The organism is Gardnerella sp. C0684A1, from assembly GCF_055326835.1.
In genome coordinates this window covers 230687-284362 of sequence record NZ_JBLTSX010000003.1, presented here as the reverse complement: position 1 = coordinate 284362, position 53676 = coordinate 230687, and the positions used below count along the sequence as shown (strand labels likewise).

The following is a 53676-nucleotide window of genomic DNA, read 5'->3' as shown; positions in this document are numbered from 1 at the left end:
TGATTTCCAGAGTATCAGTATCGGCTGCTGGTGTTACCTCAACGGAACCATCGTCTTTAGGCGTGACGGTTGGAGCAGCTGGAGTAGTTGCTGGAGTAGTTGGGTTGTTTCCGGCTTTACCAGTGGTTTCGCTGGAAGTGTTGTTACCCTTCTTATCTACAGCTTTTACATCACTACCGTCTTTGACTTTGTTTGCTGGAATAGTGACTTTACCAGTGTTTTCGTCAACGGTTACGCCGTCTGGAGTGTTATCACCCTTCTTCCACTTACCGTTTTCTTTCTTAACAGTGAAGTTGGTTGGATTGGTGTTTTCACCTTCTGGCGTATAAGTGATTTCCAGAGTATCAGTATCGGCTGCTGGTGTTACCTCAACGGAACCATCGTCTTTAGGCGTGACGGTTGGAGCATCTGGCTTCACGGTTATGGTTAGAGTTGCGGTGCTGGTTTTTCCTGCCGAGTCGGTTACAGTGAAGGTTAGCTTATGTGTGCCAGCTTCCTTCGGCTGCATGTTCTTAACAGTAAGATCCAACACTTGTTTCTGATCAGTGTCAGTGGTTTTTGAAACACTCGCACGACCACTAAGGATATCAGCATCTTGAAGCAGATTGGCGCTCTTTAGCGCGTCTATATAGTTGATTTCTTTAACCTTCACATCATCTGTAGCAACAATGTGAATCTTCAGATCTTGCCCAACTGCTACAGACGATGAATCAGCGGTAGCAGTAATTGTTGGTTTTTGAGTATCCTTAGGCTTGGTAGCTTGTTTTGTATCACTGTTTTCTGAAGTTAGGTTAAACCCTTTAGTTTTCCCTTTAGGACCCGTTTCATCAGGCTTCGTTACAGTCGTTGTTGCATACACGTTGCCTTCAGGAATTCCATCCTTAACTGTAATCTCCGCTTTATCACCGTTAATCGTTGTAGTAGAGCCGATTTCATTGCCATTTTTATCAAACAGTTTAACTGTTGTAGTAATCTTATCGTCAGTAGGAATGCCGCTTCCAACAGTTACTGTTACTTTCTGCCCTTTCTTTCCAGCAAGATTAGCCAGATTAGTGTCGATAACTGGCTTCTTTGGTTTAACATTGATGGTTACAACTGGTTTTGTTATACTCGTGGAATTATCGGAGTATGTTCCCTTAATACTATGGGTAAATACGCCAACTGTATCAAATGCACCAGCTTTATCAGTTTTTGGAGCAGTGCCGTTCCACTTTAATGTTGGTTGTTTGTCAAGCTTGTCTCCGTCTTTAATCTCAACAAGTTCTTTCAATTCCGGTAATTTATCACCAACGGTAACATTAATGGTTCTACCGGTAATAGGATGTTCGTCAGCAAGTGTTTTCTTTTTAACTATGACTTTACCTTTGCGTGTGGTAACGTTGCCAGAGCCATCCTCGGAAGTAATGGTTACTTCCTTGCCGTTCATGTCATTAGTAACAGTGATCTCGTCTGATGGAAGCGGTGTGTTTTCGCTTCCAACACCTTGCTTGGTTATAGGAGTGTCCGTTAAACCAGAAATGCTAAACTTCTCAATATAACCCTTGTCATCAGTGGTAGTGAAGCTTAGTTTATCGCCTTCCTTGAGTTTAATGGTCTTAGTTTTGTTGGCGATTTCCTTGCCATTGTAATAAATTTTTGGCGCTATGCTGTCGGTTTTATTGCGCCCTAATTTACCATCTTTGTCTTCATCGTTTTCTGGGTCTCTACCAGAAATAACTGTGTATGCAGAATTTGTAGTTTTTCCCCAAGAACCACTATTTGCCCATGTCCATGCGTTTTGAATGTTTGCATACTTGTCGTTATAATTGCCTGCGTTTTTATTAATAGCTCCTGGACGAAGCTTTAATTCTGCATGCATATGATACGCAACATCGTCATACGGTTTAGCAACTGTTATACCCAAACCGTAATTTTTGTTATACTGCGAACCATTATTAAAAGCATACAATGCTTGATCTCCAGCCATTCGACTAATGAGTGGTTCATTTCCGTTTTCATGGAAGATTTGACCTAAATCGGTATAAAGTTTATCACCAGGATTAAGTCCTATACCTACCTGATAAAGAGCATAATCATCTTTGCCAAAATGCTTATCTTTTTGTCTCATGTTAGGTACCGAGAATGATAGGGAATCATCTTTCTCAAAAGCTTCCGGATCCTGCGACAGAATGTGACCTTCTTTTCCTTTTTTCGGTCTGTACGCATCGTATTTAAGATTAGTAACCGTATCAGATTTATATAGTCCATTTTGATCCAAGTCTGCAATTGCATATGGTACCTGCCATAAGTACCATTGCTTGTTAGATTTATCTACCATTGACTTAGCATTGTTGTTGAAGAAAACATCGAAAATAAGATAATCAGAGTCGCCACGTGTTTCCACATGTGCATACATAGCTGTTTTATCATTAACAGTTTTCCAATTCTTATCAGACCCTTCCTCGTCTGATTTTATTTCTGTCGCATCGCTGTTTCTACCGCGTAATCTTCTAAATTCAAGAATATTTGGATGCTGCAACCAAGGTTTCTTTTCGCCTAGTGGAACATATTCACGATCTTGATACACAGGATCGGCGGCTTTCGTAAGACTTTTAGCTGTTGCAGTGTACGTTGGTGTAGGAATTGTGTTTGCCGTAACAGCCATTGCAGGCTGGCTGCCTAAGCAGGTTGCTGCTGTCAACAAAGCAGCCATTGTTGCTAACGGAAGCGTGTGTACTTTGTGTGCAGAACGCTTTTTAGAAGATTTTGATGATGATGTATGTTTCGAAGGATTAGCGGTAGTCATAACAATCTCCTTAATTTTCCCTAATCTTTAACGAATTTTTAAACAAATAAATAGAGCGAATTCTATGACAAATCTCTCCAATGCCAGTAATAAAACTCTCTATTTAAACGGGTCTACTTAAAATTCTATCATTTTTGTTATTTTTTATAATATTTTTCAGTTTGAAATTAGTTTAGACTGTAAAATTTCCCACGGGGGGGGGGGGGTGCTATAAATGAAAATTTCTTGCAAAATGTTATAACAATATAATTTTTAATAAAATTTCTTATTATTTTCGTAATCTGTAATACGTCTTATGCTGTGTCGCAGATATGTGATTGGGTATTTTCTAAACAAATGTTTATTAGTGTTGGAAATGTCATGACCATCGTTTGAAGATGCTGAGCATTAGAAAGTATATACTCTAGTTTCTTAATTCTTGGATACGATGCAATTTGCGCGACGAAATACGCGATCTAAAGAAAGAGTTGCGTCAAATAGAGGCAGCTAATAAGTGATGATAATAAGTGAGCTAGTAAGTGATGCTAATAAATAGTTTCGTGACTCTTGTGAGTTTCGCGTATAGGTCACAATTTGCTGGTACACTAGACACGGAAATTGGGTATTACCCATAAAAAATAAACAAACAAGGAAATAGGCAAAACATTATGAGAAAAGCCAAAATCGTTGATACTATCGGACCAGCTACCGAATCGTTGGAAGGCATTACCAAGCTCGTTGAAGCGGGTATGGATGTTGCTCGTCTTAACCGTTCGCACGGCACTCCTGAGGATCATTTGCGCGTGTACAACAATGTGCGTGCTGCATCTAAGTCTACTGGCCGTAATGTAGCTGCCCTTGTTGATTTGCAAGGTCCAAAGATTCGTTGCGGTTGGTTCAAGAAGAACGCTGAGGGCGAAGATAAGGTTTATTTGGAAGAAGGCCAAGAGTTCGTCATTACTACTGATGATATCGAGGGTGATGAGCATCGCACTTCTACCACATTTAAGGGCTTGCCAGGTGATTGCCATGCAGGTGATCCAATTCTTATTGATGATGGTAAGGTTCGTCTTGAGGTAACCAAGGTTGAAGGAAACAACGTTCATACTAAGGTTGTTGTTGCAGGTCCAGTTTCCAGCCACAAGGGTATTAATCTTCCAGGTGTTGCCGTATCTCTTCCAGCTTTGACTGAGAAGGATGAGGCTGATCTTCGTTGGGCAATCCGTACTGGTGCTGACATTATTGCAATGTCCTTCGTACGTTTTGCAAGCGATATTGATCGTGCTCATGAAATTATGGACGAAGAAGGTCGTCGTATTCCGATCGTTGCTAAGATTGAAAAGCCACAGGCTGTTGAGAACTTGGAAGAGATCGTGAAGACCTTCGATGGCATTATGGTTGCTCGTGGTGATATGGCTGTAGAAATGCCACTCGAGCAGGTTCCGCTTGTTACAAAGCGTTGCATCGAGCTTTCTCGTCGTTATGCAAAGCCAGTAATCGTTGCTACTGAAGTTCTTGGAACTATGGTTAATTCTCCTGTTCCAACTCGTGCAGAGGCTTCTGATTGCGCTAATGCTGTTCTCGATGGTGCTGACGCAACAATGACTTCTAACGAAACTGCTGTTGGTAAGTATCCAGCTGTAACTGTTCAGACTATGTCTCGCATTTCTCAGTATGCTACTGAAAATGGTTACGATCGTATCCCAACAGTTGAGCTTGATATGTCTTGCACTGGCGCTGTGTCTTCTGCTGCAGTAGATTTGGCTGAAAAGTTAAATGCTAAGGCTATCATTGCTTACACTCAGACCGGTTGCACTGTTCATCGCATTTCTCGTGAACGTCCAGCTGCTCCAATCTACGGTTTGACTAATAACGAGCATACTTATCACTGGCTTGCTTTGAGCTGGGGCACTGAAGGCTTCCTTATCGATGAGGATTACCACAATATGAATCGTCATGAGCTTATGACTTTCACTGACAAGGTTCTTCGTGAAGCTGGTAAGGTTGCTGACGGCGACAAGATCGTTGTCTTGAGCACTGCTCAGGGTGAGCGTCAGGCTGGTCGCACAGATTCCATCTACGTACACACTGTAGGTGCTTGCGACTAATTTTGCAGCTTACTTTGCTAATAAGTTACGTTTATATTAGTTTTTCTAATTCGTAACTTGTGCGGCTTATGTTTAGATTATTTATTGCGCGCTTCCTGCTTAATGCGGGTTGCGCGCAATATCTTGTTCTAAACATTTATTTGCGACACGCTCAAAATATGCTAAGTATTTGCATATTGTTCAAAGTGTGGTATAGTCAACAAGTCGCGCAAAAACGCGGAAAATTTAAAATGCCCCTGTATCCCAATTGGTAGAGGAAACAGCCTCAAAATCTGTGCAGTGTGAGTTCGAGTCTCACCGGGGGCACGTGCACAACGTCACTTAGCTTGCTGAGTGACGTTTTTCTATATTTTTCAGATTTATGCGAGCATAAAGTATTATAATTATCCATAGTGTGACTGTTGCGAGTAATACTCTGCTTTGTCTTGCTTGAAAGGAACGAAGATGATCCGTCGTGCAAAATATGCTATTAATTTAACGGTAGTAAAATCTAAATGCTTACGAGTCGGAAGCATGTGTGTGCGTAATCTATTTTCTACAGTCTGCGCATTGCTTTCTGCAGTAGCAACAATAGTTATGAGCGTAATGTTCATAGCACCAACGCATGCTTCGGCATCATCTGGTATAAATGGTCTACCTCCTAAAGGCGTTATAGTTACTGCTTTTCAACAAAATTGGCGTAGTGTTGCTAAAGAATGTAAAGAAACGTATGGACCCGAAGGTGTGAAGTATGTGCAAGTTTCTCCTCCTGAAGATCATATAAAAGGTAAAGCTTGGTGGACTTCATATCAGCCTGTGAGTTATTCGCTTAATTCTAAACTCGGTACTGAAAAAGAATTTAAGAAGATGGTTACTACTTGCAAGGCTTCTGGTGTTGGAATTATTGTAGATGCGGTTATTAACCATACTACTGGTTTTGATAATAAAGACACTGTTGGCGTTGGTGGAAGTAAGTATGATGCTGCTGCTCAAAGTTATCCGGATGCAGGATATACGAAGGATGATTTTCATCAAATAGATAGAAATATTTATACGTATAATAAGGCTGAAGTTGTGTGGAATTATCGTCTTGTTGGTTTGCTTGATTTGGATACTTCTAAGCCTCATGTGCAGCAAATTCTTGGAAAATATTTTGCGAAGCTTCTTAAAATTGGAGTGGCAGGTTTTCGTGTTGATGCTGTAAAACATATGTCTCCAAAAGATGTTGAAGGTATTAAGGATGCTGCAGCTAAGGAAGCTGGTACTACACCGGATAAGATCTGGTGGATGCAAGAAACTATTGGTGATACAAATGGTGCTAAAGAAGATCAACCTGATAAATATCTTAAAACGGGTGAAGTTGATGAATTTAATTATTCGTACCGTTTGCGTAATTATTTCTACGGCTCAATAGAGAATTTGCACCATATTACAGACAGTTTAATTCCAAACGATAAGGCTGCGATATTTGTTACTAATTGGGATACTGAGCGTGATGGTGATACTAAAACGCTTAGCTATAAAGATGGTACTAAATATGAACTTGCTAATGCTTTTATGCTAGCGTACCCGTATGGTACTCCTAATGTCTATTCTGGATACAAGTTTTCTTCTAGAGACGAAGGCGCTCCTGGTGCAACGGAAACTTCTATTCCTGATGTTAGTTGTTCTAAAGAATCAACTTGGCAGTGTACTCAGCGTTTAACTTCGATTCGTGGAATGATTGGATTCTACAATGCTGTTAAGGGTACAAAAGTAACAAATTGGCAGGATGACAATGATAATAACATTGCTTTTAGCCGTGGTAATAAAGGTTTTTTGGCTATTAATAATACGGAAAAACCTAAATATGTAAGCTATAAAACAGATTTACCTGATGGTGAGTATTGCAACGTTTATGTATCACGGAATTGCAGTAAAACAGTACGCGTAGATAATGGAAAAGTTGAAACCACTATTCCTGCAAATTCTGCTATAGCTTTGCACTCTAATGCTGTTAAAAGCTTGGGCAGTTCGTTATTAAGCAGTTCTCGTAAGTACATGGTTGTGATTGTCTGCTCAATTGTTTTTGTTCTGTGCGTTCTCGCTATTGGAGTAAGAGCAAAGTTAAGAATGAAAAAAATTAAATCAGATCTTAAGGAGAACGTTTAAAATTTTTTAAGATTGTTGATTCTTTGGTTTTGCTGCTCTTGCTTAGTTGTGAGAGCAGCTTTTTATTTAGTTAAGTTTCGTTTTAGGTGTGATATTTTTCTTTATTATTTTGATTAATCTACAGTGTTTTTACTAACTTTTGATAAGTGTTGGATAGTTTTTCTATAAAAGTATATAATCTTGTGAGAGAGTGTGTTTTTAAGCCTGTATGAGTTTGATTGCTTATACGAATATGCTCGTTAGGGAAAGAGTTTCGCATGTATTGTCCTAATTGTGGAGCACGCATTGATAACAATATGCAATTTTGCTCAGAATGTGGTAGTCCTGTTCAGACTGTGAATGATTCTGCTCAGCAACAGTCTTTGCAGGAGACGAAAGTTATGCCGGTTCAAGAAACTCAAGTTATGCCGGTTCAAGAGACGCAGGTTATGCCTACTCAGCAATCGCCTCAAGAAGCTTATACTCAAGTATTTAATCAGCAAAATGGTCAGTATACTTCTCAGTCGGCAGTTTCTCAGCCAAATCAAGCTATAGGAAATGCTGATATTGCAGAGACTCAGATGCTGCGAACAGCACCGCAAGGTAATAGCGGTGTAGTTAATCCTGCTTCTCAAATGATGCCTCCTCAGGAAAATGCTGGTGGGAATTTCGGTTTGCCAGCTGGTAAACCTAATTTAGAGCAGAATTTTGTTAATCCAGAATATTCTATGAATCCTCAATTTGCTGGTAATGCTGTTAACAATGCTAGTAATGCTACTGGCATGTCTGAAGCTGCTGGAGTTTCAGAGGTTGCTGAAGCTGCTGATAGTGCAGCTGAATCTGGAGGACTTGCAAAAGGTTTTATTGGTGGTGCTGCAGCTGGAGCTAGTGGTTTTGTCGCTGGTGCTGCAAGTGCCATGTTAAGTGGTTCTGCTGGTGCTGCAGAAAATGCTGCTGCTGGCGCTGCTGCTGGCGCTGCAGGAAATGCTGCTGGTAATATTGCTGGGGCGGCTGGGGCTGCTGCTGCAACTGGGCATGCGGCTGGTTCTGCTATTAAGTCTGTTGCTGATGGAATGTCAAGAGGATCAAGAGGTGCTTCCACTTCTGCACGTAACATAAATAATGGCTTAAGTGGATCTTCTAGTGGCTCTCCTGTTTCAAATGGAGGAGTCCCTGGCAGAATACCTAACGTCGGTGGTGCTCCTACAGGTGCTACTGGTGGTGCTCCTGCAGGTACTCCTAATGTGAATCCTGGCGGAACATACGGTGGATCAAATGCTGGTTTTTATGGCGGTCCATATGGCGGAGCTCCTAATCAAATGAGAGTGCCAGGAGGAGCAGGTAATTTTAATGGAGGAATTCCTTCAGGCTATGGGCCAAATCCTTACGATAAAGAAGCAAGTTCTCGTAGATTAAGAAATACTATTATTGCAATAATTGCAGCAATTGCAGTAATACTTGCTAGCTTGGGCGCGTTTGTATGGTACCGAATGAGTCAAAGCAAGACGAGTTCGGATGTTCAAGGAATTAGCTATAAAACTTTACGAGCTGATTTAATGAAATCAAAGAAGTACAAGGATTATACAGTGAAAATAGTGGATGCGGATGTTTCGCATTATCCTCACGTAAAGCTGTACTTCTCGCTTACTGATAAAAACGGTAAAGCTTTGGAAATTAATTCTCCTACAGCCGCAATCAAAGAGAAGATCGGCGGTGGTAGTGAAGCGGAGCGTGTAATACGTAAAGTTGAACGAATTAAAGATAAACAGAGCGTTAACTACGAAATTGTGTTAGATAAATCTGGTTCCATGGATTCATCTATGAACACTATGCAAGAGACTATGAGTGACTTTGTGCGAACTCTTAACTACAAGAGGGGAGATAAAGCTGAGCTTATATCGTTTGATAATTACATCATGTATATGGCAACATACACTAATGATAAGGATCGTTTATTAAACGGTATTAACAGCATATCTGCAGATGGAGGTACAGCTTTGTACGACGCCTTATACACTGGCGTTACAAATGCTGCAAACCATGAAGGTTTTAACTGCGTTATAGCTTTTACTGATGGTGAAGATAATGCAAGCCGTCATTCTGCAGACGACGTTATTGAGTTAGCTAAAACAAATAACATACCTGTTTACTTAATTGGCACAAGTGATGCTGATTCCAGTATTTTGCAGAATATTGCTAATAAAACAAACGGTTACTTCTGGGATATTAACTCTATTTCAGATATGAATGATATTTTGAAGCGCATCAAAGTAAACCAAGATAACGTTTATTGCCTTGAATATGATTCGGATTCCGGTTCTGATCCTTACAGTGATCGAGTTATTTCTGCTTTAGTTGCTGATTCTAAGGACCATACTTCTGGTGGTATTGGTGACGATTTGTCGTTTAAGCCAGCAAAGAAGAAATACAGCAAAAATAAGTCAAATAAGACTGATCTTGTAATGCATAAAGAAGATGCCACATGGACTCAGGCAAATAACTCTTGCATGAAAGATGGCGGCTTATTGGCTACTGCAAGTACTAAAGAAAAGGAACAGAAGCTTATAGACTTAGCCGAAAAAGAAGGTATAAAGTACGTTTGGATTGGCGGTTATACCTCTGAACGAAGTGATGGAGGAATATTTGCTCATTGGGCAACCGGCGAAGATATGGGTTATGAGAATTGGATGCCTGGAGAGCCAAGTCACACAGATAAAGATGGTGAACCTGAAATGTATATGATGCTGTGGAAGGTTGACGATCAGTGGTCGTGGAACGATCAGCGAGATAATCTGTTTAGTACGCCATATTTGCAGAAAACATTTAGCGGTAAAACAGGTTATGTGTGTGAGGTTAATAAGACTAACTAATAAATCTACGTTTTACGTGTAATGCGAATAAGTGGTGATATTAGTTCGTTGTAAAATATATTTTCTGCTTGCAGTACTTTTATTTAAGTGTTGCAAGCAGAAAATATCTTAGATGATTTTACTTTTTGGTTGCATACATGAATTGTGTGCTCTGTAAATAAAGTTGAGGATAACTATGCGAGACCGTAGAATGCGCAATAGAATGCGTAGTGTTGAAAAAATGAGGCGTCGCAATTCCGCGTATCATAGTAACGATTACGATCAGCAGATAGGCGTATCTAATACTGGCAAACGTATAGCTGTTTTCGTGGTAATTGTTTCTATTATGGCTTTACTTTGTGTAGCTATGATGTTTGCTTTGAAGGTTTTACATTCTGAGTTTTCTTCTAAGACTATACAGTCACGTCAGCAGTCTTCTACTAAAATCAAAATTAATAATGATGCTAAACGTGTAAAGAATAATGATAATAGTAAAAACAAAGCAATAGTTGAAGATAACAGAAACGTCGATACTATCCTCGCAAAAATGACTCTAGAAGATAAAGTTGCGCAAATGTTTATGGTTCGTCCAGAAGATTTAAGCGGATTTAAAGGAGTCGTAACTGCTTCTGGTTCCCAAACTAAACAGTCTTTTGATGCTCTTCCTGTTGGCGGAGTTATGTACAGTGCAGACAATTTGCAGAATAGTAATCAAACTAAAACTATGATTTCTGGATTGCAGAAGATTAGTGAGTCTAGGCTTTCTTTGCCAGCTTTTATTTCAGTTGATGAAGAAGGCGGAACTGTTGCAAGAGTTAGTATAAATAAATCTATGGGTGTTAATAAATCACCAAATATGAGCGATGTTGGCGCTAGTGGTGATGTTAATAATGCTAAAAAAATTGGAAAGTATATGGGATCGTATCTTTCTGATCTTGGTTTTAATGTTGATTTTGCTCCTGTTGCGGATGTTCTTACGAATCCGAGAAATATGCTTATAAAATATCGTTCTTTCGGCTCAGATCCTGCTTTAGTTGCTCGAATGACAAGTGCTTTCAGTAATGGCTTGTGGGATTCGCACGTTTTTGCCACTTATAAGCATTTCCCTGGTCATGGTTCTACCTTTACTGATTCTCATAAAGGAACTACTATTTCTCAGATTACTGAGAGTGAACTAGACAAAACTGATTTAGTTCCATTCAAAGATGCTGTACGAAATGGTGTGAGTTTTATTATGGTAAGTCATGTCTCATATCCTAAAGTTACAGGCGATAATACCCCAGCTAGTATGTCTAAAAAGATTATGACTGATATTGCTCGCGAAAAACTTGGTTATAAGGGCATTTTGATTTCTGACTCTTTAGGAATGGGTGCTATAACGAATAAATACAATTCAGCTGATGCTGCTATTACTGGCATTAAAGCAGGTTTGGATATGCTTTTGTGTCCACAAGATTTACACCAGGCTTACAATGCTGTGATTAATGCTGTTAAAAAGGGAGATATTAGTCAAAGTCGTATTGATCAGTCTGTAAGGCGTATTATTGCTGCAAAATTACGAATAGCTAATAAAAACTAGTTGTTTTGTAAATTTCAGCATGTTTAAATAATGCTCGGCGTTTTGCAAAAATTTTCTTTGCAAAATCCGAGCATTTTTCTTTTTCAATATGCTGATTTTTCCTGTTATATAAAGGATTATTGAGAATTATGATTTTGCTTTAATTTTTTCTGCAAGATTCTGCGAAAAATATTTTTTATAAATTAGATTGCATTTGTACTTTTATAGTGTTAGCATCGATGACAACACAAACAAAGATCGTAATTTTTACGGATTGAGTTTGTGAATTGGCCACACATAGTTAAGTTTTAAGTGCGAAAGGAGCGGATATTATGCGTACTGTTAATGCTGAAGTCCGTAATGCTCGTAGCGCTTTTCGTATGTGGTGGTGGCAGTCTTCTCTTTGGCGTGAGTTTACTCTGAAGTTCTAGAAGCTGCATAAAATTTTAGGCTTGTAAGACCTCCGGGTGAACCCGGGGGTCTTTTTTATATCCAAGCCTATCAATTAATTGCAAATTAGAAATCAACTGAAATAAAACCGGAAAACTAAGTAATTTCTTAAGAAATTTTCAAAAATTGAGATTACTCAAAAGTCAAGGAGAAAGATAATGACAAAAGCAACAAAAGCAACAAAAGCAGAATTAAATTCTGATGATATTGCAATTGCTAAAGACTCTTCAACTATTAAAGAATCAGCTGCAGAAATTTTAGGTAATATGCAAGTAAAGAAGAATGCGCTTGATATTACGTCTCTTGTGCTTGTAGCTGTTCTTTTCGCAGCCGGCTGCATTCTTGATTTTACAGTAGCTAAAATACTTTCTATAGGTGGAAATATTCAACCTGAGTTTGTTATTGCTTCCTTCTGCTTGTCTATTTTGTTACTTCGTCCGAAGGTCTATCAGGGTGCTATTATCGGCGCTCTTGCAGCAACATTAATTCAGATTAATACTTCAGTACCGTTACTTGAGTATGCATGCGATATTCCTGCAGCTACTATTATGACTATTCTTGTTCTCGCTTATGTTCGTTTCTTCCCTAAGGATGCTAATCGTAAAGTAAGCGTATTCCCATTCATTGCAACATTTATTGCTACTTTAATATCTGGTTTAATTTTCGGCATTTGCGCTGCTTTGTTCGTTATTAAGAATCCTAATATGATTCCAATTTTTGCGGTTGTTGTTGCTGGGACTGCAGCTTTTAATGCAGTAATTGTTGAAGTGCTTTACAGCCCACTTAAGCTTATTCTTCACAAGTAATTTTTAAAAATATATTTGCAAGTATTAAAAGGAGATAAAAATGATTAATGCAAATAAAAATAGTGTACAAGTTAAAAACTCTACATCTGCAATATTAGAAGGCAGTGGTGTAAAAAAACGTACGCTTGATATTAATTCACTACTGATTGTAGCTGTTCTTTTCGCAGCCGGCTGCATTCTTGATTTTACTGCTGGTAAAGCTCTTGCTATTGCTGGAAATATTAAGCCTAATTTTTTGATAGCATCATATTGCTTATCTATTTTATTGATTCGTCCAAAAGTGTATCAGGGTGCTATTATCGGCGCTCTTGCAGCAACATTAATGCAAATTACTGCTACTATTCCTTTCATGAATTATTTGTGTGATATTGTTGCAGCTGTTGTTATGACTTTACTAGTTCTTGCTTATGTTCGTTTCTTCCCTAAAGATGCTAATCGTAAAGTAAGCGTATTCCCATTAATAGCAACGTTTATTACAACTGTTGTATCTGGAATGATTTTCGCTTCTGTAGCCTCTACATTTATAATGCATTCTCCTAAGACTATGATTGTTATGGCTCCGATTGTATTTGGAACTGCAGTTTTTAATGCTGTAATTGTTGGAGTTCTTCATACTCCATTGAAATTTGTTATTCGCAAATAAAGTAAATAGATAATTGAAAATTAATTTCAGCATGCGTGAGTTGATGCCAGTCAATATATGATTGGCGTCAACTTGCGTTTGTTGAAGTTGTTTTCAATGTAAAAGGTAAGCGTATCGGCTACCATTAATAATATTGTGCCTATTAGGGTTTGTGAAAAGTTAGGGATTTGTTATGTCTTTTAATGAAGAATCTTCCGCGCTTCATAAAGAAAAAGAGAATGTTGCTGAAGAAACTGGCAGCTCGCAAGTTAGTTGTTCTTTACTTGAACTTGATGAAGTATCTTTTCAGTACTCAAACCGTAGCAGCAGTGATAGTAATAATTCGGATAATGAAACTGAACGTTACGCTTTGAAAAATATTAATTTGAGAGTGGATGAGGGTGAATTTGTTGGAATTATTGGCCCAAGTGGTGCTGGTAAAACAACGCTTGCTTCGCTTTTTTCTGGTGCAATTCCTCATCACTATTCTGGTGTTCTTTCAGGAAGTGTAAAAATAGCGGGTCATGATACTAACAAACTTGCTCTTACAAATATAGCGTGTTTAATTGGTTCAGTAATTCAAGACATAGATGCACAAATGGTTGCCGTAAATGTTGAAGATGAGCTTCTTTTTGGTCTAGAAAATTTTGGAGTATCGCATGAAGAAATACCTAACAGAATAGATGAGGCTTTAGAAACTGTTGGTATTTCTGAGTTAAAGAATCGTGATTTAGACACTCTTTCAGGCGGACAGAAACAAAAAGTTGCTATTGCTGCAATTTTGGCACTTAAACCAAAAGTTATGGTATTAGATGAGCCAACTTGCGCTTTAGATCCTGTTTCATCCAGAACTATTTTTTCTATACTGAGTGATTTAAACAAGAATTTTGGTATTACTATCGTAGTTATAGAGCAGAAAGTTGCATTGCTAAGTGAGTATTGCAAGCGTCTTATAGTTCTTTCTAAAGGAGAACTTGTGCTTGATGCTCCGGTTTCTAAAGCTTTGCAAAATATAGATTTACTTTCAAATGTTGGAATTAATTATCCTAGAACAACGCATTTAGTAAAACAGTTGCAGGATGAAAAAATATGCTCTAATGCAAATCTTCCTGTAGGAGTAGAAGAGACTGTAAATACAATAGTTAATACTATTAATACTGCTGAAAAATATTCCGGTACTTCTGTAACTCAATCTGCTAAAAAAATAAGTGAGTTCGAAACTACTAGAAATAATATTTCTGAAAATTCAACGCCTCGTCTTTCTTTGAAAGAAGTAAGTTTCCAATACAAAAACGGTGTAGAAGCTTTGAATAAAGTATCTTTCGACGCTTACGCTGGAGAATTAGTTGCTTTAGTAGGTCGAAACGGAGCAGGTAAAACTACTATTACTAAACTAATAAACGGTTTACTAAAGCCTACGGAAGGTTCAATATATATTGATTCTGTTAGCACTAAGCCAATGAAAATAAGTCAGATTGCAGCTTATGTGTCTACGCTTTTTCAAAATCCTGATCGACAATTGTGTAAAGAAACTGTTCTTGAAGAAGTATCTTTAAGCTGCACTTTGCTAGGAGATAGTGAAGAAGAAGCTAATAAAAAAGCTATGAAAATTATTGAGGAGCTTAATCTTAATCCTAAAGATAGTCCGTTTATGCTTTCTCGCGGGCAAAGGCAGATGGTAGCTTTGGCTGCAACTGTTGTAACAAAGCCTAAAATTTTACTTCTTGACGAGCCTACTTGCGGACTAGATTATCTTGAATGTATGCGAATTATGCAAGTTGTTGAACGGTTACGCGAAAACGGTTGCTGTGTGATTATGGTATGTCACGATATGGAAGTTGTTCTTGATTTTGCTACAAGACTTGTTGTTGTTAATAATGGAAAACTTGTTTGTGAAGGGTCTTCTAATACTGTGTTTGAGCAGCGTGATGTTTGTGAAGAAGCAGCATTATATCCTCCGCTTTTGTGTGCAGTTTCTCAAGGCTTAGTATCTAAAGGATTCACTCAATGCAAAGGATTGTATGAAAGAAGTGAATTAGTAGAAGCTTTACGAAAAGCCAAATAATAATAGATAGAAGATAGTAGAACAATAAAGGTGATGAGTGTATGCAAACGAGAATTTTAAATTATAATTCAGGCAACACGCTGTTTCATAAAGCTAATCCTATTGCCAAACTTGTACTTGCTATAAGCGTTGTTATAAGCGTATTTTTAGCGCAACAATACACTGTTTTAATTTCGCTCGCTGTGTTAATTCTAATAGGCATGGCTTGTGCTCGAGTTTTTAAAGCTTTATTCCCGCTTGTAAAAGCTATGTTCATACTTTCCTGCGTTATGTTCATTCTTCAAACTGCTATTGCACAAAGCGGAAACTATTTGTTCTTATGGTTCACAAGATATGGTATTGAAATAGGCGTTAAAGCGTCGTTAAGACTTTTCTGTTTTGCTCTTCCTTTGATCAGCGTTCTTAGTGTTACTAAGCTTAATGATTTAGCTAATGCTGTTGTCCAATACTTGCATGTTCCTTACTGCTACGCTTTTACAATTATGACTGCTGTAAGATTTGTGCCAATTTTTGCCTATGAAATGTCGCAGATTACCGAGGCTCAAATGGCTCGTGGTGTTGAATTTGATACAAAAAATCCTTTCAAAAAGCTGAAGTTGATGATGCCTCTTATCGTTCCATTATTGGTTTCGTCAGTTCGTAAAGCGGATAGTTGCGCTTTAGCTGCAGAGGAGAGAGGATTCTATTTACGTACTCGAAAATCTGCTTATAAAAAGTACGTTTTTGGATGGAGAGGTGCTTTTTTGCTTCTTCTTTCTGCTCTTATAATAGCAATGCCAATTGCTGCATCTATTCTGCTTCCAAAGCTTTTCTAAAAGAGGTTTTAACTCGTTATGAACAATACGCGAATACTTATTAAAAGCGTATCTTATTGGGTGAAAGGTGCTAGAGTATACACGCTACCTATCGGTTTAGTTCCGGTACTGATGGCAGTGTCGTTATCTTTAAGAGTGTTAAAAACTAATGGTGTGCAGTTTAGCTCTAATGTTTTACTGCAGTTTATTGTTCAGGCTGTGCTTTGTGCGTGTGTTTCTGTAGGAATGCAAGTTTCTGTAAATTACGCTAATGATTATTGCGATGGTATTCGCGGATTGGATGATAATCGCAATTTAAGATCCGTTCAAGGTCAAAAAAATAAATCTTTATGTGATGTTTCATGGCGTTTAGCAGATGCTGGAATATCTCCTAAAAAAGTTAAGATCGCTATTTTATTAAGTGCAGCATTCGCTTGCGTATGTGGTTTTATAGTCACAGTTTTATCTGGATTATGGTGGATGATTGCGCTGGGTGCGTTTTGTTTGCTTGGAGCATGGTTTTATGCAGGAGGAAAGCATCCGTATGGTTATAGCGGTTGGGGAGAAGTTAGTGCGTTCTTCTTTTTTGGTCCAGTTGCATTTTTAGGAACTCTTTGCGCAATGATTTACTCAGTTGGTATAAGCTCACAAAACGTGCATTTTACTTCACTGATTAATATTATTTCTTGTGTTTTAGTATCTTTTATTCCTGGTGGATATTCTGCATGTTTAATGATGATCAATAATCTTAGAGATATTAACGAAGATAAAAAGCATGGGAAAATTACTGCTATGGCTCGTTTAGGAGAGCGAAACGGTAGAATTTTAGCATCTTTGCAAGTGGCTTTGTTTACTACTATTGCTATTGCGTATGTATTTTTTGCAGTTGTTAAATCTACTTTTTTGCCTTCTATATGGGTGATTGGTGATGTATCAAAATTAAATGCTAGTAAAAGTTCAAACTTACTATTTTTGTTCTTATTTGTTATCTTAACAATTGTTCTACTTTTAATTATTTTACTGATAATTATGAAAGCGCGCGTGCTTATTAAGAGCTTGTTAGAAGGCAATTATCGTAATTCTTTTGGCATGTGTGTTCTATCTGCTCTACTTGGAGCTTTAGCTTTTATCTTAGCTGCTTTTATTGGTTAAAACCTATATAATTCAAGGATTTTGGACGTGTCTTATACATGCTTGAGGGTAAAATCTACAGAACAGTATGACGCGTGCGCAAGCTAAACGCTGATAGTTTCGTTTGTGCATAGTGTTGTGCGTGGGATTATTTGTGAATATGGGTGTTTGCGCTTACTATGCAAAGATAAGCATGGCGATGCTGCCCTGAGGCCTGTGTTAAGGAAAGAGGTTTGTATGTCTTTGGCGGACGTAAACAATGAGTTGGGTGATGAAATGCCTGTAGTTCTTAGTGATGATGAAATACGTGAAGCTGCGAATGCAGAAGACTCTGAGGGGAATGAATCTAAGTCTTCTAAAGAAAATAGTGTACGCACTGTTGTTGTTGCTGAAGATGAAGCAGTTAACCGTATGGATTTAGTTGCAATGCTTGAAGATAACAATTATAAAGTTGTTGGGCAGGCTGCTAATGGAGAGGAAGCTATTGAACTTACTCGCACTTATCGTCCTGATGTAGTGTGCATGGATGTAAAAATGCCTGTTGTTGATGGTATTACTGCAGCTGCAACAATATGTGATGAAAATATTGCTCCAGTTGTTATGCTTACTGCATTTTCTCAAGCAGACTTAGTAAAGCAGGCAACTGGTGCTGGAGCAATGGCATATGTAACTAAGCCGTATGAAGAGTCTAAGTTACTTCCAGCTTTGGAAGTTGCTATGGGACGTTTCAGTGAAATAAATGATTTGTTAGATAGTGTAGAGCGTACGGAAAGCAAGCTACAGGATGCTCAAGATCAGTTACGTAAAACTGAAGAGAAGCTAAAGAAAGCGGAAGATACTCTTGAAGAGAGAAAACTTGTTGATAGAGCAAAAGGTTTGCTTATGGACAAAGCAGGTTTCTCTGAGCAGGGCGCTTTCCGCTGGATTCAAAAGACTTCTATGGATCAGAGAATTCCTAAGAAGCGTTTAGCCATGGCAATTATTGCTAAATATAGTGATGATAAGCCTAGTAGTTCTGCCGAAGCGTGACCTAAATTAAACTAGTAATAAGTTTTCTAAATTTAGTAACAAGCAATAATTGATTAATAAACATATTTGAGAATACGGAATGCAGGTGGGTTGCCAGAAGTGAGTACCGACGTCGTCACAGAATCTTCATTAAATGAGTATGTAGCAAAAGAGACGTTGTTGGTTGTAGATGGCCACTCTCTTGCATTCCGTGCTTTTTATGCGGTTGCTGCAGATAACTTTTCTACGAGATCAGGTCAAGCCACTAATGCTATCTGGGGTTTTGTTACTATGCTTTCTCAAGTTATTGAGAAAAAGCATCCTGATAAGCTTGCTATAGCCTTCGACATTAAAGGTGGAACTTTTAGAAATAAATTGCTTCCTCAGTATAAAGCTACTAGAGATGCAACACCAGAAGAACTTCTTACGCAGCTTCCAATAATCCAAAAAATGTTGGATGCATTGGGTGTAACTTACATAGTAAAAACTGGTTATGAAGGTGACGACATTATAGGAACTCTAGCTACAATGGGTTCCGAAGCTGGATACAAAACATTAGTGTTGTCTGGTGATCGTGACGCATTTCAGTTAATTAATGACAATATTACTGTGTTGTATCCTGGTCATCATTTTAAAGATCTTAAAGAGATGGATGCTGAAGCTGTGGAGGAAAAATATCATGTAACACCTTCACAATACCCAGATTTAGCAGCGTTGCGAGGTGAAACTTCAGATAATATTCCTGGAGTTCCTGGAGTAGGCGATGGGTATGCAGCTAAGTGGCTTCAGCAATTTGGTAATTTGCAAGGGGTTCTTGATCACGCTAATGAAATCTCTGGTAAAAAAGGAGAGTCTTTAAGAGAAAATATAGATCAAGTGTTATTAAATCGTAAAGTTAATGCGCTTGTTTGTGATTTGGATCTTGGCGTTAGTGTTAACGAATTAGACTATGGTAATGTTCATGCAGATGAATTAGGAAAGTTACTTACTCAACTAGAGTTTGGTGACGCTAAAAAACGTAAGATTTTAAAAACTTTTAGTAAAGGCAATAAATTAGATATCGATTCGTCTATTAGAATTATGGAATCTGCTTGCAATGATGCGAATTCTGAAAATATAAGCGAGAACATTGATTCTAACTTATGTGACGATATGAATCGTTTCCAAGAAATCGTAGATAGCATAAGCGTAGTAAGAATCAAATCTAAAGAAGATGTAGAACAGTGGTCTAAACATCTTAGCGATACCACCGGCTCGTATATTAGTGAGATAGAAAAAAATAGTGGTAAAAAATCTTTAGAAGAAGAAAATAGTAATTCTACTATTTTCATAAATTCTGATCTTACTTGCTACAAGCCTTTAAAAGATAGAAAAGAAATAATCTTATACGCTCAAACTAGACCTGGTGTAGATAGCCCTAGTTTGCGTGCTAATTCAATAGTTATGCTAGCAGGAAATAAAGCTGCAATAGTGAACGCTAGCGACTTAAAAAATAGTAGTGAGATTATTTCACAATTACGTGCTTTAATACAAAAATACATTCCAATAACAATTGTTTATGATTATAAAAAGACTTTGGGGCTTTTAAATTCATTAGCATTGTATTGCACTAAAGAATATGATGATTCTATAAAAAGTGACATTAATCCTCTTATTGATACTCGACTTGCTGCATATTTAGTGGAACCTGATTTTACTGCCGAGAGTATAGAAAGTTTGGCTGAACATTTTCTTGATATACGGTTAGAAGGCTCACAAGATCTTGCGAATACAGCTGAGCAAGGCGAGTTAGATATACTCTCGTATGATAATGATGAATCTCAAAATAGTGATGACGATATTAGTCTTCAAAAAGAAAAGCAGCTTCTACAGACAGCTATGCTTATTCTTTTTTTGTCTAGATATTTTGCGCCTAAACTTGATGCTCGTAAGCAAACTGGTCTTATGGTAAACCTTGAAATGCCTGTTTCTAGAGTTTTGCGCAAAATGGAAGATGTTGGTGCTGCTGTAGACATGAGGCGTTTGCTTGACATGCGCAATAAATTTGTAGCTGATTCTGAATTTGCTCAAAATCTTGCATGGGATATTGCTGGTGATCGCGTTAATTTACAGAGTCCAAAGCAGTTGCGTAAGACTATTTTTGAAGATATGGGTTTGAAACCTACTCGTAGAACTAAGAATGGCTCTTATACTACGAATGCTGAAGCTCTACAAGCTATGTATGCGAAGCTTGATCCAGAAGAAAAACCTAGCCAATTTTTGGGAGCTTTGCTTAAATATCGTGAAACTAATAAGTTAAAGCAGATTGTGCAAAGTCTTATAGATGCAACTAATTTGCATGATACTCGTATTCATACTACTTTTGAGCAAACGGTTGCTTCTACTGGACGTTTAAGTTCGTCGGATCCTAATTTGCAAAATATACCTAATCGTAATGCTATTGGTAGGGAAATTCGTGCAGCTTTTGTTCCAGGTGAAGGATACGAGTCTTTGATGAGTTGTGATTATTCGCAAGTTGAGTTGCGAATAATGGCTCATGCTTCTTCAGACGAGTCATTAATTAAAGCTTTCTGCTCGGGTGTTGATTTTCATAAATATGTGGCAAGCCTTGTTTATAACATTCCTATGGAAGAAGTTAGTGCAGATCAGCGAAGTCACGTAAAAGCTATGAGTTACGGTCTTGCGTATGGTTTAAGTACTTACGGTTTGGCTAAACAGCTGGGTATTACGCCTGCTGAAGCTGAAGTGCTCAAAAATAAGTATTTTAGTACATTCGGCAATGTTCACGACTATCTTGAATCTTTAGTAGATAAAGCGCGAAAACTAGGGTATACAGAAACAATGTTTGGTAGAAGACGCTACTTCCCGCAGTTATCTTCTGCAAATAGGGTTGCGCGTGAAGCCGCTGAGAGGGGAGCTTTAAACGCTCCAATACAGGGAACTGCAGCGGATATTATGAAAATTGCCATGATTCGTGTAGATGAAAATCTTAAAAAAGCTAATGTAGCAAGTCGTGTAATCTTGCAAATTCATGACGAATTAGTCTTAGAAATTGCTCAAGGAGAAGAGCAGCAGGTTGAATCTATCGTTCGTGAAGCAATGGAACATGCTGTGGAGCTTAAAGTTCCGCTGAATGTTTCAACAGGAGTTGGTGCGGATTGGCAGTTGGCTGCGCATTAAAGATACTTGAAATTATGTATGTTTTTAGAAGCATTTGATTGTTATAGTAGAGTATTAACAGTGTTGTTTTATTTGTGCGTATTTAGTGCAAGTAAGATGCAGAACTAAGTTATAGAGAGGAAGATTTATGACTACGTTATATCAAACAGTTCAGGCACTTGAATCATTGTATCCATTAAAGAATGCGGAATCGTGGGATGCTCCTGGATTAATAGTAGGTGATTTGTCTTCCCAGGTTCATCGAATTGTTTGCGTTTCTGATCCTACACTAGCTACGGTTCGTAGAGCTTGCGGTATGGATGGTGATTTGCTTATAACGCATCATCCGCTTTTTTATAAGCCTGTACATGAAGTCTCTGGCAATGGTGTTAGAGGTGAGATTGTACGCTATTTGGTAGAGAGTCACTGCGCATTGTGGGTTGGTCATACTAACGCTGATGTTGCCTGGCGTGGTGTTGCTCACGCTGCTGCTGATTATTTTGGATTACAATATTTGCATCCGCTTGTTCCTTCGAAAGACACTGATTTGTACGGTAGAGAAGTCGGTATTGGACGAGTTGGTGAGCTTCCTGCACCTATGGCTTTACGCGATTTTGCTCAGAGAGTGTTTGATGCTTTGCCACAAACACAAGTTGGCGTACAAGTTTGCGGTGATATTAATACTATGGTTCGTCGTGTTGCAGTTGTTCCTGGATCTGGTGACTCATACTTGGATAAGGTACGAGAGTGCGAAGCTGACGTGTATGTTACTAGCGATATGAGGCATCATCCTACTTTGGATTCGATTGAGCGTTCACGTTACGAATTACAGTTACGACAGTCTTGCGGCTTAATGAACGAAACAAATAATAGGGTTCGACCTGCTATAATAAACACTTCTCACAGTGCTATAGAATCTTTATGGTTCAACTATGCAATACCAGATATTGCAGATGCTGTTGAGAATGTTTCTGGAGCTAGACCAGAAGTTACTTGGTTTGGTATTGCGTGCGATCCTTGGAATTACGTTATACATTAGTTGTTTCGTGTTTTGCATGAAATACGTGTAGTTTTCCAAATTTTAGTTAAGTTTTTACAAATAACGCCGACACTGTTATGAAACTTTAGCGAATATATGAGATACTGTAACTATGCAGATTAGACCAGGATCTATGTATCCGCTTGGAGCCAATTATGATGGTGCCGGCGTGAATTTTGCGCTGTTTTCCGAAGTTGCAAAGCGCGTTGAATTATGCTTGTTTGATGAGCAGGATAATGAAACTCGTATCGATATGATCGAGCAGAATTCCTATGTGTGGCATGTTTATGTGTCTGGAATTCAGCCAGGTCAAAGATATGGTTATCGTGTTCATGGCCCTTATGACCCTGCTCATGGTTTGTGGTGTAATCCACACAAATTACTTCTTGACCCTTATGCGAAGGCTATAGAAGGAAATATTGATGGCGATGAAAGCTTGTTCTCATACTGGTTCAATAATCCAGATGATGTTACAGCAATGAATACTTTAGATTCAGCGCCTCATACCATGAAAGCAGCGGTTATTAACCCATATTTCGATTGGGGTAATGATCAGCATCCAATGATTCCTTACCATGATTGTGTTATTTATGAAGCACATGTTCGTGGTATGACTAATTTGGATCGCAAAGTTCCTCCTGAAATTCGTGGAACGTACGCTGGTTTAGCTCATCCAGATGTTATAGCGTATCTGAAAAAGCTTGGTGTTACAGCTATTGAGCTAATGCCTATTCATCAGTTCGTAAATGATTCTTTCCTGCAGAATAAAGGGCTGAGTAACTATTGGGGTTATAACACAATTGGATTCTTTGCTCCGCAAAATTCTTATTCAAGTTCTGGACAGCGTGGCGAGCAGGTGAATGAGTTTAAATCCATGGTAAAGGCTTATCATGCTGCTGGAATGGAAGTTATTCTTGATGTTGTTTACAACCACACTGCAGAAGGTAATGACCGTGGTCCTACATTGAGTTTCCGTGGAATAGACAATCGTGCTTATTACCGTCTTGTAGATAATGATCAGCGTCATTATTTTGATACTACAGGTACTGGAAATTCTCTGTTGATGCGTTCGCCTAAAGCTTTGCGTTTAATTACCGACAGTTTGCGATATTGGGTTACGCAAATGCATGTTGATGGTTTCCGTTTCGATTTGGCTGCTACTTTGGCTCGACAGTTCCAGGAAGTTGATAAGCTTTCCGCATTCTTCGATATTATTGAGCAGGATCCTATAATTTCTAATGTTAAGCTTATTGCTGAGCCTTGGGATATTGGCGTAGGTGGCTACCAGGTGGGTGGTTTCCCTGCAAGTTGGTCTGAATGGAATGGCCGATATCGTGATTGTGTACGTGATTTTTGGCGTTCTCAACCTTCGACTTTACCTGAGTTCGCTAGTCGTTTAATGGGTAGTTCTGATTTATATGAGCAGAATGGTCGTAAACCTGTTGCTTCTGTAAACTTTATAACTGCTCATGATGGTTTTACTATGAACGATTTAGTGAGCTATAACGAGAAACATAATGAAGCCAATAAGGAAGGCAATAGGGACGGAGCAAACGATAATCGTTCGTGGAATTGCGGCGTAGAAGGTCCAACAAATATTCACGATGTTAATGAGTTGCGTGAGAGACAAATTCGTAATTTGTTCTCTACTTTACTTGTAAGCCAGGGTATACCTATGATTTGTGCTGGAGACGAAGTTATGCGTACTCAGCACGGTAATAATAATGCTTACTGCCAAGATAATAGCATTTCGTGGATGAGTTGGAATTACGACGAAACTCAGCGTGATATGTTTGATTTCGTTTCAAAGTTAATTCATTTGCGTTTGAGTCATCCTGTTTTGCATCGTCGTAGATTCTTTACAGGCAGATCTGCAAGTGATGACGTGTCCGATATTCCACAAGTAGAGTGGCTTGATCATAACGGTACAGTTATGGACATGGAAGACTGGTCAAATACTCATGCGCTTTCAGTAATGGTTTATTTGAACGGTTCTGACATTCCAGAAACAGACTGGTATGGAAGCAGAATGGTTGATAATGATTTTATCCTCATATTTAACGCACATTATGAGCCAATTACTTTCACTCTTCCAGATAAACGTTATGGTGAAAAATGGACTCTTGTTGTAGATACTAATAATCCTAAAGGTCCAGAATTGCATTATGAGGCAGGTTTCAATATTGTCGCTCACTCTAGGAGCTTTATGCTTTTAATGAGCGAGAGCAAACCTGAACATCCTATGGATTAACTGTAATCAATTTTATTAAATAAAAGTAAGGCGGATGGTATTAATCATCCGCCTTATTAGTTTTTATTTATTAATTTTGATATCTATGAATTGGCTTTAAGTTTTTCATCCAAGGCTTGAGAAATAAGCGTTCTGTTAATTTTCGATTGCAATCTATCGCTTTCCATTGCAGCAACTTGACGTGAGAACACAATAATCCAACCCAGGAAAAGCATGCATGATAAAGCTTCAACATTTGTAAGAGTATTATTGCCCTTAATCCACTGGCTTCCAGCCCATGATGTTAGTAATACAGCCAAATCTGATGCTATGTAAAAAGTTTTTGAAAGCTGTGGAGCAAGCCAAGGTAGAAATATTAGCATAGTGCAAATCAGCCCTGTAACTCCTCTTGCGCAGGTGTCGTGCAGAACTGGGTGAGGAGTGTATCGGAACGTACCAATACCAATAAAAGCTATACCGCCAAGTATAAGCAGCATTGCCATAATTCCTGTACGAATGTAGAAGTGTCGTGGCGAACGTTTTTTATCGTTTTGATAAACTTGTTCTCTCTGAGTAGCTATGAATTCTGAAACCGCAAAGTAACTTGTAATAATAATGCATATTCCGGAAAGTATTAAAGTTGCGTTAAACATGCTGGCTGCAAATGTTGTGCGGTCACCTAGTTGAGAGAAGTTGTTGTTATACCAGTATGGATCGTCAGAGGTAAGTCCTGCTGTTGCTGCTCCTGAAATTACGAAAAGTGGTAGCAAAGAAGCTACAGTTTTTGCTTCCAGCAATTCTGCTTGAACTAAAGTTGCGTATCCTACAATTCCAGAAAGTGCAGAGCATAAAACGGGAAGATAACTGTTAACAACAGCCCTACCAACGATGCTATTTATAATAGATAGCATCGCAAAAGACATAAGAAACATTGTTGCGCCGTAAATAGTTGATAACGCAACTAATTCAAAAACGTGCTTAGCAATTCTAAAGATTTTTTGTTCATTAAAGAAATAGTTGGTTCGCAAATATCCTACCGCAAAAGTGCACATACTGCATGCTGCTACGATACCTGATGTTACGCTAAATAATCTTTGACTTACTAGCCATATAGGAGGCATAGCAGACATGTACCATGATATTACGGCTATACTAATTACTGCGCATACTAAGAAAGCAATAAGTCCCGCAGCTTCAGCGCGTTGAAAACGTCCCATATCGATCCTTGCTAGTTGTAAGTCTTTTACTATTTTAGCTTGTTATATCGTATTTATAACAGTTTTGTGTGAATAGTTGAATTATTTGTACTGAAAATATTACAAATTTATAGTGTGTCGTGGTTTGCGTTTGTCGAAAATCTGCGCTAATATAGTCAATTGTGCTCAGAAGCCATGGTTATGGTTTTGAAGCCTCGGGGTGTAGCGCAGTTTGGTAGCGCGCCTGCTTTGGGAGCAGGATGTCGCAGGTTCGAATCCTGTCACCCCGACTTTTTTATATCTAATGAAATATTCGTATTTTGCTTTTTTATTCTTATTCATCCGTACATATTTATAGATAGTATTCATAGTATGAGTGATATTAACGATACTGCGGATTGCACTACTTCTTGGAAAGCACCGTGTGCTAATCATCAATTAAAAGCTTTTATTGAGGTTCCTGGTAGTAAATCATTATCGAATCGTTATTTAATTTTGGCAGCGATAGGTACAAAACCTGTAGTTTTACGAGGATTATTGCGCTCGAGAGACACAGAGCTTATGATTAACGCTTTATCTACATTCGGAGTTAAATGTGAGTCGCTAAATGAAGATGGCACTAAACTTCGCGTAATTCCTCCAGAAGACGGAATTTTTAGAGTTCCAGATAATGCTGAAGTGTATTGCGGTTTAGCTGGAACTGTAATGCGCTTTGTTACAGCTTTAGCTTTATTTGCAAATAAAGCTGTGAGATTTGACGGAGACAAACAAGCTTACGCTCGTCCTATGAAGCCAGTTCTTGACGGCTTAGAGCAGCTTGGTGCTCGTGTAGAGTATCACGGAGAGGATGGTTTTCTACCTTTTACTATTACTCCTCCTGCGATTGAATCTAGAATAAATGATTTTTCTGGAAAAGTTGTGCAAATTGATTCTTCTTCATCATCACAATTTATTTCTGCGCTGCTTCTGATTGGCTCGCGTATACATGGGGATTTAATTCTTAAGCATACGGGATCAACATTGCCAAGTATGCCGCATATTCGTATGACTATGGACGATATTTGCAAAGCTGGTGGTGTTGTAAATATGACTAGCAACGCAATATGGCATGTTAAAGAGAGCAAAATAGCTTTAGCGGATACTGTTACTATAGAGCCTGATCTTTCTAATGCTGCGCCATTTTTAGGAGCGGCTTTGATTAATGCAGGAAGAGTCAGCATACCTAATTGGCCGCTTTCAACAACTCAACCTGGGGGATTGCTTCCTGGAATATTAGAGAAAATGGGCGCAAAAGTTAGTTTTGAAAAAACAAGCGATGACGCTGGAATAATGCATGTTGAAAGCGATGGTGTGATTAATGCAATTCCGTATCTTGATTTGAGTGCAGCAGGGGAGATTGCTCCGAGTATTGCAGCAATTCTTGCGTTTGCGGATGGGCCAAGTGAACTTCATGGCATTGCGCATTTGCGAGGTCATGAGACGAATCGTTTGCAAGCTTTAGTTAAGGAATTGAATCGAGTTGGGATTGGTGCTAAAGAGCTTGAAGATGGCATTCGTATTGAGCCAAATAATCATATGCATGGGGAAGTGATGGAAACTTATGCAGATCATCGCATGGCAACTTTTGCTGCAATGTTAGGTTTGCGCATAACTGGTATTTACGTGAAAAACATTGAAACCACGCGCAAAACAATCCCTGATTTTCCAGGAATGTGGCATAAAATGCTTGAATAATAAATAATCCCGGGTCAAAAGGCTCGGGATTATTTATTATTTTATTATTTATTATTTTATTGTTTTACGCTGTTAAGCGCCAACGATTTAGTGCTTAAACTTGTTGCCGTAGCTATCTTCGCCAGCTTCAGCAATAGCTGCAGCCTTGCGTGCGATAGCCAACTCTTCGTTCGTTGGAATTACAGCAATAATCACAGAGCTGTCTGGAGTGGAAATAACGCGTGGCTCCTTAGAACGAACAAGGTTCTTTTCCTTGTCAAGCTTAACGCCGAATGGCTCAAGCTTTTCGCATACGCGAGCGCGCACGATTTCATCGTTTTCGCCAACGCCTGCTGTGAAGGTGATAACATCAACGCCACCCATTTGAGCAGTGTAATTGCCAATGTATCCAACAATGCGATGAACGTATACGCCGAGAGCAAGCTCAGCGTTTTCATCACCTTCAGCAATAAGCTTATGAATATCACGCAAATCGCCGTGGCCAGTCATACCCATCATGCCGGAACGCTTGTTGAAGAGAGTATCAAGCTCGTCCACGTTCATATGAGCGTTGCGAATAAGGTGGAAGACTACAGCTGGGTCAATATCACCGGTACGGCCGCCCATCATTAAGCCTTCGAGTGGGGTTAAGCCCATAGAGGTTTCAATTGGCTTACCAGAAATCTGAGCAGAAGCAGAAGCGCCGTTGCCAATGTGCAAAACAATCTGCTTCAAACCTTCTGCAGGCTTACCTACAACGCTTGGAACAACAGAGCCAATGTATTCGTGAGAAGTGCCATGAGCACCGTAACGACGAATATGATAGCGATCTGCGATTTCCTTATTCAAAGCATAAGTTGCTGCAACCTGTGGCAAATCATGGAAGAACGAGGAATCGAATACCATAATTTGTGGAACATCTGGCAAAAGCTCAGTCATGACTTCAGCGCCAACAGCTTCTGGGCCGTTGTGAAGTGGAGCCAAAACTGCCAAATCCTTAACCTTATTGATTGTCTTAGTGTTTACTAATGCAGGCTTAGGGAATGTTAATCCACCCTGAACAACGCGGTGACCGACAGCAACAATGCCAGACTCTGAAAGCTTTGGACCATATTCCTCGAAGAATCCAAGTACGCGTTTCAAACCCTGCTCGTGGTCATGAACTGGCTCATCGAACTCATGCTTTTCACCATTGAATACGTGCTTGTAGTGGCCGTCAACTGGCTCGCCAATTTTCTCAACGATGCCGGAAGCGATACCTTCGCCGCTTTCCAAGTCAACGAGCTGATACTTAATAGAACTAGAACCAGAATTGATAACAAGAACGGTTTTTGCCATGTGGGCATCCTCCATAAAGTATTAAATAAGGCCGTATATTGCCATGTGATATTGTATCGTCAAGTTCCTACAACACTAGTGAAATCTAGTATTGTAGGAACTCAAAATTTTAATATTTAGTTATAAAATTAATTTTGTTTTAAAATATAATTTATGATTGAGCTTCTATAGCAGTTAGAGCAACAGTATTAATAATGTCTTGAACAAGAGCTCCTCGAGATAAATCGTTAACAGGTTTATTTAAGCCTTGAAGTATTGGGCCTACTGCTAGTGCTCCGCTGGATCGTTGTACCGCTTTGTAAGTAATGTTTCCTGCGCATAAGTCTGGGAATACGAAAACGTTAACGTGACCTGCAACAGAGTTTTCTTTTGCTTTTGCTGCTGCAACTATCGGAGACCATGCTGCATCGAATTGTATTGAACCAACTACTGCTAAATCAGGAGCTTTCTGTTTAACTAATTGTGTAGCTTCTTCTACAATATCAACATCAGGTCCTTTTCCTGAACCAAGAGTTGAGTACGATAACATTCCGACTTTAGGTTCAAGTCCGAATGCTAAAGCCGTGTGAGCAGATTGTATAGCAATATCAGATAACTGTTCAGCAGTAGGATTTGGGTTAATTGCGCAATCTGCGAATACTGCTACATGATCTTTGAAACACATAAGGAATGCTCCAGAAACCAGCTTAGAACCAGGCTTAGTTTTGATAACTTGAAGAGCAGGACGCACAGTGTTAGCGGTTGAATTTACAGAACCAGAAACAAGACCATCTGCTTGACCTAGAACTACCAGCATTGTGCCGAAGTAGCTTGCATCAGTTAGCTGTTCTCGCGCTTGCTTTTCTGTCATTCCTTTCTTTGAACGCAATTCGCAAAGCTTTGTAACCATATGGCTAAGCATTGCTTCATCGTGCATTGATTGGAAACTTGCTTTGCAAACTGATTTAAGATTTAATTCTTCGGCTCTCTCCAATATAGATTCACGTTCTCCGACAATTATTAGGTTGACTATATCTCGTTCGAGTAAATAATCTGCGGCTTTAAGAATACGATCTTCTTCTCCTTCTGGCAAAACTATTGTTTTTTTATTAGATTTTGCTTTGCCAAGTAAACTGTACTGAAAAGCGTATGGTGTTGTTGGTGCATTGAACGGTTGTCGAAGTGTATTAAGTAAGTCGTCCTCATTTACGTATTTAGTGAAAGTTTCTAATATTTTGTCAGTATTTTTCTCGTCTAAAGGTGGCAAAATCCATAGTGGTGTTTGGCTTACTTTAGATTTTTCTTCGTTTAGATTTATGTAATTTCGAGAAGTATAGTTTCGTACTACTTCGATTCCTAAATCTTCAGGGCAGTTTGTTACAAATACGCCTAAAACTTTCGTACAGGACTTAATAATACAAGCGTTTGCTGAATCAATTGTCTGTAAAATTTGCTGAGCGTTTCTTCCATTAGCTGATACTGTTAGCAAAACAGGAGAAGCTAAATCTGCTGCTACTGTAGTGTTGAAAGTAAATAAATCTGGATCATATACTTGAGTTTCTTCAGTTGTAATAATCACTGATGCTTGAGATTTTGTGCTTTCAATTAATTCGTGGTAATGCGAGACAATATCTCCGCGTAATGTTTCTTTATTTGATAAAACTGTTAGAGGATCTGTTGCTACAATCTGTTCTTCTGTTGCTGTAGTTTTAGATATTCTGATAAGTTCACTTGTAAAAGCATCGTTAATATCTGCTGATGTTCTAAAAACAGTAGTAGCGTAATGGTTTGCTAATATGTGTGCTACGCCTAGCGATACGGCATTGTGACCCTTTGCGTCTTCAGTGCTTATAATAGCGACATTTACGTGTGACACGATGTGTTCTCCTTTGATACGTTCGTGTTACTTTAGTATGTTTTTATATTGCATGCACTAATTTATTGCCGCATGCGCTCTGCAATACAATCCAACTTCGTCTATTGTATGTGAATTGCGTAATGTACACGCACGAAAATAGTTGTTGCTTAGTATATTTTTTGTGTTTTTATTTTTTTATATAAATCGGGAGTTAATCCGTTTGGACTAACTCCCGAAATGTTTATTTAACCAGTTTTAACTTTATCAGCTTAAAACTACTCGTTATCGCCAGCGGTTGCAGCGGTAGCGGTGACAGCGCCTGGCTTGTCGGTCTTAACGCCTGGCCACACCCAATCGGTGTAGTCTGGGTGATCGTAGCCCTTGTCAACAGCGAACTGGAAGGCCTCGAGACGGAAGTCCTCGAGCTTCTTGATTTCGTCGGCATACTTAGCGGCGTCAACCATGCGCAATGCTTCAGCGGTAAGCTCGTAACGATCCATGTCGTTAACGCGAACCATGTCGTATGGCGTGGTGGTGGAGCCCTGCTCCTTGTAGCCATGGACGTTGAAGTTGTCGTGGTTTGGACGATCGAAGATCAAGCCGCGAACGTCATGTGCATAGGAGTGGTAAGCGAGAAGGACTGGCTTGTCAGCGGTGAAGAGCTCAGTGAACTCTTCGTCAGTCAAAGCCTCGTTGTTTTCCTTAGCGGACTGCAACTTGAGCAAGTCAACAATGTTAACGACCTTGAACTTAACGCCAAGCTTGTTCAACTTGTCGGCAGCGGCCATCAATTCCTGCTGTGGAACATCGCCGATACCAGCGAGAACAACCTGAACTTCGTCATTGGTCTTAGCGTTGGAAGCCCACTTCCACTCAGCAGCACCCTTCTCGAGCTCTTCGCGAGCTTCGTCGAGGGTCAACCAAGTAGCAGCTGGCTGCTTACCAGCGAAGATTGCGTTGATCATGTTGGTGGACTTGTAAACCTTCTCACCAACAGCGAGCAACATGTTGGAATCTACTGGGAAGTAAATGCCGATAACGTGATCGTTGTTGAAGGTCTTGTTCAAAAGAACAGAAGTTACGCCTGGATCCTGATGGGAGAATCCGTTGTGATCCTGACGCCATACGTGAGAGGATACCAACAAGTTCATGGAGGAGATTGGCTTACGCCATGGAATCTCACGAACTGTAGCTTCGAGCCACTTTGCGTGCTGGTTCAACATGGAGTCGATAACGTGTACGAAGGACTCGTAGGAGCTCCAAATGCCGTGACGACCGGTGAGCAAGTAAGCCTCGAGGAAGCCTTCCATCTGATGCTCGGAGAGCTGCTCGGTTACCTGACCGGTAACTGCCATGTGCTCATCGACTAATTCGGAGAGGTAGCCTGCGTCCCACTGCTTGTTGGTTACTTCATAAGCAGCCTGCAAACGGTTGGAAGCGGTCTCATCTGGTCCGAAGATACGGAAGGAATCTGGGTTGTTCTTGATTACGTCGCGGGTGTAAACACCAAGGCGACGGGTAGCTTCGAGCTGACCCCAGCCGTGACCGAATTCCTTAACTTCCTTAACCTCATAATCGTCAAGGTTTGGAAGCTTAAGATCTTCGCGGATACGACCACCGTTGGCGTTTGGATTCTGGCCAATACGAAGTTCGCCCTGTGGCATGAAGGAAAGAACGTCTTCCTTAATGCTGCCATCTTCATTGAAGAGCTCTTCAGGCTTGTAGGACTTCATCCAGTTCTTCAAAACCTCGAAGTGAGCTTCGGTGTCGCGAGCAGATGCCAGTGGCACCTGGTGTGCACGCCAAGAACCTTCAGTCTTCTTGCCGTCGATGAACTTAGGGCAAGTCCAACCCTTAGGGGTGCGGAAGATGATCATTGGGTAGAATGGACGGGTTACGTCGTTGGTCTGAGCTTCAGCCTTGATATCGCAAATCTCGTCGAAGATGGTCTCGAACATGTCGGCGAAGCGACGGTGAATGGACATGTGATCCTCATCGTCGAAGCCAGCAACGAACTCGTATGGTTCGTAGCCCATACCGTGGAAGAACTCGTGAAGCTCTTCGTCGGAAATACGGGAAAGAATAGTTGGGTTAGCAATCTTGTAACCGTTCAAGTGCAAGATTGGAAGAACGATACCATCGGTACGTGGGTTGACAAGCTTGTTGGACTGCCAACCAGTAGCCAAAGGACCGGTTTCAGCTTCGCCGTCGCCGACGATTGCTGGAACGAACAAGCTTGGGTTGTTCATAACAGCGCCGTAAGCGTGGGAGAGTGCATAACCAAGCTCGCCACCTTCGTGGATGGAACCTGGGGTTTCAGGAGCGAAGTGAGAAGGAATACCACCTGGGTAAGAGAACTGGCGGAAGAACTTCTGCAAACCAGCTTCGTCCTTGGTGATCTTTGGATAGTACTCAGTGTAAGTGCCATCGAGGTAGGACTGAGCAGTACCAGCTGGGCCGCCGTGGCCTGGACCCATGATAATCACAGTGTTCTGCTGATGCTCAGCAATGAAACGGTTAATGTGGCCGATAAGGAAGTTAAGGCCTGGAGTGGTGCCCCAGTGGCCCACTAGACGATGCTTAACGTCTTCGCGAGTAAACGGCTCCTTCATTAGAGGGTTGCTACGAAGATAAATTTGGCCGATTGAAAGATAGTTGGCAACACGCCAGTACTTATCTACGCCTTCGATAGCAGCCTCGGAAACTGGAGCGTTGAGCTTCTTCCAAGGTGTGCCAATAACAGGACTCGTCATGTGTACTCCTGTACTCAAGCACTTTTCAGTGCAATTTGATCATTACCATTTGGTTATAGAAGCTGAAAAACAAATGTATTCAGCTCTTTTTCCATCCGTTTCAGTATAGTGCCAGCGTCTGACTTTTGTTCGTTTGATTACTTACTGCGTGCGAATTTGTTGAAAAAATGTGTTAAAGTGTTCATAAAAAACTGTTCAAAAGTATCATTTATGTTATATTCTATGTTAACTTCCTTGTATTACTACGGTTCTGTATTTTTATACTTTGTTCATTTACGGCGTTTCGCACAAACGTAACGTCTAAAAGCGCAACTAGTATTATAGGAATTGCGCAACGCAATAATTTACTGATATATACGTCCTCTATGTGCGTTGCTGTTTAAGCAACGTACCATATATATAAGGAGAATCATGGCAAAAGGTCCGGTTCTTGTTGTTGATTTCGGCGCTCAGTATGCTCAACTTATTGCAAGAAGAGTACGAGAAGCAAATGTGTACTCGGAACTTGTGCCTCACTCTATGCCTGTTGATGAGATGCTTGCAAAAGATCCTCAAGCTATTATTCTTTCAGGTGGTCCTGCATCAGTATATGAAGAGGGTGCTCCTAGAATTGATACCAAGATTTTTGAAGCAGGTGTTCCTGTGCTTGGAATTTGCTACGGATTCCAGGTTATGGCTCATGAGCTCGGTGGAGATGTAGATAAAGCTGCTCTCGGTGAGTATGGTAAAACTTCTGCGACTATTGATGATTCTGAAGGCTTGCTTGCAAATTCTCCTGTTGAACAAAATACATGGATGAGCCACGGTGTTGCGGTTAAAAGCGCTCCTGAAGGTTTTACAGTATTAGCGCATACTCAGGGTGCTCCAGTTGCCGCAATGCAGGATGAAAGTCGCAAACTTTATGGAGTTCAGTGGCATCCAGAAGTAAAGCACACTCCATTGGGCCAGGAACTTATTTCTACATTCTTACATAAGTGTGCAGGATTAGATAATAATTGGAATCCTTCTAACATTATTGAAGATCAGGTTGCTAAGATTCGCGCAGAAGTTGGGAATGCGCAAGTTATTTGTGGTCTTTCTGGTGGAGTTGATTCAGCTGTTGCTGCAGCTTTGGTGCATAAAGCAATTGGTGATCAGCTTACTTGCGTTTTTGTTGACCATGGTTTGCTTCGTAAAGGCGAAGTTGAGCAGGTTAAGCATGATTTTGTTGAAGCCACTGGAATTAAGCTTATTGCTGTGGATGCAGAAGATGACTTTTTGGATGCTCTTAAAGGCGTGAGCGAGCCGGAGCGCAAGCGCAAGATTATTGGCGAAAAGTTTATTCGCACATTCGAAAAAGCTCAGCGTCAGGTTATTGAAGAAGCTGGTAAAACTGGAGCAGAAGTTAAGTTCCTTGTGCAAGGCACGCTTTACCCAGATGTTGTAGAATCTGGCGGTGGAGACGGTGCTGCAAATATTAAGTCGCATCACAACGTCGGCGGTTTGCCAAAAGATTTGAAGTTCAAGCTTATCGAACCTTTGCGTACTTTATTTAAAGATGAAGTTCGAGCTATTGGTACTGAGCTTGGTCTTCCAGATGAGATTGTGTGGCGTCAACCATTCCCTGGTCCAGGTTTGGGTATTCGTATAGTTGGTGAAATTACACGCGAGCGCTTAGCTGTGCTTCGTGAAGCAGATGCTATTGCAAGAGAAGAGCTTTCTAAAGCTGGATTAGACCGCGATATTTGGCAATGCCCAGTTGTGTTGCTTGCAGATGTTCATTCTGTTGGAGTTCAGGGAGATGAGCGCACGTATGGTTCTCCTATTGTGCTTCGTCCAGTAAGCTCTGAGGATGCTATGACTGCTGATTGGTCGCGAGTTCCGTACGATGTTCTAGCCAAGATTTCTACTCGAATCACGAATGAATGTCGTCAAATTAATCGAGTTGTTCTGGATGTCACTTCTAAGCCGCCTGCAACTATTGAGTGGGAGTGACAGCTTAAGTGAGATAAAAACTGCCAAAATATAAACATTTGTTTATACTGTAAAACATTTGTTTATTCTTGATAAAAACTGTAAAAATTTCTTTAAAATGAAGCGTTTCATGAAAAATGGAACGCTTTTTTCTGTATTAATGGCGTGTCGAATTTTTTAAAAACAGATAAATTTCCGGATTTTATTACTATTTTATAAATATTTTAGTAATAAATAGCGTTATTTTAATCATTTATAATGTTTTAACGATACAATGAAAAAGACATGAAACAACAGTATGAGCTGTAACAGTAGTTGTTGGCTGGGTGTAAAAACTACTGCTCGTAGTAGCTCTTACTACTTTGCTTCATTGCGGAACCGTTAATTTTGTATGTGTAGTTTTACTGTGCTACGAAACTATCCGTGAATTTCGAATAGTTTCGCCTACGGTATCGTTTGCGAAGTTTGTAAGATATTTTTACTGCCAATAACTACGTAAAACCGCTCAACCATATCGAAACTATATCGATTGAAATATAGGTAAGGAGAGTTACGTGGACGGCGTTCTGTCAGTGTTACTCGATATTTTTAGGCAACCATCTGTAATAGTTGCACTTATTTCCTTCATAGGACTTGCGGTTCAGAGAAAGAAATTCTCAGATATTTTGCAAGGTTCAATTCGTACATTAGTTGGCTTCCTGGTTCTGGCTGCTGGATCTGGTGTTATTACCGAAGCGCTTAATCCATTTGGAATCATGTTCCAGCATGCTTTCCATGTACAAGGCGTAGTTCCAAATAATGAAGCGATTATTGGAACTGTATTGCTCAAGTATGGTTCAGAATCAGCGATTATCTTCTTCTTTGGCATGATTGTTAATATCATCCTTTCTATTACTTCTCGTTTCAAATTCATTTACTTAACAGGTCACGTAGCTTTTTACATGGCAAGTATGCTTGCTGTTATCTTCAATGTTGCAGGATTTAGCACGTGGGAAGTTTTGTTGTGGGGATCTATTGCTCAAGGCTTGTTTACTACTATTTCCCCTGCGCTTGTTCAGCCATTTATGAGAAAAGCTTCTGGTAAAGATGACGTTGCTTTAGGTCATCCTGCTGGCACTGGAGTTGCTTTAGGCGCATTAGTTGCTAAGCTCACTGCTTCAAAGAAGCGTCCATCGCCTTCTACAGAAGATATTAAATTCCCTGCAGCTCTTGGTTTCTTGAAAGATACTACTGTACTAATTGCCCTTTCTATGGCTGTAATTTATGTTACTGTTGCATTATTTGCAGGAGCTACCTACGTTGAAACTCAATTGTCTCATGGACAGAACTTTATTGTATTCGTTATTTTGAAGGCTGCTGAATTCTCTGCAGGCGTATACGTTATACTTGCAGGCGTTCAGGTTGTTTTGGATGAAATTGTTCCAGCATTCAAAGGTATATCTGAAAAGCTGGTAAAAAATGCTCGTCCTGCATTAGATGCTCCTATGACTTTTGGTTTCGCTCCGAATGCTGTTTTGATCGGCTTCCTTTCCAGTTTTGCTGGAGGATTAATTGGTATGGCAGTAATGATCGGGTTAGGAACAACTATTATTATTCCTGGAATTGTCGCTCACTTTATGGCCGGTGGTGCTGCTGGTGTGTTTGGCAATGGTCAAGGTGGTAGGCGTGGATGCGTAATTGCATCATTTATAAACGGTCTTTTCATTACATTCCTTCCTTTGTTCCTTCTTCCTGTATTAGGAAACTTGGGAAGCGCAAATTCTACGTATTCTGATGCTGATTATGGTGTTGTTGGTGTAACTCTTGGTTATGTCAACATTGTTGGTGGTCGCGTAGTGTTAATAGCTTTGATACTTATTTCTGTAGTATTGTTCTACGCTTCATCAATACTTATTACTCGCAATGAGAAAATTCGTAGTAAGAGAATAAAGGAAAATTTAGAAAAGTCTATATAACTTCGAAATAAAACAAAATTAATTCTCATATCATTCGAAATTGTTTATTTTAACATAGATTTGTTTGTTTTATGGTAATACTGTAGGATGAGACGAGTTATTAGTTTTACATGAGCCGTTATTACACTTTGCGCGCTTATGCACGCTAGTGGTAACGGCTTTTTGCATATCTAATATTTGAATACATAGGAGAGTGATAGTATTGGCAGACGGTATTCCTAAATACATTGCTGTGCGCAATAACCTTCGTCAGCGCATAGAAGCAATGGACCCTGAGGAACAATTACCTACAGAATTAGAATTATGTAAGCATTACAATGTTAGTCGTATAACATTGCGTCATGCTGTTGATAATCTTATTTCTGAGGGTTTACTTATTCGTGAGCAGGGTAGGGGTACTTTCCGCTCTCCTAAAATTATTAGTAGTAGCAATCGGTCTATATTTTCTGATTGTGCACAGGGATTTTATGAACACTGTGCTTCACCTGAATCTAAAATCAGAGTAGAAGTTATAGAAAACGACGTCATTAAAGATGAAGACGCAGCAATACGACTTGGGTTAAATCCTTCTGATGAGTTGATTTGTTTGAAGCGTTTGCGTTATGTTGATGATGTAGTTGCGCATTACAGTGTTATGTATTTATCGGCTTCTCGATTTCCGAAAGTACTCACGAACAATTTTAATAAGGAAACTTTAAGCGACTTTCTTTTTAACGCTTATGCTGTTCAGCTTGTAGAAAACGAAGTTAAAGTTCGTGTTGAACGCGTTTGTGAATCAATGGCAGATATTCTCAATCTTCCAGTAGATACTCCTGCATTAGCAGCAAGTTCTATAGTAAAAGATAAATTTGGCACTATAGTAACTTTTGGCGTTGCAATTTACTCTCCTTATAGTGGGGAAATTAAGTTCAATCTGCATTCTCAATCTAAGTAATAAATAAACGTAAAGTAATAAGCAAAGTATTTCAACGGGTTTGTGTTTTACTGTATTTGCTTTTATTTTATAGTGGCAGTTTTGAACACGAGTGCTTTTAGTATTTTGCTTGCGATAAGGCCTTAGCGTATTTTTGTAATACGTTAGGGTCTTATTAATTTTTGTGCGTGTAGTATTCTGCGCGCGCTGCAAAAGCTGGAATATGAGTTTAAGATTATGATGAAAAATAAAAAATCTCAGCGGAATATGAGAATAAATCCGCTGAGACATCACATCGTGTCCGGAGCGGGACTTGAACCCGCACGCCTGTAACAAATAGGCACTAGCACCTCAAGCTAGCGCGTCTACCATTCCGCCACCCGGACGTTGTTTTAGACAACAGATAAGACTATAACATCTTTTTTTATTCTTCGCTTCGGCGTGTTGCAATTTTGTCTATTTTTGTAATAAATTTATCGTCAACAGGCTCATATGGTTGAAAATCAACAATTTTAACAGGCTTATTTATTACATTACCGGACTTATCAATAAATGAATGATTAGGAACATTTTCAGTATCTTTTCTTGGATAATCGAGTCTATTAAACGATCCGCGTGACTCATGACGTGCTAGAGAAGCTACTAATAAACTCTCTGAAAGAGTAAGCATATTATTAAGTTCCATAATTGCGCATAATTCTTGGTTTAATACAAGCGAAGTAGTGTGTGCGCGTAAAGATTTTGCTTTTGGAATTATCTGATTTTTTAATACTGATAATGCTGTTTTCAGTGTATTCTCGCTGCATCTTACTGCTGCAGCATTTTCCATAATATTTTCTAGATTCTTAAGTATCTCATAAGGGTTTGTATCATCATCTTTGAGTAGTTTTGTTGAATCTAATTCTTTATTCTCATTTCCGTCAGTTTTATAAGAACTATTATTGCAATCTGATTTTTGATTATCGCAATTCTTTTCGTTTTCAAAAAGCACGTTGTTTAGGAAATCGATGCGATTTTTAGATGTATTTTTAAGTGTTTCTGCGTGATAATCTAGTTTGTTTTCGTTACTGCAATTTTTTAGCAACAATTCTGCCATATTTAATCCTGCGAGTTTACCAAAAACGCAAGCGTCTAAAAGTGAATTTCCACCCAAACGATTAGCTCCATGCACTCCTACGCATGCGCATTCACCTGCAGCGTACAGCCCGTTAATAATAGTCTGGTTTTTTCCATCCCAAGTATATACTTCTCCATTTAAAGTAGTTGGTATTCCGCCCATTGTGTAGTGTGCAGTAGGACGAATTGGAATTAAATCTTTAGTAGGATCCATATGTGCATACTGTTGTACAGTTTCGTTTACTTGTGGCAATACGCTTAATATTTTTTCTTTGCTTATGCTGGTCATATCTAGCCAGACGCAATCTTTTCTAGATTTATTATCGTTAATGTCTGCAATACCGCGTCCAGCATCAACTTCAGCTACAATTGCTCTACTAACTACATCTCTAGGGGCTAAATCAGCGTGAATTGGATCATATTTTTTCATAAAAGCTTCGCTTAAGGAGTTACGAAGAATCCCACCTTCTCCTCTAGCTGCTTCAGAAAGCAGTATTCCAGTATGAGAAAGGCCAGTAGGGTGGAATTGTACAAATTCCAAATCTTCAATCTGTAATCCAGCATTTAAAGCAAGTGCCATTCCGTCGCCGGTTAAATCCCAAGAGTTTGAAGTTGTCGCAAAAATGCGGCCTGCTCCGCCTGTTGCTAAAAGTATGCAAGAGCTTTTTATTTCATGTAATTTACCTGTAGGTTCGTGTAATGCTACTAAACCTTCTACGCTGTGAGTTTCTTTATTTATAGCAATATCTGTTACGTAACATTCTTCTATAAAACTTACGTTATTTGCTACACATTGTTGCCAAAGTGAGTATAAAATTTGATGCCCAATTCTATCGGCTGCGTATGCCGCGCGTTCTATAGGTTCTTTACCAAAGTGAGCAGTATGTCCTCCGAATCGACGCTGATTAATATGGCCGTCGAGTGTTCGCGAAAAAGCAACACCATCATGCTCCAATTCAACTACTGTATCGAGCGCATTAAAAGCAAGAATTTTTGCTGCATCCTGGTCACTAAGCCAATCTCCTCCTCGAACAGTATCGTAATAATGCCATTGCCAGCAATCTTTAGTAACATTTCCCAGGCTTGCTGCAATTCCACCTTCAGCAGAGCCTGTGTGTGAACGTAATGCTTGTAATTTTGATAGCACAAGAATACTAGGTCTTTTGCCAGCTTCTATGAGCTTTTCGTATGCTTTTGATCTTATAAACCCAAGCGCTGCGCAAAGTCCTGCAGCTCCTGAACCGACAATAACTGCATCGTAGTTTTCGTGTAGTAATAAAGTTTCAGGTAATTTGCGCTGCTTGTTAGATTCTGCCTGCATACTGTTTTCTCACAATCTTACATATTTCTCATATTATTGTGGCAAGTTACTAGCTTTAATTGTACGCATAGTAGTGAGTAATCTTTTCTGCTATATTATTTTTACTTAACCAACTATTTAGTAATAACTAAGTTTTCATTGTTTCGTTTAATAATACCGTCTAATTCAAGCATTGTTATGATTCCTGAAACTTCAGCTATAGAAGGAGCATTTTCGTTACTTGAAGTATTTTTATAGCATGTAACTATTTCGGAATACACTGTATCTACAGTTGCATCTTCCTTCTTTCTTCTACATTTGCGTATCGCTGTAATAATTTGTTCTTGCAATGAATTTTTGCAATCAAAAGTCACAGTTTTATCAGAATTACTGGTATCTTCTTTTGCTTCATTTTGATTATTAGATTGTTCTTCGCGTTCTACTTTAGATATCTTTGGTGAATAATTTGATTGAGTTGATGAAATGTAATGGTGAGATGTTGGAAATATTTCTTCAATATCATATTTAGAACGAATCATTATTGCTTTTCCTTCATGAATAATATTGTTGCATCCTGTGTTGTGAGGACTAGTTATATCTCCTGGAACAGCGTAAAGTTCACGGTTTAAATCTGATGCCCAAGTAGCAGTATTTAGTGCTCCGGAACGAGCTCGCGCCTGAGTAACTATTACTTTAGATGCTAGAGCCGCAATAATTCTATTTCTCAGAAGAAAACGACGAGCTATAGGCGTTGTGTCTGGGCAAAGTTCGCTAATTAAAGCACCACCGTTTTCAACAATCGAATCAAAAAGAATTTTATTAGAGCTAGGTCCAATATTATTTAATCCACCTGCAAAAACTGCTATTGTTCTTCCAATTGGCAGAGTGGATCCAATATTTGAACTTAAAGCATCTAATGCACCCCAATGTGCTGCAGCATCTATTCCAAAAGCTCCTCCAGAAATTATGCTATGCCCTTTTGATGCGCATGAGTAAGCAAAATGGTATGCAAGATCGTGTCCATAATCTGTGCACCCTCGCGAGCCTACTATAGCAAGAGGTTGTCTGCATTGTACGAGTGCGTATGGGTTTCCAATACCCCATAAGCATAAAGGTGGCGCCCATTGTCCGCGAATTGCTAAATCTTGCAACTGTTTAGGCCAGTAAGGGCTGTGTGGAGCCACAATCCACTGTTTTGAAGACATTGTAAACCATGATTTCAAATGTTGTGTATCCCATGTAGGAATATGAATTAAACGCATACACCATATCGATATTGATTTGTGTAAAGCAATATCAGTTTGTGTATCGTTCGCTTTTTTATTTCCCCAAGCATTAAGACCTATTTTGAAGTAGTGTTCTAAACGTTTAGTAAAATCATTTTGCTTAATAATTTTCATAATTTCTTGGCGGCTCTGTTGAATTGATTTATCTATAGTATTTTTTGCAGATTCCTCATCGTTTTGAGCACATTGTGAAGTAAAAGCAAACTGCATTTGTTCTGCTTTTGGTTTTAACATATGCTTTTGTATATCATCAGAAATTGCTCGTAAAGCTTCAACAATTAGTTGAGCCTTTTGCGCTCCAAGTAATAAAGCGTACATAATCGCATCAGCGCCTTCTAAACAAAAAGTAAGAATAGCTCGCGCTAATGTTTCTTCATCTGGTGAGTACAAGTTTTCCTGGTTATCAAGTTTTATACCTTGTTTGCTAACTGTGTTCATAATCTTGTCCTTAAACTAATTGCTTGAGCTACATCAGATACGTCTGGTGAAGTGTGTCCAGCAAGATCTGCCAAAGTCCACGAAAGACGCAGTGCACGATCTGCTCCTCGTAAGCTCAATTGATGTTTTTCTAAAGCGCGATTTATAAGAGAAATTGCCTGAGTTGAAGTATTTTTTCGAAGCCAGGTTCCTGAAGCTTTAGCATTACAATTCCATCCTTGTTCTTTAAATCTTTCCTGTGCTGTCAGGCGTGCTGTAATCACAGTTTTTCGCATCATTTCGCTAGTTAGCACAGTTGATTTCGACTCGTATTGTTTATGATCGCGTGAAGATGTGGTTATATGCTCAACCGGAGGAACGTCCATCTGAATATCAATACGATCTAAAATAGGTCCGGAAAGTCTTGAAAAATATCGTATTCGATCTTTTTCTTTGCAAGTGCAGCGCTCGCCGTTTCCATAAGCGTATCCGCAAGGGCATGGGTTTGCTGCAATTACTAGCTGGAATTTTGCAGGATAAAATGCCGTTCCTTTAGAGCGTGATACTGCTATGAAACCAGACTCTAGTGGTTCTCGTAAAGTTTGTAAAACTCTTGGTGAGAATTCAGGAGCTTCATCCATAAAAAGTACTCCGCAATGTGCTCTAGTAATAAGACCCGGTTTTGCTAATCCAGCTCCTCCTCCAATAAGTGATGCTGCTGAAGAAGTGTGGTGCGGAGCTTCAAATGGAGGTATGTCACTAATACCGTAATATGGCAAAGTTCCACAAAGAGATCTTATAGATGCTACTTCTAGCTGCTCGTTCTCATTAAGTGGGCACATGATACTAGGCAATCTAGATGCGAGCATAGTTTTTCCAGAGCCTGGAGGACCAATCATCATCACGTGATGTCCTCCTGCTGCAGCAACTTGCAAAGCCCATTTTGTATGCTCTTGTCCGATTACTTCCGACATGTCGCCGATTTTGTTATAAATTCCTGTACCTGATGGGGAAATATCTTTTCCATTTGATTCAGAATTTTCTATATTTTCGTTTATTTTTCTTTCATTTATGCGAATACGTTTATATATAGTGTCTTCTTCTATAAGTTTTAGTGACTCTTCGGGAAGTTTTCCGTTAAGTTGGGTTATTAAATCTACAATGTGATGAACGTCTATTACTTCTATACCTTCTAGTAATTTCGCTTCCTTCATATTTTCTCTCGGAATAACAAGTCGTTTCATTCCTTGATTTTTAGCGTATAGCGATATTGGAAGTATTCCTTGGATAGGTAGTATAGTTCCGTCCAAATTTAATTCGCCTAATATAACTGTTTTATCTAATTCTTTAAGTGGAAGTATTCCTTCTGCCGCAAGAATGCTCGCTGCTATAGCTAAATCGTAGGAGGAGCCGCTTTTTGGCATAGAAGCAGGGGATAAGTTCACTGTAACTCTCTTATCTGGCCACTTGCAGTGAAGAGCAGTGTACGCTGATTTTACTCGTTCTCGAGCTTCGCTTAGTGAGGTGTCTGGAAGACCGATTATAGAGAATCCAACTGTTCCGCTCGATATGAATGCTTGTAATTGTATAGTAAAAGCTTTTAATCCGATTAATCCTACGGAAAGTGCGTTGCCAATAACCATTAGAAAGCTCCTGTAAGGTGTGTAAATTCGATTGCTTTATCGTGAATTGGATCTATTTTCGTGCTATTTTCTTTCATGCTCGAGTTGATGTAAGTATTTTGATTGTTCTCTCGTATCTCCTGAAGTGTTTGAAAAGTAAGAGCACTGTCAGAGTACGTGTATTTTGAAACTACTAATATTGAAACAATGTCAAACCGTATGCTTCTGTGCGGTATTTCTGATCCATGTTCACGCAACCATTGCATTCCGGTTCTTTTTACTTTTCGCTGTTTTTCTACGCTAACTGCTTCAAGTGGAGTACCGTAATTTGTGTTTCGTCTAGTTTTTACTTCCACAAACACGATAGTTTTATTGGGAGTAAGCATTATGATATCTAGTTCTCCGATTTTGCTATGCCAATTTTTATCTATGATTTTCCATCCTTTTTGTATTAGTCGTAGTGCAGCATACTTTTCTCCACAAACGCCTAGTTCTTTATTGCCTATTGAGTGTTCGAAAAGTTGTTTAGATATTTGATCGATAGCATTATCTATGTTTTGATATTCGTAGTCGCACCCGGTGTAATAATCCTCATTGCGGTGGTTTACAACATGTTTTTGCACGTTGTACTCGGCGTCTTCAAGCGTTCCGCCAAACGCATAATTATTCTTCAACATGTCGCAATTTCATCATTGTTTGAGTAGTTAAGCTATGTTTTTTGCTTATTGTGGATACAGGCTCTGCGTCGGCGTGTTGCGTTCATTTTTCAGTATTTTGTTGAATATTTTTTAGAAAATTTTTCGCATAAACTTGCGCTTTTGAGAATGCGTTATAGGTAAAGCTGATAACGATACGTTTGTTATCTTGTTGTTCATAGTTTAATGTCGTATCACTAGCAAAAATAGCTGAGCATAGTTTTGCAATGTTATTAAAAGATTAGTAAGCGAAAAATCGATTCGAGGAGGGGTATTATGAGCAATACTGAAGAAGCGCAAGGAAAGTATCATTTTGAAACTTTGCAATTGCATGTTGGTCAAGAGCAGGCGGATCCGGCAACTGATTCTCGTGCAGTTCCTATTTATCAAACAACAAGCTACGTATTCCATGATTTTGATCATGCTGCAGCTCGTTTTGATTTGCGTGATGCTGGAAACATTTATGGTCGTTTAACGAATTCTACTCAAGATGTTTTTGAGCGTAGAATTGCGTCTCTTGAAGGTGGAACTGCAGCTTTGGCTGTTGCTTCTGGTGCAGCAGCTGTAGATTATGCTATTCGTAACATCACGCAGCAGGGCGATCACATCGTGTCTTCAAAGAATGTGTATGGTGGAACTTATAACCTTCTTCGCCATACTCTTCCTAGAGATGGTGTAACAACTACTTTTGTGGATCCTAAGAATCCTCAAAACTTCGAGGATGCTATTCAGCCAAATACGAAGCTAGTGTACTTTGAAACTTTTGGCAATCCTAACGCCGATTTGCCTGATTTTGAGGCTATTTCCGAGATTGCTCATCGTCACAATCTTCCTGTTTTTGTTGACAACACTTTCGCAACTGCATACCTTTTCCGTCCACTTGAGCATGGTGCAGATATTGTAGTTGAGTCTGCTACGAAGTTTATTGGCGGTCATGGTACAACTCTTGGTGGCGTTATTGTTGAAGGCGGTAATTTCGATTGGGCTAAAGTTCCTGGAAAATTCCCAACTCTTACGGAAGCTGATCCTAGCTACCATGGTTTGAACTTCTATGAAGCTTTAGGATCTGTAGCTTTTGTTACGCGTATTCGTGCGATTATTTTGCGCGATACTGGTGCTTGCATTAGCCCGTTTGCAGCATTCTTGCTTTTGCAAGGCACGGAAACTTTGAGCTTGCGTGTTGAGCGTCACGTTGAGAATGCGTTGAAAGTTGTTCAATATTTGCAAACTGTGCCAGAAGTTGAGTCTGTAAGTCATCCTTCTATTGAAGGTCGTTCTGATCACGAGCTTTATAAGCGTTATTTCCCGAATGGTGGAGGCTCTATTTTCACCTTTGATATTAAAGGTGGAAGGGATGCAGCTCGCGTATTTATTGACAATTTACAGCTTTTCTCACTTCTTGCAAATGTTGCTGACGTGAAGTCGTTGGTTATTCACCCTGCATCTACCACGCACTCTCAGGAAACTCCTGAAGAATTGGAAGATCAGGGTATTCATGAAGGCACTATTCGTTTGTCTATTGGAACTGAACATATTGACGATATTCTTGCTGATTTGCAGCGTGGATTTGACGCGGTTCGTAAAGCAGGTCTTGCTTAAATAGAAAAGAGAAAACAAAAGTTATTAATTAAAAAATATTCCTGAAGATCCATTACCATTTTATTCGGAGCGCATATTGTATTTGTATGTGCTCCGATTTTTGTTTATATATTCTGTAAATTTGCGCATCATACTTTAGTATGAGACGATAATTTTTTCTAAATAATTTCCGCCTTACGTACGATAGTAGAAAGCTTTCTTTTCGCGTAAATTAAGTATTAGCAACATATTAACTATGCGATTACTACTTTTTAAGAAAAGGAGCAGTTATGAACAGTTCGTACGAAACAAGCTCATACGAGCGAGAAAATGCTTTAGATTCTAGAGCAGATTTTAATCAGAACTTGATTGGTGAAACAGCGGTTGCAGCTTTGCATGTTGTTAAAGATTTTGGCAAGGGTGCGGGCATTGTTCACGCTTTGCGAGATGTAAGCGTTAGTTTTGAGCGTGGAAAATTCACGGCGATTATGGGCCCGTCTGGATCTGGAAAGTCAACTTTAATGCACTCTTTGGCTGGTCTTGACAGTGTTAATTCTGGGAAAGTTTTGGTAGATGGCCTAGATATTACAGGCATGAGCGATAAGCAGCTTACACTTATGCGACGCGAAATGGTTGGATTTATTTTCCAAAGTTTTAATCTTCTTCCAATGTTTAGTGCTGAGCAAAATATTCTTATGCCTCTTACTTTGGCAGGCAAAAAGCCAGATAAGCAATGGTTTGACATCCTGGTTAATACTCTTGGCTTGCAAAATCGTTTAAAGCATAGGCCTGCTGAACTTTCTGGCGGTCAGTGTCAAAGAGTTGCTATTGCGCGCGCTTTGATTTCTAAGCCTTCCGTAGTTTTTGCAGACGAGCCTACTGGTAATCTCGATTCTGCTTCTAGTTCAGAAGTTTTGCATTTCTTGAAGAAGTCGGTAACAGAGCTTGGTCAAACTGTGATTATGGTTACTCACGATGCTGTTGCAGCGTCTTATGCAGATAGAGCAATCGTATTTGCAGATGGTCAAATCGTTGAAGATGTATATCACCCTACTGCAGAAGGCATGAGCAAAATGCTTATGGAAAGAAGCGAAGTAGATCATATTAATAATCAACCGTCTCAATTGCAATAACAAGGTGGTGAAGTTAGAATGTGGAAAATCGCACTAAAACTTATGCGTAAAAGCTCACGCATGCTAATAGCTTCTGGAATTGCAATTCTTATAGGCAGCATGTTTATGAGCGCTACTTTGCTTTTTGTAAATAGTGTTGACGACTTGATGGCTCGTAACGCAACAGAAGAATTCGGTAGCGCAAATTATGCAATCTCATTTAAGAATCCTAACAGTTCTCCGAGTAGTGAAATCCATTATAAAGATCTTCACTTAGACAAAATATCGAAGATGCCTGGTGTTAACGCTATCCGTAGTGACGATACGTCTACTCTTGTAAGAGTAGAAAAAGGCGATAAATCAGTTACAAGTATTGCTTGGTCTACTGGCTTGTATGGTAATCTTCCTGTGTATAAATCAACAGAAGGTAGAGATCCGCAAAAAATAGGCGAAATTACACTTATTAAAAGTGTTGCTAAATCAATACATGCAAATATTGGTGATGCTGTAACTTTGGTTAAAGTAGATGATACTGGTGGGAATAATGAAAAATCATACGATGTTCATGTGGTTGGTCTTGTAGACGATGGAGAACATTCTCAAATACCAACTTCATATCGCGGCATGTATCTTGGTGGTATAACGAATGATTTTTCTGCAAAACTCAACAATCTTAAAAATTTTGACGATCAAGTTGTGCAAAACAAAGTATATATGAGTGTTGATGATGCGAAAGCAAGTGATTTAGCTCCTAAAATTAACGCTTTGCTTCCAGAGAAATTCTCTTTTATGTCTAGGCATGAAGTTGGTGTAAAAGTTGTTCGAGATGTGTCCAACGGCACTAATTTCGTGGTTATGTTCCTGTTGTCATTTGGTATTCTAGCTTTGCTGGTTTCTTCGCTTGTAATAGCAAACACATTCCAAGTTTTGGTTGCTCAACGCAGACGCACTCTTGCGCTTTTGCGCGTAATTGGCGCGCAGTCGCACCAGCTTTATTCTGCAGTTTTGCTTGAAGCTGCAATACTCGGAGTTATTTCTGCAAGTGTTGGTGTGCTTTGTGCAATCGGATTTATGGGCGTTATTAGTAACGTAAACATTAATTCTGGCCCATTATCTAGGCTTCCTTTGATTGTTTCACTTTCAGCAATTGTGTGGCCAATTGTAATTGGCGTGATAGTAACGGTTCTTGCGTCTATTGGTGCTGCTAGGTCTGCTACAAAAGTAACGCCTATGGAAGCATTGCGACCAATGGATTTGATTAAAGATAAGCGAGCTAGTATTGTTCGAGCAGTTTTTGGCGTTCTATTTATTGTTGTAGGTGTTGTATTTACTGCTTTAAGCGTTAATGCTTTGTCAAATATGATTGCTCAAAAATCACCTAATGCTGGTTCTGATTCTTGGATGACTTTGCTTGGAGCAATGTTTGGATGCGCGCTTGTGTTCATTGGTATTGTTATGACAGCCACATTCTGGATGCCGCTAGCTATGAAGACGACCGGCGCAATCATGGCACTTTGTGGGCCAGCATCTAAAGTTGCTAACGCAAATGTGCAGCGAAATCCTAGAAGAGTTGCAGCAACTGGAACTGCTTTGCTTATAGGTGTAACGCTTGTTTCAACAGTGGTAATGGGCGCAACGTGTGGTAAAGCAACTCTTAAAGGTTTTGTTGATGATAGATACAGTGTTGACATTATTGTTCAAGGCAAGAATGTTGACGAGTCTCTAGTTGCCGATATTTCAAAGATTAGTGGAATAAAGCATACTGAGTTGCTTCCTGCGGTTCCTATGACTTTTAAGAACGCCAAAGGCAAAACTGAGTACGCTATGGTAGCTGGAGTTGATAATGCAGATCAACTTCGAAATGTAATGCATACTGATCTTGATGGCGTTGAAATAAAGAAAGATTCTGTGCTTTTGCCTAAGTTTGACAGTGAGGGTGGAAAGCCTTTTAGCCTTAAAGAAGGAGACCTGAATTTACAAGCTTACGTAGAAAAGTACAGTTCTGGTGAAACAGATGATGGTAATATTACGCCATTCACTGGTATGAATACGGACTCTAGTAATAACGATAAGAACATTACCGTAAAGCAAGTTCAGTTTAAGAAGTATCGAAATGTTGGTGTGCATTCAAATAATACCGCTTTTGTGAGCAAATCATACTTCAATAACTATCTTAAGCCTACAACGCATATGCTGCTTATTTCGGTAGATTCTAGCAAAGCTAATCTTATAGATATTGTTAAAAACATTCGAAATGTTACATCTAATTATGCTGAGGTTGTGACTAGTGGAAGCGTATTCCAGCGTGCAACGTGGGAGAGTGCTATCAATACGATTATGATGGTGTTCATTGGATTAATAGCTGTAGCTGTTGTGATTGCCTTAATAGGTGTTGCAAACACATTAAGCTTGTCTGTTATTGAGCGAACCAAAGAATCTGCAACTTTGCGCGCAATAGGCATGACAAGAGGCCAGGTTAGAAGATCTCTTGCGTTGGAAGCAACGTTGATTTCCTTAACAAGCACTGTTTCTGGCTTGATTGTTGGAACAGCGTTTGGGTGGATTGGATCCTACATGGTGTTTAGCGTAATTGGCAAAGTTCCGTTTGTAGTCGATTGGACTATTTATGCGGTTCTTGCTCTAATTGCTTTGCTTGCAGCGCTTCTTTCTAGCGTGCTTCCAGCTCGTAGAGCAGTGAAGTCTTCGCCAGTAGTTGCGCTCGCGGAAGAATAGATTACAAAAAGCTATCTGTGAAAAGATAGTTTGCATAAGTTAAGTTGTTGGGAAATAAATATAATGTCGATGCGCATATTTACGCATCGGCATTATATTTTTCTTTTATTTACGCGACACTCTGAAAATATTTGTATTATCATTATTATTTTTTATCAAAACTTATGCATAATTATGCAATAAATATAATATTATGTATAAAAATAGCATTTTTTATTAGTAATTTTCAAAAATAATACGATTATTATTCATTATGACAAGTTTTATCGTAAATATTCCGAATAAATAGCATTGAAAATGTATTTATTCCTTTGTTATGCTAAATAATGACTGCTGACATAAGTTAGACATGAAGGCCGCTACGAGCAAGGAGTAGAAAAATATGGTAACGGTCAATAAAAAATCTGCCGCAGCAATTGCAGGAATCTTATTGTTAATGCAAAGCCCAATGCCAGCGTGGGCGCAAGAAGCTGCTGAGGTTGTAGATACACAAGTTCAAACAGAGGCGACTGTTAAAGCGTCTACTGAAAAAGCAATTGAAAAAGCTGAAGAGCAAGTTAAGCAATTAGAAGCTCAAATTGAAGACTATAAGAAAAAAGTTGCAGGATTTGACGAAACTTTAAATAACATCGATAAGACTGAAAAAATAGCTGAAAACGTTGCGAAAATTAGAGAAAGGGAACTTTTAGAAGCTGAAAAAGCATCTAAAATGAGTGCAGAAGATGCAAAAGCAAAGGTCGCAGAATTTGAAAGATCCAAAAAAGAAAAAGAGATTGAGCTTAATGGATTAAAAGAAGCGTATGAATCTTTAAAAGAGCAATATGATAATGCAAAATTAGCTCTTGACGATTTGCAAAATAATGAACAAGAAAAAAGCCAAGTAAAAGAAAGAGCTGCAGCTAACGTAAATAAGTATGAATCACAGATTTCAAATCTTCACAAAGAAGTAGATTCTCTCAATGAATCTATTGCAAGTGATTCTGCTAAAATTAGAGAGTATGATACAAAAATCGATGAATTAGAATCTGCATTAGGAAAACCGGATCAAAATAATGGCGGTAATATTTATTCTATAGCGGAACAGTTTAAAAATATTTCTAATGATCAAGTTGCGCTTAGCAGAAAGGTTGAAGGGAATAAGAAATCTGTTGCTGATAAACAAAGAACTGTGAAAGATTTAGAAAATCTTTTCAAAGCAGCACAGCAAGAATTTGAACAAGCACGTGAAGAACTTCAAAAGATTAAAGACCAAATTGAGAAGTCTAAAAAGGATGTAGCCAAAAAGCTTGAAGCTTCTAACAGTAAAGATTCTGAAGTAAAGAAAGCTGAGTCTGAAACAAAGCTTCTTAATAATATTATTGAGAACTATAAATTAGTTGGCGAAGGTGATGCGCTAAGCCAAAAAATTAAGTCGTTAAGAAATGGTGTTGAGGGTGCTAAAGCATTTAAAAATAATCAGCCTGATGCAAGAGCCAAGAATAATGAACTAAAAAAGCAAGCTGAAAATTCTTTAAGAGACGCAGAAACGAAGCTTGAGGAAGCTAGAGCTAAAGTTGTTACTCTTAAAGCTCAATTGGAACAGGAAAAAGCTCAAAAGAATCAGCAAAATAGCAGCAGCTCTGCTGGTAATAATGAGGCAAAAGAATCTGAAAAACAGACTGCTCCTATTACTCCAGTTCCTGAAACATCTGCTCCGAAAGTAACTGCTCCTGCTCCTGCAGTACCTGAAGCTAAGATTCCAGCTCCGTCTGTTAAAGCTCCAGCTATGCCACCTGCTTCTGTTGTTCCTGTTGACCCAGCAGTGCCAGAAGTTCAAGTTGAAGATAATTCAGCTCCTGCTGTTTCTGTAGAACCTTCTGCTCCTTCGGCACCTGAAGTTAATACTGCTGTTACTAATACTAATAATGTATTAACTCCAATTTTTGAAGCAGTTAAAAAGGTTTCTTCTGCAGTAACATCTCAAAGTAAAGCTGTTGTTCAAGTTCCTGCTGTTGCACAAGATAGGACAGCAGTGCAGAGTAAGGCAGTAGCACAGTCTTCTGCTGCTCCAGCAGTAGAGAAGGCTCCGTCAAACAATACTTCGCAAGCAGATAAGTCAACTGAATCTCAAATTTCAGAAGAAGATTCTAATAAGGCTGAAGATAATAACGAAATTGTTGAAGAAGCTGACGAAAAGATTTCGGATACTGTAAGTGAAAATCCAAAGGCTCAGGCTATTGCAACATCTGAAAACAAGCCTTCTTCTAATACACTTAGCACTATAATGTTGGGTGTTTTGGGTGCGCTAACTATTTCTGGTGCTGCTGCTGCAGGAGTAACATTTATGCGTCACCGTCGCCTTCCTAAGGCTTAAAAATTAAATAATCTAGTAAGAAATAATCTTAATTTGCGGCTATTTGCGTCTTATGCATAAATAGCCGCATTTTTATATTTTTATGGCCGAACTAAGTTATTTTCGTAAGCGAAAACTACAGCTTGAACTCTATCTCTAGCGTTTATCTTCCCCAAAATATGAGCGACATGAGTTTTAACTGTTGGCAAGCTAATAAATAGTTTGCTAGCAATTTCCTGATTCGAAAGTCCGTGAGCAATTTCAATTAGCACTTCACGCTCGCGATCAGTCAAATCATTTAAGCAAGAATCGTAAATATTTGTATTTTGCTCGTTTTTAGTCGCAATTTCTTCTTTTGCAATTTCTTCATCGTTAGACTTAGAAATCATAGATTCAATTAAACGTTTCGTGGCGGTTGGTGCAATAATTGCATTTCCTTGATACACAGTTCGTATTGAATTAAGCAAAGTCTCTGGCTCAGTATCTTTAAGAAGGAATCCAGAAGCTCCTGTATGAATTGCAGCCATAACATACTCGTCAAGATCAAAAGTTGTCAAAATTATAATGCGAGTGTGAGTATTAGATTTTTGTTGCAAAATTTTTCGAGTTGCTTCCAAGCCGTCCATTATCGGCATGCGCACGTCCATCAAAATAATATCTGGATGTTCACTTTCTGTAAGTTCTACTATTTGCAATCCGTTTGCTGCTTGCGCTACAACTTGCATATCTTTTTGTGAGTTAATTACCATAGCAAATCCTGCACGAACCAGCTCTTGATCGTCTGCTATTGCAATTCGAATTACTTTAGTGTTTTCCATATTTTCCATAGTATCAAGTTAATTTTTATTATTTATAAAATTGTGTTGAATTTGTTCTTCAAGTGAAGGCGCAGGTCTTCTAGTAATAGGAGCAGTATTAGGAATATTGTGTTCTGTATTAACACTAGAGCTTGTTTCTCGCAAAATACCGAGTAATTTTCGCATGTATTTCAGTGCTGAGCGACCTTCATCCCCAATATTTTTGAAAGCTTTACTAATTGTTTCACTTTGTTCTTGCGCTTGTTCTAGTTTTGTATACTTTTGATTTTCAATATTGTTATTTTCTTTTTCGTATTTATTTAGCATATTGATTCCGT

General features: G+C 39.1%; 31 protein-coding genes, 3 tRNA genes and 1 pseudogene (1 of these 35 running past the window's edge). 23 read left to right on the top strand and 12 right to left on the bottom strand.

The window, feature by feature from the left end:
• Positions 1-2785, bottom strand: a pseudogene (locus ACNEUN_RS04440) (hypothetical protein); the annotation flags it as partial.
• Between the two features lie 647 nt (positions 2786-3432).
• On the opposite strand from ACNEUN_RS04440, the gene pyk reads away from it, so the two are divergent.
• From pyk to glgX, 14 genes are all read left to right on the top strand, one after another.
• Positions 3433-4872, top strand: a complete 1440-nt coding sequence (gene pyk / locus ACNEUN_RS04435) for a pyruvate kinase (protein ID WP_463631083.1) — start codon at positions 3433-3435, stop codon at positions 4870-4872.
• Between the two features lie 232 nt (positions 4873-5104).
• Positions 5105-5178 (top strand) — tRNA-Leu (locus tag ACNEUN_RS04430).
• Positions 5179-5457: 279 nt separating this feature from the next.
• Complete coding sequence (locus ACNEUN_RS04425; RefSeq protein ID WP_463631107.1) at positions 5458-7002, top strand: alpha-amylase; 1545 nt, start codon at positions 5458-5460, stop codon at positions 7000-7002.
• Positions 7003-7259: 257 nt separating this feature from the next.
• A complete protein-coding gene (locus tag ACNEUN_RS04420; RefSeq protein ID WP_463631081.1) occupies positions 7260-9851 on the top strand; it encodes a VWA domain-containing protein in 2592 nt (863 codons plus the stop codon).
• A gap of 220 nt (positions 9852-10071) precedes the next feature.
• On the top strand, positions 10072-11409 hold the full coding sequence (locus tag ACNEUN_RS04415) for a glycoside hydrolase family 3 protein (RefSeq protein WP_463631080.1): 1338 nt from the start codon (positions 10072-10074) through the stop codon (positions 11407-11409).
• A gap of 695 nt (positions 11410-12104) precedes the next feature.
• The gene (locus ACNEUN_RS04410) at positions 12105-12644 is read left to right on the top strand and encodes a tryptophan transporter (RefSeq protein WP_463631105.1); all 540 of its coding nucleotides are present in this window, start codon (positions 12105-12107) and stop codon (positions 12642-12644) included.
• Positions 12645-12684: 40 nt separating this feature from the next.
• A complete protein-coding gene (locus ACNEUN_RS04405) occupies positions 12685-13287 on the top strand; it encodes a tryptophan transporter (RefSeq protein WP_463631078.1) in 603 nt (200 codons plus the stop codon).
• A gap of 172 nt (positions 13288-13459) precedes the next feature.
• Entirely contained in the window at positions 13460-15331 is a 1872-nt protein-coding gene (locus tag ACNEUN_RS04400) for an ABC transporter ATP-binding protein (RefSeq protein WP_463631076.1), read from the top strand.
• A 41-nt stretch (positions 15332-15372) separates the two neighbouring features.
• Positions 15373-16146: an energy-coupling factor transporter transmembrane component T family protein gene (locus ACNEUN_RS04395; protein WP_427876732.1), complete on the top strand. Its 774-nt coding sequence runs from the start codon at positions 15373-15375 to the stop codon at positions 16144-16146.
• A gap of 39 nt (positions 16147-16185) precedes the next feature.
• Positions 16186-17277: a 1,4-dihydroxy-2-naphthoate octaprenyltransferase gene (menA, locus tag ACNEUN_RS04390; protein WP_463631103.1), complete on the top strand. Its 1092-nt coding sequence runs from the start codon at positions 16186-16188 to the stop codon at positions 17275-17277.
• A 216-nt stretch (positions 17278-17493) separates the two neighbouring features.
• The gene (locus ACNEUN_RS04385) at positions 17494-18285 is read left to right on the top strand and encodes an ANTAR domain-containing response regulator (protein ID WP_463631074.1); all 792 of its coding nucleotides are present in this window, start codon (positions 17494-17496) and stop codon (positions 18283-18285) included.
• 99 nt (positions 18286-18384) lie between these two features.
• The gene (polA, locus tag ACNEUN_RS04380; protein ID WP_463631072.1) at positions 18385-21444 is read left to right on the top strand and encodes a DNA polymerase I; all 3060 of its coding nucleotides are present in this window, start codon (positions 18385-18387) and stop codon (positions 21442-21444) included.
• A 127-nt stretch (positions 21445-21571) separates the two neighbouring features.
• Entirely contained in the window at positions 21572-22462 is an 891-nt protein-coding gene (locus tag ACNEUN_RS04375) for a Nif3-like dinuclear metal center hexameric protein (RefSeq protein ID WP_463631070.1), read from the top strand.
• Positions 22463-22574: 112 nt separating this feature from the next.
• Positions 22575-24713, top strand: coding sequence for a glycogen debranching protein GlgX (gene glgX, locus ACNEUN_RS04370; protein WP_463631068.1), 2139 nt, complete (start codon positions 22575-22577; stop codon positions 24711-24713).
• A gap of 83 nt (positions 24714-24796) precedes the next feature.
• On the opposite strand, the gene ACNEUN_RS04365 is transcribed toward glgX, so the two are convergent.
• Complete coding sequence (locus ACNEUN_RS04365) at positions 24797-25909, bottom strand: ABC transporter permease (RefSeq protein WP_463631066.1); 1113 nt, start codon at positions 25907-25909, stop codon at positions 24797-24799.
• Between the two features lie 195 nt (positions 25910-26104).
• On the opposite strand from ACNEUN_RS04365, the gene ACNEUN_RS04360 reads away from it, so the two are divergent.
• Both ACNEUN_RS04360 and aroA read left to right on the top strand, forming a co-directional pair.
• Positions 26105-26178, top strand: a tRNA-Pro gene (locus ACNEUN_RS04360).
• 82 nt (positions 26179-26260) lie between these two features.
• Positions 26261-27622 carry a 3-phosphoshikimate 1-carboxyvinyltransferase gene (aroA, locus tag ACNEUN_RS04355; protein ID WP_463631064.1) on the top strand — a complete coding sequence of 454 codons (1362 nt, stop codon included), beginning with the start codon at positions 26261-26263 and terminating at the stop codon, positions 27620-27622.
• A gap of 87 nt (positions 27623-27709) precedes the next feature.
• Here the strand turns inward: aroA and ACNEUN_RS04350 are convergent, their stop codons facing one another.
• From ACNEUN_RS04350 to ACNEUN_RS04340, 3 genes are all read right to left on the bottom strand, one after another.
• Positions 27710-28939, bottom strand: coding sequence for an acetate/propionate family kinase (locus ACNEUN_RS04350; RefSeq protein ID WP_463631062.1), 1230 nt, complete (start codon positions 28937-28939; stop codon positions 27710-27712).
• A gap of 151 nt (positions 28940-29090) precedes the next feature.
• Entirely contained in the window at positions 29091-30794 is a 1704-nt protein-coding gene (gene pta, locus ACNEUN_RS04345; RefSeq protein ID WP_463631060.1) for a phosphate acetyltransferase, read from the bottom strand.
• A 257-nt stretch (positions 30795-31051) separates the two neighbouring features.
• Positions 31052-33529 carry a phosphoketolase gene (locus ACNEUN_RS04340; RefSeq protein ID WP_463631058.1) on the bottom strand — a complete coding sequence of 826 codons (2478 nt, stop codon included), beginning with the start codon at positions 33527-33529 and terminating at the stop codon, positions 31052-31054.
• A 411-nt stretch (positions 33530-33940) separates the two neighbouring features.
• On the opposite strand from ACNEUN_RS04340, the gene guaA reads away from it, so the two are divergent.
• The 3 genes from guaA to ACNEUN_RS04325 all read left to right on the top strand — a co-directional run bounded on the left by guaA (position 33941) and on the right by ACNEUN_RS04325 (position 38371).
• Positions 33941-35503: a glutamine-hydrolyzing GMP synthase gene (guaA, locus tag ACNEUN_RS04335; RefSeq protein ID WP_427876752.1), complete on the top strand. Its 1563-nt coding sequence runs from the start codon at positions 33941-33943 to the stop codon at positions 35501-35503.
• 533 nt (positions 35504-36036) lie between these two features.
• On the top strand, positions 36037-37437 hold the full coding sequence (locus tag ACNEUN_RS04330; protein ID WP_463631056.1) for a PTS ascorbate transporter subunit IIC: 1401 nt from the start codon (positions 36037-36039) through the stop codon (positions 37435-37437).
• A gap of 202 nt (positions 37438-37639) precedes the next feature.
• Entirely contained in the window at positions 37640-38371 is a 732-nt protein-coding gene (locus ACNEUN_RS04325; protein WP_427877688.1) for a GntR family transcriptional regulator, read from the top strand.
• Positions 38372-38648: 277 nt separating this feature from the next.
• Here the strand turns inward: ACNEUN_RS04325 and ACNEUN_RS04320 are convergent.
• From ACNEUN_RS04320 to ACNEUN_RS04300, 5 genes are all read right to left on the bottom strand, one after another.
• Positions 38649-38736: transfer RNA gene (locus tag ACNEUN_RS04320), tRNA-Leu, on the bottom strand.
• A 38-nt stretch (positions 38737-38774) separates the two neighbouring features.
• A complete protein-coding gene (locus tag ACNEUN_RS04315) occupies positions 38775-40787 on the bottom strand; it encodes an FAD-binding protein (RefSeq protein WP_463631053.1) in 2013 nt (670 codons plus the stop codon).
• A gap of 113 nt (positions 40788-40900) precedes the next feature.
• Complete coding sequence (dprA, locus tag ACNEUN_RS04310; protein WP_463631051.1) at positions 40901-42490, bottom strand: DNA-processing protein DprA; 1590 nt, start codon at positions 42488-42490, stop codon at positions 40901-40903.
• Positions 42487-44112 (bottom strand): YifB family Mg chelatase-like AAA ATPase, encoded by a 1626-nt coding sequence (locus ACNEUN_RS04305; protein ID WP_427876760.1) that lies wholly within the window; start codon positions 44110-44112, stop codon positions 42487-42489. Before ACNEUN_RS04305 ends, dprA begins: the two co-directional genes overlap by 4 nt.
• Positions 44112-44768 carry a YraN family protein gene (locus ACNEUN_RS04300; RefSeq protein WP_463631049.1) on the bottom strand — a complete coding sequence of 219 codons (657 nt, stop codon included), beginning with the start codon at positions 44766-44768 and terminating at the stop codon, positions 44112-44114. Before ACNEUN_RS04300 ends, ACNEUN_RS04305 begins: the two co-directional genes overlap by 1 nt.
• 294 nt (positions 44769-45062) lie before the next feature.
• Between ACNEUN_RS04300 and ACNEUN_RS04295 the strand changes: the two genes are divergently transcribed.
• The 4 genes from ACNEUN_RS04295 to ACNEUN_RS04280 all read left to right on the top strand — a co-directional run bounded on the left by ACNEUN_RS04295 (position 45063) and on the right by ACNEUN_RS04280 (position 52562).
• A complete protein-coding gene (locus ACNEUN_RS04295) occupies positions 45063-46385 on the top strand; it encodes an O-acetylhomoserine aminocarboxypropyltransferase/cysteine synthase family protein (protein ID WP_463631047.1) in 1323 nt (440 codons plus the stop codon).
• A 269-nt stretch (positions 46386-46654) separates the two neighbouring features.
• The gene (locus tag ACNEUN_RS04290) at positions 46655-47497 is read left to right on the top strand and encodes an ABC transporter ATP-binding protein (protein WP_427876766.1); all 843 of its coding nucleotides are present in this window, start codon (positions 46655-46657) and stop codon (positions 47495-47497) included.
• Positions 47498-47515: 18 nt separating this feature from the next.
• The gene (locus ACNEUN_RS04285; RefSeq protein WP_463631044.1) at positions 47516-50209 is read left to right on the top strand and encodes an ABC transporter permease; all 2694 of its coding nucleotides are present in this window, start codon (positions 47516-47518) and stop codon (positions 50207-50209) included.
• A gap of 382 nt (positions 50210-50591) precedes the next feature.
• Positions 50592-52562 (top strand): chromosome partitioning protein ParA, encoded by a 1971-nt coding sequence (locus ACNEUN_RS04280; RefSeq protein ID WP_463631042.1) that lies wholly within the window; start codon positions 50592-50594, stop codon positions 52560-52562.
• Positions 52563-52642: 80 nt separating this feature from the next.
• On the opposite strand, the gene ACNEUN_RS04275 is transcribed toward ACNEUN_RS04280, so the two are convergent.
• On the bottom strand, positions 52643-53368 hold the full coding sequence (locus tag ACNEUN_RS04275) for a response regulator (RefSeq protein WP_427876772.1): 726 nt from the start codon (positions 53366-53368) through the stop codon (positions 52643-52645).
• 9 nt (positions 53369-53377) lie between these two features.
• Positions 53378-53676, bottom strand: partial view of a histidine kinase gene (locus tag ACNEUN_RS04270; RefSeq protein WP_463631040.1) — the final stretch only. 2197 nt of this gene lie beyond the right edge of the window; 299 of the gene's 2496 nt are visible here — the last part of the coding sequence; the start codon falls outside the window, past its right edge — the gene reads right to left on this strand; its stop codon occupies positions 53378-53380.

Excerpts from the sequence above, each read along its gene's own strand:
- pyk (WP_463631083.1), top strand. The coding sequence starts at position 3,433 with ATGAGAAAAGCCAAAATCGTTGATACTATCGGACCAGCTACCGAATCG.
- ACNEUN_RS04425 (WP_463631107.1), top strand. The coding sequence starts at position 5,458 with ATGTTCATAGCACCAACGCATGCTTCGGCATCATCTGGTATAAATGGT.
- ACNEUN_RS04420 (WP_463631081.1), top strand. The coding sequence starts at position 7,260 with ATGTATTGTCCTAATTGTGGAGCACGCATTGATAACAATATGCAATTT.
- ACNEUN_RS04415 (WP_463631080.1), top strand. The coding sequence starts at position 10,072 with ATGAGGCGTCGCAATTCCGCGTATCATAGTAACGATTACGATCAGCAG.
- ACNEUN_RS04410 (WP_463631105.1), top strand. The coding sequence starts at position 12,105 with ATGCAAGTAAAGAAGAATGCGCTTGATATTACGTCTCTTGTGCTTGTA.
- ACNEUN_RS04405 (WP_463631078.1), top strand. The coding sequence starts at position 12,685 with ATGATTAATGCAAATAAAAATAGTGTACAAGTTAAAAACTCTACATCT.
- ACNEUN_RS04400 (WP_463631076.1), top strand. The coding sequence starts at position 13,460 with ATGTCTTTTAATGAAGAATCTTCCGCGCTTCATAAAGAAAAAGAGAAT.
- ACNEUN_RS04395 (WP_427876732.1), top strand. The coding sequence starts at position 15,373 with ATGCAAACGAGAATTTTAAATTATAATTCAGGCAACACGCTGTTTCAT.
- ACNEUN_RS04385 (WP_463631074.1), top strand. The coding sequence starts at position 17,494 with ATGTCTTTGGCGGACGTAAACAATGAGTTGGGTGATGAAATGCCTGTA.
- ACNEUN_RS04375 (WP_463631070.1), top strand. The coding sequence starts at position 21,572 with ATGACTACGTTATATCAAACAGTTCAGGCACTTGAATCATTGTATCCA.
- glgX (WP_463631068.1), top strand. The coding sequence starts at position 22,575 with ATGCAGATTAGACCAGGATCTATGTATCCGCTTGGAGCCAATTATGAT.
- ACNEUN_RS04365 (WP_463631066.1), bottom strand. The coding sequence starts at position 25,909 with ATGGGACGTTTTCAACGCGCTGAAGCTGCGGGACTTATTGCTTTCTTA.
- aroA (WP_463631064.1), top strand. The coding sequence starts at position 26,261 with ATGAGTGATATTAACGATACTGCGGATTGCACTACTTCTTGGAAAGCA.
- ACNEUN_RS04350 (WP_463631062.1), bottom strand. The coding sequence starts at position 28,939 with ATGGCAAAAACCGTTCTTGTTATCAATTCTGGTTCTAGTTCTATTAAG.
- ACNEUN_RS04340 (WP_463631058.1), bottom strand. The coding sequence starts at position 33,529 with ATGACGAGTCCTGTTATTGGCACACCTTGGAAGAAGCTCAACGCTCCA.
- guaA (WP_427876752.1), top strand. The coding sequence starts at position 33,941 with ATGGCAAAAGGTCCGGTTCTTGTTGTTGATTTCGGCGCTCAGTATGCT.
- ACNEUN_RS04315 (WP_463631053.1), bottom strand. The coding sequence starts at position 40,787 with ATGCAGGCAGAATCTAACAAGCAGCGCAAATTACCTGAAACTTTATTA.
- dprA (WP_463631051.1), bottom strand. The coding sequence starts at position 42,490 with ATGAACACAGTTAGCAAACAAGGTATAAAACTTGATAACCAGGAAAAC.
- ACNEUN_RS04305 (WP_427876760.1), bottom strand. The coding sequence starts at position 44,112 with ATGGTTATTGGCAACGCACTTTCCGTAGGATTAATCGGATTAAAAGCT.
- ACNEUN_RS04300 (WP_463631049.1), bottom strand. The coding sequence starts at position 44,768 with ATGTTGAAGAATAATTATGCGTTTGGCGGAACGCTTGAAGACGCCGAG.
- ACNEUN_RS04295 (WP_463631047.1), top strand. The coding sequence starts at position 45,063 with ATGAGCAATACTGAAGAAGCGCAAGGAAAGTATCATTTTGAAACTTTG.
- ACNEUN_RS04290 (WP_427876766.1), top strand. The coding sequence starts at position 46,655 with ATGAACAGTTCGTACGAAACAAGCTCATACGAGCGAGAAAATGCTTTA.
- ACNEUN_RS04285 (WP_463631044.1), top strand. The coding sequence starts at position 47,516 with ATGTGGAAAATCGCACTAAAACTTATGCGTAAAAGCTCACGCATGCTA.
- ACNEUN_RS04280 (WP_463631042.1), top strand. The coding sequence starts at position 50,592 with ATGGTAACGGTCAATAAAAAATCTGCCGCAGCAATTGCAGGAATCTTA.
- ACNEUN_RS04275 (WP_427876772.1), bottom strand. The coding sequence starts at position 53,368 with ATGGAAAATATGGAAAACACTAAAGTAATTCGAATTGCAATAGCAGAC.